The organism is Streptomyces sp. NPDC027185 (genome assembly GCF_055567035.1).
This window is the reverse complement of sequence record NZ_JBVHRF010000002.1, coordinates 928,593-986,263: the sequence shown is the minus strand read 5'-3', so window position 1 is coordinate 986,263 and position 57,671 is coordinate 928,593. Positions and strand designations below refer to the sequence as shown.

Below are 57,671 nucleotides of genomic sequence, written 5' to 3'. Positions count from 1 at the left end.
CCGACGCGCCCACCCCCGATGCCCACGAATCCCTCGATCCCTCGTCGATGCGCGCCCATTACCGCGCCGAGGGGCTGACCGAGACCGAGCTGGCGGCCGAGCCGTACGCACAGTTCGCGCGCTGGTTCAAGGAAGCCGCCGCGGCCGGGCTCCACGAGCCCAACGCCATGGTCGTCTCGACCGCCGACGCCGCGGGCCGCCCCAGCTCACGCACGGTGCTGCTGAAGGCGTTCGACGACCGCGGCTTCGTGTTCTTCACCAACTACACCAGCCGCAAGGGCCGCGACCTCGCCGAGAATCCGCACGTCTCGCTGCTCTTCCCCTGGCACCCGCTGGCCCGCCAGGTCATCGTCACCGGCACCGCCGCCCGCATCGGCCGCGACGAGACCGCCGCCTACTTCCGCTCCCGCCCGCACGGCTCCCAGCTCGGTGCCTGGGCCAGCGACCAGTCCGCGCCGCTCACCTCCCGCGCCGAACTGGAGGACGCCTACGCCGCGTTGGCCGCCCGCTACCCCGAGGGCGAGCAGGTCCCCGCGCCCCCGCACTGGGGCGGCTACCGCGTCACCGCCGAGACCGTCGAGTTCTGGCAGGGCCGCGAGAACCGTCTCCACGACCGCCTCCGCTACACCCGCGCCACCACCGGCTGGACCGTGGAACGCTTCGCCCCGTGACGCCGGAGCCTGATCCCCGGCCACCGCCCGGAAACGGGAAGCGCCCCGCGCGGGTCCGGGGATCAGGCGGCGGCCGGTACGCGCCGCGACCGCGGCGGGGGCGCCACTCCGGCGGGGAAGGCCCTGAGCCGCCGCCCCGGACCGAGGACCCGGGCCCGCCGGGCGGACACCGGAGCCTCCGGGCGGCGGACCCGGGCTCTCCCGGGCAGCGAAAAGGGCCCCGTGCGGGGCCCGGAAACGCAGACGACCCGTGGGCCGCTTCCGCCGCGCCGGTGGCGCGGCGACCGGTCGGACGAACCGGAGGCCCACGGGTCGGGTGACTGCTGGGAATTGGCCGGCGACGCATCTGCAGTATGCGCGGGCCGGCGCTGCACTGGGTGTGAAGCGGCGGCCCTAGGCCGCAGCCACCTCACGCGTCCGGTGAGAAATCATTGTCCGAACCACCTCCCTTCTCGTGTACGCCCCACCCTAGGAACGCCCCCGGACCCGCACAACCGAATTAATTTCCCGGCACGTGCGGGGCGGCTGCGGCGCCCGGGACGCCCGCGCCGTCCCGGGGCGCCCCGACGCGCGGGACGGCCGCGGGATTTCCACGAAGGGGATGTGGGCTGGGTCACGTTCGAGTTGAATGTGCCCAGGTCCAGAACGCGCCACCGCGCCCGTAGGGGGTTCCCGTGACCGCTTCGTACGGCTCCGCTTCGTACGGTTCCTCGGCGGAACACCACACCCCGGGGCCGGCTGCCGTGCCGCCGGGCCCGGCCGCGCCCGCCGGGGACACCGGGCTGCTCGCCGCCCTCCTCGACGGGATGGACACCGCGTTCCTCGCCCTCGCCGCGGACGGCACGGTCACCCACTGGAACCACGAGGCCGAAGAGCTTCTGGGCTGGCCCGCCGCCGAGGCCGTCGGGCGCCGGGGGCTGACCGGCTGGGCGGTCCGCGGCGCGGACGCGGACGCCACCGAGTCCGCCCTCCTCGCCGCGCTGCGCGCCCCCGGCCGCCAGGTCCACGACCACGCCCTGCTCACCAAGGACGGCCGCCGCGTACTGGTGCGCGGCCAGAGCGCCGCCGTGCGCGGGCCCGACGGCCGGGCCACCGGCGTCTACTGCGTCTTCACCGCCGTCCACGACCAGATCGGCCTGGAACGCTCCCTCGCCCTGAGCGAGGCGCTCTGCGCCGACGCGCCTTGGGGCGTGGTCCTCGTCGACGCCGACCTGCGGCCCGCCGTCGTCAACGCGCCCGCCGCCCGCGCCCTGGAAGCCGGCCCGGACGTCCTCCTCGGCCGGCCCCTCGGCGAACTGCTCGACCAGGGCGCCGAGGAGGTCGAGGCGGTGCTCCAGCACGTCCTGGCGGAGGGCGAGCCGCCCGGACCGAGCGACCTGTGGGTGACGCTGCGCGCCCCCGACGGCGAGCGCCCCCGCCGCTGCTGGCGCAGCGGCTTCGTCCGCCTCGCCTCCCCGCTCTCCGAGGAACCGGCCCCGCTCGGCGTCGCCTGGCTCTTCCAGGACGTCACCGACGCCAAACAGGCCGAACAGGACGGCGCGCTGCTCCGCTTCCGCACCCAGCAACTGCACCGCGCGAGCCGCGCCGCCGCCGACTGCCCCGACCCGCGGGAGGCGGCCACCGTCCACCTCGACTACGCCCTGGCGGGCTTCGCCGATCACGCCCTCGTCGATGTCGTGGCGCCGTGCCCCGGCCCGGACCGGGAGGGCGAGGCGCCGGGCGGCTCCGGGGACGCCACCACCCCCGTACGGCTGCGGCGGGCCCTCGCCTCACCCGCGGGCGTGCCCGGCCCCTGCACGGCCCCGCAGCCGTCCGCCGTCCCGGTCGCGTACCCCGAGGGGCACCCGGCCCTCCAGGCGTACGCGCGCGGCGGTTCGGTGCGGGCCAGTGCGGGGGCGTCCGATGACGAGGACTGGGCAGCCGCCCGCCGGTGGCCGGACGGCGCGGTGCACGGGCTCTGTGTGGTGCTGCGCAGCCGCGCCCGCCTCCTCGGCGTCGCGACCTTCCTGCGTACTCCGGCGCGCCGCCCCTTCGACCGCGCCGACGCCGCCTACGCGGAGGAGGTGGCCGCCCGGATCGCCGCGGCCCTCGATCTGGCGGCGTCCGCCGGCTGAGCCGCGCCCGGCGGTGTCCGCGGCCCCGGGGGCGGGCCGGCTCACTCCTGGTAGAAGATCCGGTCCGCGTACTCCCGCAGCACCCGGCCGTTCCACTCGCGGCCGCCGTCGACGTTGCCGGACCGCAGCAGCGGCGGTTCGGTGCCCCGCTCGGCCAGCGCGCCGGCGGCCGTCGCCACCACCGCCTGCATGATCGCGCTGGTCACGACGGTGGACGCGGGCGCGAACGGCGCGCCGCTCCCCGGCAGCCGCAGCTCCGCGTCGCCCACCGGGATGCGGCTGTCGAGCACCAGGTCGCAGTGGTCCTTGAGGAAGGTGCCCGAGGCGTGCCGGGAGGTGGTGGCGTCCGCGTAGGCGACCGACGTCAGGCCGATGACCTTGATGCCGCGGGCCCGCGCGGTCAGCGCCATCTCCACGGGCAGTGCGTTCCGCCCGGAGAGCGAGATGATCACCAGTGCGTCACCGGCCCGCAGCGGGCTGGTGTCCAGCACCGCGGCGGCCAGCCCGCCGACCCGCTCCAGCGCGCTGCCGAGCGTCGCGGGCCGGACGTCCACGCCCACCATCCCCGGCACCGTCAGCAGGTTCATGACGGCGAGGCCGCCAGCCCGGTAGACGGTGTCCTGCGCGGGCAGCGAGGAGTGCCCGGCGCCGAAGGAGAAGACCCGGCCGCCCGCCTCGACGGTGTCGGCGATCAGCCGCCCGGCGGCGGTGACGGCGGGCCCCTCCGCATCGCGTACCTGCCGCAGCAGCTCGATCGCGGCGTCGAAGTACTGCCCGGCAAGCCGGTCGCTCTCAGCCATTCCCGCGGACTCCCTCGTCGCAGCTCATCGCTTTCCCCCGCCCCGGCCGGCCCACGAGGCGCCGGTCGGGGGCGGCCGTGGCGCGGATCACGTTGCGGTCTGGACCAGTGCGCTGTCAATACGGCTGACGCGACGGCCCCCGGACGGCTTGTTCCCGGCCCCGGGCGGCGGCCGCCGGGGGCGCGGGCGGCGCCGTTGTCGGCGGGATGCGTCAGAATTGAATCCAGGGCCACCGCACGACACAGCTAGGGGCACGCATGTCCGGACTGATCGACACCACGGAGATGTATCTCCGCACCATCCTCGAACTCGAAGAGGAAGGTGTGGTCCCGATGCGCGCCCGCATCGCGGAGCGGCTCGAACAGAGCGGCCCCACGGTCAGCCAGACCGTGGCGCGCATGGAGCGGGACGGTCTGCTGTCCGTCGCGGGCGACCGCCATCTGGAGCTGACGGAGGAGGGCCGCCGGCTGGCCACGCGCGTGATGCGCAAGCACCGCCTCGCCGAGTGCCTGCTCGTCGACGTCATCGGGCTGGAGTGGGAGCAGGTGCACGCCGAGGCGTGCCGCTGGGAGCACGTCATGAGCGAGGAGGTCGAGCGCCGCGTCGTCGAGCTGCTGCGCCACCCGACGGAGTCGCCGTACGGCAACCCGATCCCGGGCCTGGAGGAGCTGGGCGAGCAGGCGGAGGCCGACCCGTTCCTGGAGACGGGCATGGTCAGCCTCACCGAGCTGGACGCCGGCCCCGAAGGCAAGAACGTCGTGGTCCGCCGCATCGGCGAGCCCATCCAGGCCGACGCGCAGCTGATGTACACCCTGCGGCGGGCCGGGGTCCAGCCGGGCGCGGTGGTCAGCGTGACCGAGGCGCCCACCGGCGTCCTCGTCGGCAGCAGCGGCGAGGCCGCCGAGCTGGAATCCGGAATCGCCGCCCACGTCTTCGTGGCCAAGCGCTGACACTCCGCCGGACGCCCGGAGTCCGGCCGTCACCTCCCGCCCCCGTGCTCGCCGAGCACGGGGGCGGATGCGTGGGGACGGGTGTGGTGGCTGCGCGGGCGGGGTGCGGCGGTTGCGTCGCGGGGCCTGGCGCCACGGGTCCGGGAGGGGCATCCGTACGGGCCCGGGAAACCGCTGCGGAGGGGCGTACGGGGCCGGGGCGGCCCTCCGGCCGTCGCCGCGGATCCGGCGTTGCGGCGCCCGGGGGAGGAGGGCGCCCTCGCGCCCCGGGAGAGTGGGGCACGGGCGTCGTCGCTGAGCCGCTTCACGGCTCGGGGGCGGGGGGCTCCGGTGTCACGGTGGTGGGCTTCTATCCACCGATTTCTCCCCGTCGGCCGTTCTGATCTGCGCAGAGGCGGGGCGGTGGGGGTGGTGGCGGCTTCCTGGCGGGATGAGGAATTGCGCGAACCGGTGCGGAACGGCCGAGGACGTGTCACCCTTGGCGCCCACATGGATGCCCGCCGTGGTGCCGGACGGCCCGCGGACGGGACCGGTCCGGGCTGCGGCGGCCCGGACGCGGAACGGTACGGGGGAGCCGCGGTCTGACGGCTTCCGGGGAGGGGGCGCTGGTGGGGGCGGCGGAACCGGACCGAACACGGCGGACAGCGGCGCGCAGAACCCGCGGGACGCGACGGCGCGCGGTGCGATACGGAGCCCGCGACACCTGGGGCCCGGCGGTGCGGCGGAGGATGCGCGGGCTCTCGGGGCCCCGGCGCTGCGAACATCCGAGGCCCCGCCACCCCCAGCTCCCCCGTCAGGACCTGGAGCCCCGAGCTCTCAAGGTCCCGCATCACGGACCCCTCGTCCGGCGAGGTCCGTCCCCCTGTAGCTGTCTCCCCGGGCGGCTCCCCGACTATCCCTGCCCGTCGTCACCCGAACGAGGGGACTTCCGCACGAGACCGCCGTATTCGAATAGGCATTCGATAGTCTGGAGCGGGTCACAGGACGAGTGGGGGTGTCGGGGCACATGGTGCGGCGCATCGAGGTGACGGGAGCCGGCGGGGTCCGGCTCGCGGCCTGGGAGTTCACCGATCCGCCCAAGGGCGACGGCGGACCGGAGGGGGGCGAGCGGCGCCCCGGCGTCCTGCTGCTCCACGGCCTGATGGGGCGCGCGTCCCACTGGGCCGACACCGCCCGCTGGCTCGGCGCGCGGTACCGCGCCGTCGCCCTCGACCAGCGCGGTCACGGCCGCAGCGAGAAGCCCGCCGACGCCCCCTTCGACCGCGCCGCCTTCGTCGAGGACGCGATAGCCGCCGTCGAACAGCTCGGCCTCGCCCCCGTGACCCTCGTCGGCCACGCCATGGGCGCGCTGACCGCCTGGCAGGTCGCCGCCCGTCGGCCGGATCTGGTCGGTGCGCTGGTCATCTGCGACATGCGGGCGTCCGCGTTGGGCGCCGCCTCGCAGCGCGAATGGGCCGAGTGGTTCGCCACCTGGCCGCTGCCCTTCGCCACCCTCGCGGACGTCCGCCGGTGGTTCGGCGAGGACGATCCGTCGCTGGAGCGCCCCCGCCCGGCGCGCGGCGCGTACTTCGCCGAGGTGATGGCCGAGGGCGCCGACGGCTGGCGCCCGGTCTTCTCCCGCCGCCAGATGCTCACCGCCCGCGAGACCTGGGTGACCGACGCCCACTGGGAGGAGCTGGCCGAGGTCCGCTGCCCCGCCCTCGTCGTCCGGGGCCAGGACGGTGAACTGGGCCGCGCCGAGGCCCAGGAGATGGTCCGCGTCCTGCCCGGCGGCAGCTACGCCGAAATACCCGACGCGGGGCACCTGCTGCCCTGGGAACATCCCGACGCCTGGCAGCGCGCCGTTGAGCCTTTCCTGCGGGCGGCGACACCGGAGTGAGGGCGCCGGGTGGGCCACGGGGCCGCGTCTCCGTGGGCCGCTGCCGGGTGGGCTGGACGGACCTCCGCCTGTGGCGGCCGGGCCTGTAGGAGCCGGGACGGGCGGCGGTGTGCGACTGCCAGGCACGCCGGGTCTGCCCTGCGGTGGCTCCACCGGCTGCTGAGGGGGCGTCGAACGGGGCGGTTCGCCGGCCGCCGGTACGAGCCCTGCCTGCCCGGGACCCGGGGCCCTCGGTCCGGGTGCTGCCGCGCGGGAGCCGGGTGTTCGGGGCATGAGCGGTGGGGCCCGCCGTCCGCCGGGGCGAGGGCCCGCCGGAGCCGGGGCTCGTCGGGGCGGGGCCTCGTCGGGACGGGCCGGTGCTGAGTTTCGGCCAACGCTACGATCACTGCCGTGCCGCGTCGGCCGTCCGTCCGCGTGGGCAACCCCGCGGGTGCGGCGCCCGCGTGAGGCATTCCCGTAGCTCCGACCGGTTTCTCGACAGACGTGGAAGGCCCGACGATGGACTCCTTGCTCCCGGACGACCCGCGACACCTCGGGCCGTACCGACTGTTGGGCCGGATCGGGGCGGGCGGGATGGGGCGGGTCTACCTCGCGCGGTCCGCCGGGGGGCGCACCGTCGCGGTGAAGGTGGTGCGGCCGGATCTGGCGCAGGACACCGGGTTCCGGGGGCGGTTCCGGCAGGAGGTGGAGATAGCCCGCGCCGTGTCCGGGCGGTACACCGCGCCGGTCGTCGACGCCGATACCGAGGCGGTGTTGCCGTGGCTCGCCACCGCCTTCGTCCTCGGGCCGTCGCTGACCGAGGTCGTCGAGGCGCACGGGCCGCTGCCCGACCACAGCGTCCGGGCCCTCGGTGCGGGGCTGGCCGCCGCGCTGACCGAGATCCACTCCGTCGGACTGGTCCACCGTGACCTGAAACCGTCCAACGTACTGCTCGCCGCCGACGGCCCCCGCGTCATCGACTTCGGTATCGCGCGCGCCGTCGACGGGAACCGGATGACCCAGACGGGCGTGGTCGTCGGCTCGCCCGGCTACATCCCGCCCGAGCAGGTTCTGGGGCAGCGCGTCGGTACGGCCGGTGATGTCTTCGCCCTCGGCGCGGTGCTCACCCATGCCGCCACCGGGCACGGCGCGTACGCCGAGGGCACGCCCGCCGCGGTGCTCTACCAGGTCGTACACGGTGAACCGGATCTCGGCGGGGTGCCCGCGGCGCTGCTGGGGCTCGTCGCCGCCTGTCTGCACCGCGATCCGGAACAGCGGCCCGCCCCCGCCGAGGTGTTGCGGACGCTCGCCCCCGAGGGCACCGGCGCGGCTTTCACCAACTGGCTGCCCGGCGCCGTCGCGTCGACCATCGCCACCCACGCCTCCCGCCTCCTCGACCTGGAGACCCCCGCCGACCCGGACCCCGCCGGCCCCGGCGCCCCGGCGCCTGCTCACGGCCCGGCCGGGCCGGGGACGGGCGTGCCCCAACGGCCGGGCGCGTCACACGAGTTCGGGACGGCGCCGACGTATCTGCTCGGTGCGGACAAGGACGCCGGGCCCGGTGACCGCCACCCCGGTACGCCTGGCGGCGGTCACCCCGGAGCGCCCGGCACCGCCGCCGGTGTGCCCGGTGGCGGTGCCCCCGTACCCGTCGCCGCGCCGGGTGTACCGACGTACGTGCCGGACGGGCCCGGGGCGTACCCGCCCGCCGGCCTCGGGGCGGGCGCGCCGACCGTACCCGGGGGGACGACGGACCCACGCGCACCCGGTGACGCCCCCGCGCCGTCCCGGCGGCGGTTCCTCCAACTCGCCGCCGGGGCCGCGGCGGGGGTGGCGGCGCTCGGTGGTGCCGGGGTCTGGGCGTTCAGCGGTGCGCCGGGCGGTGCGGGCGCCGAGGACGGCGGGAGCGGGGGCGCGACCCCGGAGGCCGACGATTTCACCACCCCGCCGCCCGGTACCGCGCCCGCCGTCCTGTGGCACCGCACCGCCGAGACCGACAGCCTCAACAGCGATCAGCCGCTCGCCGTCCACGACGGGTTGCTGCTGATCAGCGGGGATCCGCTGGTCGCCCGCCGGGCGAGCACCGGGGCCACCGTCTGGAGCCGGAAGGGCGTCGCCGCCGCCGGTGCCCCGCTGATCCTGGCCGACCGCAAACTCTTCCTCGTCAGCACCGAGTACAACGGCGACGTCATCGCTCTCGACCCGGGCACCGGCAAGGAGGTGTGGCGCAGCCGCCTCGGCGGTGACCTCACCGTCCAGCGCATCCTCGCGGCCGACGGGCAGCGGCTCCACGTCGTCGCGTCGGTACGCAGCGAGGACACCACCGAGCACCCGACCGCCGTCGCGGCCATCAACCTCCGTACGGGCAAGCAGGACTGGAGCGAACCGCGCGACAGGGGGACGACTGACTTCGACCTGGAAGGCACCGTCTCCGGCAACCGTCTCGTCTACACCGACGGCCGGAGCAACGTCACCGTCCGCGACGCCACCGACGGCCGTCAGCTGTGGAGCCGCAAACTGGGCGACGACATCGCCTGGCGGCCCGCCGTGCACGCCCGGCGGATCTTCCTCGGCGGCTCGCGGCTGCGCGCCGTCCACCTGGAGACCGGCGAGCAGGACTGGTCGCTCTCCTCCGCCGGGCGGCTCAGCTTCTACCAGCCGACGGTCGTGGACGGAGTGGTGTACGCCGCCGATCACAGCGGTGGCGTCTGGGCGGTGGACCCGGTGCGCGGCCGCAGGCTCTGGCTCTGCGAGGACACCGGCGCGCGCCGGGCGCCGACGGAGTTCCTGTCCGTCCGGGGCACGCTCTACGGCGCGTCGTACGACGACGCCGGCGGCATCTTCGCCCTCGACCCCGCGACCGGCAAGGTCCGCTGGCACTACAACGACAACACCGGCAGTCTCGACCAGTGGCACGTCACCGCGTCCGGCCGCCGGTTGCTGGCCACTCACGGCGATGAGATCTACGCGTTGCCGGCGGTCTGAGGAAGCCACCTGAGCCGCGGTTCCGCGGTGCGCTGTCCTCCTCGGGTCGCGATGGCCGAGGCCCGGCCCGGGGCGGCCGACCGCGCTCGGTACGGCGGGCGGCCTCCTGCGGGCGCGGTGGACGCGGCGGGTGCGGCGGGCGTGCGGCACGGTGTCACGCCGCCTCCCGTCTGCGGTATTCGCCCGGAGACAGGCCGAGGACCCGCTTGAGGGCGACGTATCGGACAGGCAGGAGGCCCGCGCCGTCGAGGGCGGCGAGGACCGCCCCGGCGGCGTGGCCGCCCACGCCCTCGACCCGGACTCCGCCGACCGGTTCTGGGAGTACGCCACCGTCGCGCCGCACCGGGGCTGACGGGCCGGCCCGGCCCGCCGGGCGACCTGTCCGGCCGGTCGGCCGCCCGGCGGGCCGACGGGACCACCCGGCCGGGTGCCCCACCGGTCCTCTTGCCCTACGAAGCCTCCAACGTGCGGGTGAAGTCCCCGCGTTGGACGCGTACGGCGAGGGAGTCGTCGGGCTCCCCGGAGAGCAGGGAGCCGTAGCCGGTGGCGGCCCAGAGGCTGCGGGCGGTGTCCACCTCGAAGTACGGGACCGGGCGGTCGTTCTCCCGGTCGGTGAGCACCTCGGGGCCGCGGCGGGCCCGTATCGCGCGGACACAGGACTCGCAGGCCGCCACCCGCAGCTCCTCGCGGCGGCCGAGCGGACGCCACGGCAGGACCCGGGCGGCGGGCCCGTGCAGCGGGTGGAAGAAACACAGGGGCAGCGGGGCGTCCTCGGGGCCGAGCGCCGCGCGCCCCTCGGCTATCAGCGCGAACACCCCCGCCAGATCCGGCACGCCCCGCGCGCGGTCCAGCACCGAACCGGCCGCGGAGTACGCGTCGAGGGCCCGCCCGACGGCCTGCGGATCGCCCTGCGCGGCACGGGCCTCCTCGCCCAGCCGCACCACTTCCCGCGCCGCCCGCTCGCGCAGCTCCGCCTCGTCCGCCCGCCGGGCCGCCGCGAAGACGGAACGCGGCAACGCGAACGGTGTGGCCAGATCCCGCACCCGGGCACGCCGCCGCCACAGCAGCCCCACCGCGCCGAGCACCAGCAACGGCCCGGCCACCAGCGTGAGCATCCGGACCACCGGCGACCCGGAGGACGCCGGTGCCCCGGCCGCCCCCGAGGCGCCCGGAGAGCCGGAGGACGCGGACGGGGCGGGGGCGTGGAGATCGGCGGTGGCCTTCTCGTACTCCTTCTCGCCGTCGCCCGCCGCGATGATGTCGATGGCCCGCTCGACACGGCGGGCCGTCCCGGCACCCTCCATGTCGCTCTGGTGGAAGACGGCCGCCGCGGCCTGCTGCGCCTGGTGCGCACGGGCCGGCCACTCGCGGGCGGCGATGTCCTCGGGGAAGTCGCCGAGCGTGATGATGATCGACGGTTCGCCGCCCATCCGGTCGTGGACCACCTCGGCGAGCTGCGCGGGATCGCCGCCCCAGCTGTCCCCCTCGACCAACGGCACCAGCACCACCCGGATCGGCAGCCGCGTCCCGCGGATCCGCTCCGCCAGCCGCTGCCGCTCGGCCGCGCCGACCGCCGAGTCCAGCGACGGATCGACGTACACGGGGGAGCGGCGCAGCGCATCGGCGATCTTCTGCCCGGGGCTCCCGGCGGCGGCTCCCGGCGTCGCCGTGCACCAGACCAGGGTCAGCGCCGCCAGCGCCGCGACGGCGGCACCGGGCACGGCGGACATCCGGCGGCGGGCCCCGGCCCGGCGCGGACGGCGGTGGCGAAGGTCAGTGAACACCGAAGTACTCCCGTACGTCGCGGGTGAGTTGGCCGATCCGGGCGCCGTCGGCGAGTGCGGCCAGCGGCCCGGGAAGATCGGGGTACGGCACACGGTCCGCGCGGCCGGTGTCCGTCGCCGGGCCCAGCCGCAGCACCGGCGCCGGGGTGGCCCGGCACCGTTCGCAGACCGGCAGCGACCGGGCGCGGCCACCGCCTGCCGGGGCCATCCGGCGGGTGGCGGGCGCCGGGCCGTGCAGCGGGTTGCGGTGGCACAGCCACTCCGGCGCCGCGGACCTCTCGGCGGCCGCCCGCCCGGCGCGGGCCAGCGCGACGGCGCACGCCAGGGACGCCGGGGTGGCGTCCGCGTCGACCCGGCCGTCACCGTCACCGTCGATGAGCAGGGCGGCGGCGTCCAGACACTCCCAGGCCAGCCGGTGTGTCCCCGCCGGCAGGGCGCTGTGGGCGTCCAACGTGGCGGTGAGGGCGTCGGCCTCCTGCCGGGCGGTGCGCCGCAGCCACGCCAGGGACGGAGCGTTGGGCGCCTCGAACGTGGCCGGGACACCACCGGGGGGCGGGCCACCGGACCTCCGGTTCCGCCGCACCGCGCCGACCGACGCCACCAGCCCGAGCAGCAGCGTCGCGAGGAACGCGCCGATCATCAGCCCCGGCGCGAAATCCCCCGCGAACACGCTGGACAGCCCCCGCTCCGCGGCCGGGTCGGCGGCGGGCCCGGGATCGTACGGCCGGCCGCCCGCCGCCACCTTCGGAGCGCGGGCGACATCGCGGAGCAGCGCGTCGAGCCGGTCGCCCAGCGTGCGGTGTTCGTCCTCCTCGGGGAAGGTGGAATGCCGGCTCTCCAGGGCGTACGCGTCCACGGGAGCGCCGTAGTTGATGACGGAGAGGCGGTCCGACAACGGATCGGCGAGGACGAACAGCGCGTCGCGGTGCAGGCGTTGGTGGAGCGACCGGACGAACACGTCGCCGTCGCCGCCCGATTCGTCGTCGGTCACGCTGGGGACCGCCGCGATCAGCACCGGGACGTCGAGCGCGGTGAGCCGCGCGCGCAGCCGGGCGCGCTCGGCCGCGGTCAGGACCGGTTCGCTCTCCGGGTCGGTGTACAGGGGGTCGTGGCGCAGACCGGCGGTGACCCGCTCGATACGGGAGTTCAGATCGGCCGCGGTCGGCAGGGCGCCGACGTCGGAGCTGTCGAAGAGCCGCGCGGCGGTGACGGCGAGCCCGCCCGCCAGGAGCACCGCGCCGGCCGGCAGCACCACCACGCCCCGGGCCGGCCGCCGCGGCCGGACGGAGCGCCCCGGTGCGGCGCCGCCCTTCCGCGCCGGGCTCGCCGCACCGCCGCCGTCGCCCTTGACCTCGCCCGCCGCGGCACCGGACTTCCGGAGCGAGGGCGCCACGCCGCCCCGGGCATCGCGCGGGCCGGGCACCGGTGCGCCGCCGCGGGCCCGGTGCAGCCGGCGCCGGCGGCGTACGTAGAGGCCCACCAGCAGGACGGAGAGGGGGAGCCCGGCGACCGCGATGCCCGCGACGAAGCTCTGGTTCTCCTGGTCGGTGCGGTCGGGGTGGAGCTTCGGCACCTCGGCGCCGCCCTTGGCCGCGGCGCTGCCCGCCTCCGCCCGCTCATGGGCCCGCCCCGAGCGGAGGACATCGACGAAGTGCCGGAACAGCTCCAGGGGCGTCGCGTCGTACGGCATCTCGTAGAGCGTGGCGCGGGCCGCGTCCCGGGCGCCGCGCACCTCCGTGCCGTACGCCTGGACCTCCGGCATCCCCGGGCCGCTCAGGACGACGTACAGACCGTCGCGGCCGAGCCGGTCGTGGACACCGGCGAGGAATCCGGCGTCGTCGGCGCCCAGCGCGGTGTCGGGCAGGACCATGACGTATACGGGCACCCCGAGCCGCGCGGCCTGCGCGGCGAAGAGGGGGGCGCTGGAGCGGGGGACGTCACGCGGCAGTTGGTCGCTGATGTACACGGGATCGCGGCGCAGTTGCCCGGCGAGGTACGCCGTCCTGCTGCGCGGGGTGTCCGCGCCGGAGCCGGGAGCCGTGACCGCGGGGGAGCCGTCCGGGCCCGCCGCGGTGGTGTGCTCCGCCGCGGGCCGGTGGGCCGCGTGCCCGGGGGACGCGGGCTGCGCCACCGCGGGGACACCGCTCAGCAGTACCGCCAACCAACCCGTGACCAGCATCAGCGCGCCTCGACGCACCGCCCCCACCCCCTCGTTCCGCATGACGCCCTGACGCTACCTCCCGCACGCGGATGCCGTGCGGGCCTGTGGACAACGTCCGGGATTCAGAGATTCCGGCACGTCAGCGGCGGTGTGCCGGCCGCGGCGCCGGGCGGGCGCGGCAGCCGGGACCTCCCGGCCGGCCGGGAGAGGCGGGCCCGGCAGCGAGCCGCCGCCGGACCCCGCGGTCACCCCACGGGCCGCTCACGGGGACGGCCGGGCCGCGGGCCGGGAACGGCCACCGGCCGGGCCACGGCCGTCCCGTCGCAGGCCGCCGCGCCCCGCCTCAGCCCTGCCGCACCGCCGACAGGATCTCCGGCACCCGGCGCACCACCAGGGGCGCCGCGATCCGCAGGCCCACCTGGGCCATCGCCGTGCCGTAGACGATCCCGGCGGGCAGGAGTATCCACAGCAGGGCGTGGTGGCCGGCGAGGTGCAGCCAGATGGTCAGGGCGACCAGCGGCGCGCTCAGCACCGTGCCCGCCAGCAGACCGCCGAAGAGGCTGAACCAGGCGATGGACGTCTGGCCCGGCGCGATGTTCTTGTTGCCGTCGGACGGGACGGAGTAGGGGAAGAGCGTCGAGGTCAGCGCGCCCGTCGCCACCAGCGTGCCGAGCAGCGCCAGCGACAGCCCGTAGATCTCCACCAGCGACGGCCAGGCGTCGAGGAACGCGACGGTGCCGACCGCCACCAGCGTGACGTACGGGACCGCCACCAGGCACAGCGCCAGGGCGCGGGCCCGCAGTTCGCGGTAGGCGTCCCGGGGCGTGGCGAGGGTCGAGGCGACCATCCAGAACGCCGAGGTGTCCTGGCCGAACTGGTTGTACATCTGCGTGCCGAGCAGCGCGGGCGCCACGAACGCCGTGTAGACCGTGCCGTTGCCCTGCGCCGCGTAGACGACCGGGATCAGCAGGCCCACGCCCATCGACGTGGCCCAGCCCATCTTCGTCTTCGGGTCGCGCCAGGCGTAGCGCAGGGTCCGCAGCACGACCGCGCCCGTCCGGCCGTCCGGCAGCAGCCGGGGCGTCCCCCGGGAACTGCTCCTCGCGCGCTTGCCGTCCTTCTCCGCCGGCTGGATCGTCGACCCGTCGGGCGAGGTCATCAGGGTCGTCAGCATCCGCTGCCACCACCACAGCAGCAGCACCAACGCCAGCGCCGTCAGCGCCAGCCCGGCGGCGGCCGTGGCCCACGCGCCCCGGCCCGCGTCGGCCACGGCGCTCATCGCCGACGCCGGCGGCACCCGGCGCAGCACCTCACCGACCGGCTCCAGGACGGCCAGCCCGTCCGGGCGGCCCAGCTTCTGCGCGACGAGATTGACCAACTGCGCGCCGAGCGCGGCGAACAGCCCGCCCAGCACCGCCAGATCCCGGCCCCGGCGGCTCGTCAGCAGCCGTACGGACGCGGTGGCGACGACCCGCGCCAGCGCCACGCAGACCAGCATCACCAGGGGCACCGCACACACCGCGACGGCGGTGGCGGCCGGACCGTCGGCGACCGCGACGGCCGCACCGGTGGCCAGGACGAGGGTGACGAGCGGCCCGACGCCCACCAGGGACGCCGTCAGCAGCGCCACGACCAGCGGGCGGGGCCGCAGCGGCAGCATCACCAGGCGCGTGGGGTCCAGCGTCTCGTCACCGGACGGGAAGAACAGCGGCATGACCGCCCAGCCCAGCGTGAGGAGCCCGATGAGCAGCACCACCAGCGCGTCGACGTGCGCCACACCGCGCAGCAGGACCAGCCCGGTGGCCGCCAGCCCGGCGAACACCACGCCCGCGAGGACCGACGCGACGTAGGCGGCGGCGCGCCCCGGGGAGCGACGCAGTCCGTTGCGGAGCAGCGCGAGCTTCAGGCGGACGAACAGCGGTGTCAGCGCGGTCGGGGACGCCGGCCGCGGGGCGCCCGGCGCGAAGGGGGCACTCATCGGGCGCCGCCCCCCAGCCAGTCGAGGTGCTGCCCGGCGCGGGTGCGGCTCCCGGCGCCGACCAGCTCCAGGAACGCCTCCTGGAGCGACGGCGCGTCCCCCCGCACCCGGTCGAGGGGCCCGTCCGCCCGGATACGCCCGGCGGCGATCACCGCGACCCAGTCGCAGAGCGATTCGACCAGCTCCATGACGTGGCTGGAGAAGATCACCGTCGCCCCGGAGGAGGTGTACCGCTCCAGGACGCCGCGGATGGTCTGCGCCGACACCGGGTCGACGCCCTCGAACGGCTCGTCCAGGAAGAGAATCTCGGGGTTGTGCAGCAGCGCGGCGGCCAGCCCGATCTTCTTGCGCATACCGGTGGAGTAGTCGACGACCAGCTTGTGCTGGGCGCCGGACAGTCCGAGGACGTCCAGCAGCTGATCGGCGCGCTTGTCGGTCTCGGCGCCGGGCAGGCCGCGCAACCGGCCCATGTACCCCAGGAGTTCCCGGCCCGACAGGCGTTCGAAGAGCCGCAGGCCCTCGGGCAGCACCCCGATCCGCGACTTGACGGCCACCGGGTCGCGCCACACGTCGTGCCCGCCGATGAGGACCTCGCCGGAGTCCGGCCGCAGCAGGCCGGTGACCATGGACAGCGTGGTGGTCTTGCCCGCGCCGTTCGGCCCCACCAGTCCGATGAAGCGGCCCGCGGGCAGCGTCAGATCGATACCGGCCACCGCGGTCTGCTGCCCGAACCGCTTGGTCAGCCCCCGGATCCGCACCGCGGGCACGCCCTCGGCGGTTCCGCTGCCCGGCGGCGCGGCCACCGGCTCCCCGCCGCCACGCTCGGTCGGCTCTCCGTTCTTCTCCGGTCCGTTCGCCACCGGTCCAGCCCTTCGACGTCCCCGCAGAGGCCGGGCGGCCCCCGTCCCCGTTCACGATACGGACCGGTACTGACAGCGGGCCGGGCCCCGCCCGCGCACGGCGACGAACGGCCCCCGCCCGCCCCGGAAAGCCGCGGCGCGGGCCGTACCGGGGCGGCCCCTGCCGTACGAACCGCCCCGATGTGGCCCGTACCGCCCGGAGGGACCGGAAAGAGGGAGGGGAGAAACGCGTGTCCCGGGCGCACCTACCGGCACGTGGGGCGCATGGAGGCATCGGCGGGGGCGCGTAGCGGTGGTGAGCCGGGTGCGGGGTAGCGACCCGCCCTTCCGGGCAAGCAGGATCGCCGCATACGGACCGTGGGGGCGAAGGGCCGTGGGAGCACCGGGACGCACCGGCGCCGCGGCGCCCCGTGCGGACACCGCCGTCACCCGGGCCCCGCGTACCTGACGCACCCCGCCCGCACGGCACAGCCCACTCGTACCGCGGATATCCGGAATCCCACCGGATATCCGGCGATACGCGGGGAATTAATCGCAACCAATCGCACCGACCGGCGTTCACCGGTGGACGCACTGCCGCAACAGGGGGTACCAACATGGCCGCAAGGCCACTCGTCGCTCGTCAGCCCAACGAGCGGCTCCAGGCGCTGATCCAGGAGGCCGCCTGCTCCAACGCGGGTCTGGCCCGCCGCGTCAACATGTGCGGCGCCGAACACGGCCTCGACCTGCGCTACGACAAGACCTCGGTGGCCCGGTGGCTGCGCGGTCAGCAGCCGCGTGGCCGCGCCCCCGCGATCATCGCGGAGTCCCTGGGGCGCAAGCTCGGCCGCACGGTCACCATCGACGAGATCGGCATGGCGGACGGCAAGAACCTCGCGTCCGGTGTCGGGCTGCAGTTCTCCCCGACCGTGCTCGGCGCGATCGAGCAGGTCAGCGAGTTGTGGCGGAGCGACGTCGGGCGGCGCGACTTCCTGAACGGCTCCTCCGTCGCCGCCTCCGCACTGGTCGAGCCCAGCCGCGACTGGCTCATCACCGGGGCGGACCCCCAGGTGGCGCGGAGCGCGGGCGCCCGGGTGGGGCGCGCCGACGTCGAGGCGGTACGCGCCATGACCACGGCCCTCGGCGACCTCGACCACCGCTTCGGCGGCGGCCATGTCCGGCCGGTCGTCGTGCACTACCTCAACAGCGTCGTCTCCGGGCTGCTCGCCGGGTCCTACCGGGAGTCCGTCGGCCGGGAACTCTTCGCCGCCGTCGCGCGGCTGACCGAACTCGGCGGCTACATGGCCGTCGACACCGGGCAGCCCGGTCTCGCGCAGCGGTACTACATCCAGGCGCTCCGCCTCGCGCAGGCGGCCGACGACCGCGCGTACGGCGGCTACGTCCTCGCCGCGAGCATGAGCCACCTCGCCGCCGAACTGGGCACCCCCCGCGAGATCGCCCAGCTCGCGCGGGCCGCGCAGGAGGGCGCGCGGGGCCGCGTCACCCCGCGCGCCGAGGCGATGTTCTGCGCCGCGGAGGCGCGCGGCCACGCGCTCATGGGGGACGGCCGGGCCTTCCAGTCGGTCGCCGCCCGCGCGCTGACCGCGATGGAACGCGCCGAGGCGGCGGGCGACACGGGCGACGACCCGGACTGGATCGGCCACTTCGACCGGTCCTATCTGGCCGACGAACTCGCCCACTGCCACCGGGACCTGGGCCAGGCCGCCGCCGCCGAGGAACAGGCCCGCCTGGCGCTCCAGGGGCTGCCGCGCACCAAGGTCCGCCGCCGCGCCATCGGGATGGTGCTGCTGGCCGGTGCGCAGGTGCAGCAACGCGAGGTCGAACAGGGCTGCCACACCGCCACCGAGGCCGCGGAACTGCTCGGTGAACTCCGCTCGCAGCGGGGCGTGGAGTACCTCGACGACTTCCGCCAGCGCGTCGAGCCGTACCGGGACGAGCCGGTGGTGCGGGAGTTCGGCGCCCGGCTGGAGCTGCGCGTCGCGGTGTGAGGAGACCGGGTGCCCCGGGGCGGGCCCGTGGTGCCGCGCCTGGTGCGCGGCCCGCGGGCCCGTCGCGTACGGGGCGTCAACGGGCCGGGGAAATGCGGGGAATGCCCGGATGGCCGGTGTGGCCGGCCCGGGGGACGCGGTGCGTTCCCCCGGGGACGCCGAGCCGGTCGCCGCCTCCGGGGCGGGCGGCGGTGGTGACCAGGGGACGTGGTCGAACGCGTCGGCGACCCGGTAGCGTGAGCCGACGATTCCGTAGGTCTGCAGAGGTAGGAGTCCCGGTGACGCAGAGCGGACAGGGTCACGACCCGCAGAATTCCGCGGACGGCCAGGCGCGAGAGGGCGTGGTGCTGCCCGCGGGCGGTGAGGCATGGCCGCCCGTCCAGCAGGCCGCACCCCCGGCCGGTCAGCCCTGGGGGCAGCCCTGGGGCCCCGACCAGCAGAACCCGCAGGCATACGGCCAGGGGCAGCAGCCTCCCGCGCAGCCCCAGGGCCAGGCACCCGCGCAGTCCCAGGGCCGGATATCCGGGCCGTACCCGGGTCAGCCCCAGGGCGCAGGTCAAGGGCAGTCCCCGACGTACGGTCAGGGGCTTCCCCCGCAGCAGCCCCCGCAGGCCCAGGGGTACGGCCAGGGCGCGGTCCCGCAGGCGCAGCCCCAGCCCTACGCTCAGCCGCAGCCCCAGCAGGCCGCCCCGGCGTTCCCGCCCCCGCCGCAGGGGCAGCCGCCGATGCCGCCGATGCCGCCCACCGCACCGCAGCAGGCGCCGGGCCCGCAGCCGCCCGCCGCGTCGGACGCCGAGGAGACGGCGCTGATCCCGCCCTTCGGCTCCGGCGCGCTGCCGCCCGAGGGCGCCGCCCCGTCACCGCAGACCCTGGGCGGACAGCTGGTGAAGGCCACCCCGCAGCAGGCCGCGCCGCTGCCGCCCGCCTCGGACGACGCGGACGCCACCGCCCTGCTGCCGCCGGTCGGCGCCGGTGCCGCGCCCGGTGCCGCGCCGCTGCCGCCGGAGACCTCCGGCCGCCCCGAGACGCCCGGCGAGTCCACCCAGATGCTCCGCAGCCTCCGCCCGCCCCGTAACCGCGCGGCCGCGCCGCCCGCCGCCCCCGGGGACTCCGAGGCGACCCAGTACCTCCCGCCGGTCGGTGCCGGCGGTCCCGCGCCGCAGCCGCAGCCCGGTGGCGCGCCGGTCGGTGCCGGCGGTCCCGCGCCGCAGCCGCAGCCCGGTGGCGCGCCGTTCGGTGCGCGGCCCGGGGGCGCGGAGCGGCCCACCCCGGCCGAGTTCGAGGGCCTGTTCCGCGCCGCTCCCGGGGCCGCCGCCCCGCCCCCGGCGCCCGACGCCACCGCCCAGCTGCCGCGCTTCGACGACCAGGCCCCGCCGCCGTATGGCCCCGGGGGCGACCGGCACGGGTTCCCGCCCGGTGGCGGCCACGAGGCGCCGCACCCCGGGTACGACGACGCGCCCGCCGGGCGCCGGCGGCTGAGCCCGGTCGTCGTGGTCGGCATCGTCGTGGTGGCGCTCGCGGGCGCCGGCATCGGGCTGGGCTGGGCGCTCAGCGGCGGGGACGACGAGGCGAAGAAGAAGCAGCCGAGCGCCGGGGCGGCCCGGTCGGCCACCGAGGACGCCGCGCCGCCGTCGCCGACCGCCGACCCGGCGGAGGAACAGGCCAAGAAGCTGGACGCGCTGCTCGCCGACAGCAACAGCAGCCGCTCCGCGGTGATCAACGCCGTCCGGGACATCCGCGGCTGCGACAACCTTCCGGGCGCGGCGAAGGACCTCAAGGGCGCCGCCAACCAGCGCAACCAGCTGGTCAGCCGCCTTCAGGGGCTGCCCCTCGACAAGGTCCCGCGGCATGCGGAGCTGACCGCCGCCCTGACCACCGCGTGGAAGTCGTCGGCCGCCGCCGACAACCACTACGCGGCGTGGGCCGGTCAGGTCGCCGGGAAGAAGGGCTGCCACAAGGGCCACGCCCGTAACACCGGCCACACCGCGCAGGGCACCGCGGCCAGCGGCGCGGCCACCAAGGCCAAGGAGCAGGCGGCCCGCCTCTGGAACCCGATCGCCCAGAAGTACGGCCTGCGGACGCACCAGGCCGGCGACCTCTGAGCCGCCGGCCGGACGGCCCCCACCGGGTGCTCCGCGCGCCCCGGGGCCGCCCGGTCACGGCTGACGCAGCGCCCGCCGGAGCCGCCGCGCCCGCTCCGTACGCCCCCGGCGCCCGCCGCCCGGGACGCGCCCCTCACATGTCCGTGCGCCGCCGCTCCAGCGTCCCGGCGACGTTCACGAAACCGTCGGACGCGGCGAGCACCTGACCGTCCGCGACCGTCTGGTACATCACCTTCGCGTTCACGATCCGCGGGAAGTCCTGCACGGCGAGCATGTCCTCCGCGCGCCACCGCAGCTTCGGCGTCAGCCCACCGGTGTCCACCGGATGCTTCCCCCGGTCCAGCACCTTCTGGAGCGCGTACGGGGTGATCTCCTCCGCACCGTCCGCGTCGAGCTGTTCCACCATCGCGCGCAGCACCGTGTACGCGATCCACGTCGTCTGTACGCCCTGATCGGCCGGGTCGACGCGGTTGTCGCCGAAGGCGTGCTCGTTGATGACCTTGCGCATCGGGGTCCACCGCGGATCGCCCGCCGCCGGGTACCAGCCGGTGACCAGCGCGCCCTCCAGGGGCCCGGAGCGGCCGCCGGTGCGGTTGACCAGCGCCTGCCCGACGCTGCCCAGCACCGAGGCGACGTGCACCTTCGGGCTCTGCTGCTGCAGGCGCCGGAAGGAGTCGAAGAAGGCGTCGGTGTGATCGCCCAGCGACGCCGCCACGCAGGAGCCCGGCGCCCGGCCGCCGTACGCCGCCGTCCCGTAGCGCACGGGGTCCGCGCCGACGGCGTCCAGCGCGCGCCGTACCTCGGCGGAGTAGTCCGTACCGTCCTCGGGCGCCCGGATGTCGGTGACCGGCGAGCGGCGTCCCTGCTGGAGCCCGGAGTCGAGGAGGGACGGCATCTGGTCGCCCTGGATCGTGTCGGGCCGCACCAGGGCGACGCGGCTGCAGTCGCGCGCCAGCTGACGCCCGTTGCCGGCGAGCAGCGACGCCTGACCGCCGTTCACCGGATACGACAGCGGACTGACGAACTCCTCGTCGGAGGCGCCGTAGCCGCCTATGTACGGGATGCCCTCGACCTCCAGCGGCGACATGAACGCCCGGCCGAACTGGCTGTACGAGCCGACGACGGCGACCGCGCCCTCGTCGACCGCGCGCTGCGCACAGCGGGTCGCGCCCACCGAATCGTTGCGGTCGTTGCAGGTCAGGACCTTGAGCCGGTGCCCGGCGAGGCCGCCCGAGGCGTTGATCCAGCGGGCGTAGGTCTGCGCCATCGCCGGCATGCCGGGCATATTGGTGGCGCTGGTGCCCTCCGGCGCCCAGGTCATCACCGTGATCGGTGCCTTCTGCGGCCCGGTCCCCGGCAGTGAGCCGCAGCCGGAGAGCAGGGACGCCAGCGCGGCCGTACCGGCGGCCCATCGGGCGGCGGTCCGTGCGGGGGCGGGCGGGAAGAGGCGGGAGGAGGGGCGGCGCCGTCCGGTCATGGTCCGTGAGCCTCGCGCTCCGCCCGAAACGCGTGAGTGATTCCAGGTCAGCGGAGAGTGACGGTGAGGTGAACTCCGGGGGGCGATAGGTGATCGGGAACGAGGAACGTACGATCGAATACTGTGCAAGGTTCGGAGAAGTCTTCCCGTCGCGGCCGCCGCTCGACCACCATGGGCGGTATGCCACACAACGACATGCCGTGGTGGCGCTGGCGCAGCAATGTGCGCTCCGCGCTGCACATGCTCTCCGACCCCGGATTCCACCAGGAGACCTGGCTGACCGGCCGCCCCGGTTACGGCGACGTGACCGACGCGGTCTACCGCCTCGTCGAGGACACCTGGCTCGACAACTGGTCCGCGGAGAAGTACGTCGGCACGATCTTCCGTGACACCCAGGAGGCGGCGCTCGTCGACGCCGCCGTGCTGCGGGTGCTGCGGATCATGCACCAGGTCGGCGCGGACTCGCCCGTCACCGCGTACGTCGCGCACCCCGCGTGGCCCGAGGCGGTCCGTGCGGCGCGTGAGGCGCATGTCCGGCTGGCCCGCGCGGACGGCGACGATGCGGACGCGCCGCCGCTGTCGCTGGAGGCGCTGGCGCAGTTGACCGGGGGCGTGGCGGCCGGCGTGTGAGCCGAGGCCCGCGCCGGTGCGGTGTCCGGGTATGCGACCCTATGAGGTCATGAGCGAGTCGCAGTCCTCCACGCCCGGCCCGAACGACGGGGCCGCCCCCGGCGGTTCCGGTCCGGACCGCCCCACCGACCAGTACGTCCTGACGCTGTCCTGCCCGGACAAGCAGGGCATCGTGCACGCCGTGTCCAGCTTCCTGTTCATGACGGGCTGCAACATCGAGGACAGCCAGCAGTTCGGCGACCACGACACCGGACTGTTCTTCATGCGGGTGCACTTCAGCGCGGACGCCCCGGACAGCGTGGAGAAGCTGCGCGCCAGCTTCGCCGCGGTCGGCGACTCGTTCCGGATGGACTGGCAGATCCACCGCGCCGACGAGAAGATGCGCATCGTTTTGATGGTGTCGAAGTTCGGCCACTGCCTGAACGACCTGCTGTTCCGCTCCCGCATCGGGGCGCTGCCGGTCGAGATCGCCGCCGTCGTCTCCAACCACACCGACTTCGCCGAGCTGGTCGCCTCGTACGGCATCGCCTTCCACCACATCCCGGTGACGAAGGCGACCAAGGCGCAGGCGGAGGCGGAGCTGCTGGAGCTGGTGCGGACCGAGCGGGTCGAGCTGGTGGTGCTGGCGCGCTACATGCAGGTGCTCTCCGACGAGCTGTGCACGGCGCTCTCCGGCCGGATCATCAACATCCACCACTCCTTCCTGCCGAGCTTCAAGGGCGCCAAGCCGTACCACCAGGCACACGCCCGCGGGGTGAAACTCATCGGCGCCACCGCCCACTACGTCACCGCCGACCTCGACGAGGGCCCGATCATCGAGCAGGAGGTCGAGCGGGTCGGCCACGGTGTCACCCCCGACCAGCTGGTCGCCATCGGGCGGGACGTCGAGTGCCAGGCGCTGGCCCGCGCGGTGAAGTGGCACAGCGAACGCCGGGTGCTGCTCAACGGGACCCGGACGGTCGTCTTCGCGTAGCAGAGACCCCGGGGCCCTCCGCCGCCTCCCTCGCCCGCTCAGAGCCGGGAGAGGGAGGCGGTCGCGTAGAGGACGTCGCGGATCGCCTCGCGTTCGCCGTCCGAACCGGCGGCCGCCTCCTCCGGAACGATGTGTCCGGCCGCCAGCTGGCAGAACTCCTCGCCGTCCAGCGCGAGATGGGCCACGGTGTGCTCCGGCGAGCCGACCGCCGCCGGGGAGTCCAGGGCTATGTACCAGTGGCCGCCGCCGTCACCCTCGATCTCCAGATGGAGCGTCCGGCCAGGCGCGCCGGCCGCCACCAACTGCCGGGGCGGGGCGGCGAGACCGGCCCGGCGGCGGTGGGCGAGCGCCCGCGGCAGCAGCCGGGCGGCGAGATCCACCAGGCTGTGCAGATGGTCGGCGGCCGGGCCCTCGTGCGGATAGGCGACCGCGTCGGCGATGTCACCGGCGTGCAGCCAGCAGCCGAAGGCCCGGTCGAGGAAGGCGTCCCGCAGCGGCAGCCGGACCGGGCCGTACGCCACCGCCAGCTCGCCCACCCCGCCGCCCGCGAACGAGGCCGTACGGATCAGCGCATGGCTCTGCTCGCGCCACGGCCGGTGGACCGCGGGCGTCCGGGGTGCGTCGCCGAGGGTGCGCCACAGGGCGTGGGTACGGGCACCGGGCCCGGCGCCGGCGGCGGGCGCGGCGTCGCCGAGCGGGTCGGGCAGGCCCAGCACCGTGGCGAGGAGGCCGTCGACCGCCATCAGATGTCCGAGCACTCCGGCGGCGGTGGTCTCGCGGTGCACCGGCCGTTCGCCGTCGAACCACCGCAGCCGCACCGGGGCGCGCCATTCGGCGTCGCCCATGTCGCGCAGCAGGGCGTCCAGCTTGGCGGTCTCCGCGTCGTACGGGGTTGCCCACTCGGGCACCGGGATGCGCGCCGGACGGCGGCCCAGGCAGCCCTCCAGGACGCGGGAGCGCAGCAGCGGGTCGAGATCGAGGCTGTCGGCGGGGTGGAGCAGGCCGACGGCGTCCCGCAGCCGCAGCGCCTCGTCGGCGCAGGAGGCGCAGTCGGTGAGGTGCGCCTCGACGGCGGCGGTCTCCTCGGCCGAGCAGGCGGCCAGCGCCCACGCGCCGAGCAGCGAGGTCAGCACGCGGTGCGGCAGCTCGGGCCGCCCGTCATCCGGCCGCCCGCCACCGGGGGCCGCCGGGGTCTCCGGGGGAGGGCCGTCGCCGGGTGCCCCGGCGCCGGCTCCCGGGGAGCCGGGCCGCTCGGCGCCGGTGCCCGCGGCGGCGGGGTCCGTGTCGTCGCTCCGCAGGGGCGCGCCGTCGGGCAGCGGGCCGCGGTCCTCGGCCGCGGTGCGCGGGGACGGTATCCGGGGCCGGGCCGCGGACGGGCCCGGGACGGCGCCGGGCACGGGCGGTCCGCCGGGCCCGTCGTACGGCGGGCAGGCGTCCTCGCGGCCGTACCCCTCCCATTCCTCCGGGCCGTTCACCGGGGCGCTCCGTTTCCGTCGCCGGGTCCGCCGGGCGGCAGCTTCTGGTGGTGGGCGGTGGACAGCAGCTGGAGGCCGAGGCGGAGCCTGCGGCGGGCCTCGTCCGCGGTGACGCCGAGGTCGGCGGCGGTCTGGCGGTAGTCCCGCCGCTGGAAGTAGGCCAGCTCCAGGGCCTGGCGCAGCGGGGCGGGCATGGAGGTGACGATGTAGTCGGCGCGGGCGGCGGTGGAGGCGTCGCGGATCTTCTGCTCGACCTCGGCGGGCGCGGGTCCGCCCGCGTCACGGGCGAGGGCGGCCTCGGTCTGGCGCAGCCGGTGGACGGCCTGGCGCTGGGTGAGGGTGGCGACCCAGGAGCGCAGCGAGCCCTGCTTGGGGTCGTAGGCGTCCGGGTTCTCCCAGATGTAGCCGAAGACCTCGCGGGTGACGCGGTCGGCGGCGTCCTCGTCGCCGAGGACGCGGTGGGCGAGGCTGTGCACGAGCGAGGCGAAACGGTCGTACAGCTCGCCGAGGGCGGCGGCCTCACCGCGGGCGAGCCGCTGCTGCATGCGTCTGTCCCAGCGTGGTGGTGCGTCCCTCGCCATCGGTCCCTGCCCCGTTCCTCACCGCCGCCGTACGGACCGCCCGTGGCGCGGCCGGGCTGCGTGCGGTCGTCCGCCTGCCCGCGTCCCGCCGGTACGGGCGGTCCGCGCCATCGAATGTAGTCGGGGGGTACGACACCGCACGCTTCTTTGCGGCAAACCGTCCCGGAAGGCGGGAGCGGATGGTAAGAGACTCGTCACTTTGGGGTGGTAATGCCCGGTCGGGTGCGTGCGAAGAAGATCGTTCCCGCCTGAATCGGAGAATGCGTTACGGGTGTGTGACCGAAATTCGGCAAAGAGTGACCGCGGGCTGGGCATAGCCTTGACGGGAACGGCCCAGTGCGTCACGCATTCCGCGGTGTTTCAGGGGAGAGAGGCCGGGCAGTCGAGCCGGGGAAGGTTGAGTTCCGGATATTTCCGGGATCATCCGGTCCACAAGCGAGCGAAAGGCTTCGAGCGCGTGTCGTTGAAGGTGGCAGAAGACGAACAGGGCCGGTGGGCCGTCCTCCAGGTGTCCGGCGAGATGGATCTGGTGACCTCTCCCGCGGTACGCCAGCACGTCCACGACGCGGTGGCCGACGGCCGGCGGAACGTCGTCCTCGATCTGTCCGAGGTCCGGTTCTGCGACTCCAGCGGTGTCGGTGTGCTCATCGCCGCCCGCCGCCTGATGCGCTCCTGCCAGGGCCGCCTCCGGCTGATCCTCCCCGCCCAGGGGGCCGTCGACGGCTCGCACGTCAACCGCGTCCTCGCCGCCCTCGGCGTCCGCCGCCTCTTCGAGGTCTACCCCGATCTGCACACCGCGGTCGACGAGACCGCCGCCCCGCTCTCGGCCTAGAGCCCGCCGCTCCCCGGAGCGAGGCGCCCCGGGGCCGTCACCACGCCCCGTAGGGGGATTCCGTCCCGTACGGGGGCTCCGCCCGGTACGGGAACCGCGCACGGACGACGAAACCGCCGTCGGCGGTGTGCCGCGTCTCCAGGGTGCCGCCCAGGCTCTGGGCCCGCTCGCGCAGCCCCACCAGCCCGTGTCCGCCGCCCGGCAGCGCCGGGGACGCCGCCGAGGCGTCCGGCGGCCCGTTGCGGATCTCCACCCGCAGTCCGCCCGCGCCCGCCGTGTCCGCCGGCTCCCCGGAGTCCGGCGCCTCCAGCGGATCGATCCGGACCAGCACCCGCGCCCCCGGAGCGTGTTTGCGGACGTTCGTCAGCGCCTCCTGGACGGTACGGAACGCCGCCCGCTCCACCGCCCGTGCCCCCTGCGCGCCCGCCACCACGCCCGGCTCGTACGTCACGTCGAGCCCGCTCATCCCGATCAGCCGCGGCAGCTCCGCCAGATCCGGCTGCGGTGCGGGGCGGCCCGCCTCCTGGGGGCCGCCGGCCGCCCGCAGCACGCCGACCATGTGCCGCAGCTCCTCCAGGGTGCGCACCGACAGCTCCCGGATGGTCCGTGCCCCGTCCCGGGCCGCCTCGTCGCCCGTGCTGACCTGCACGGCCCCCGCCTGGAGGCTGATCAGGCTGACCTGGTGGGCGACCACGTCGTGCATTTCCCGGGCCAGCCGGGCGCGCTCGGTGGCCTGCACCCGGTCGGCCAGCAGCCGGTCCTCGCGGCGCAGGCTCCGGGTCAGCTCCTCGACCCGCGCGGCCAGCTCGCCCCGGGTACGTACCAGCAACCCCAGGGTGATCGGCGCCGCCGAGGTGACACACGCGTCGATCAGCACCAGCGTGTTCTCCCGGTACGCGGTCAGCTCCAGGTCGGAGAGCGGGTACGGGAGGAAGTGCGCGGCGATCAGCAGCGCCGCGCAGCTCCCCAGGCGGGCCCGTCCCGGGCGCCGCGCCGCCACCGTGTAGAGCGCGATCATCGGCGCGAACCAGATGTAGCCGATGTACAGCCCCGGCAGCGTGACGAGGAAGACCAGCAGCGGGAAGCGGCGGCGCAGCAGCAGCGAGGCGGCCGCGACCAGCGACACGGCCAGCTCCAGGGGGAGCGAGAGCCCGTTGACGAGGAACGCGTCGGCGATCCCCAGGAGCGCCGGGACGGCCACCGGGGCGACCCGGCGCAGCCACCCCGGGACCCGCGCCCGCAGGCCCCCGCGCGCCCCCGGCGCGACGGCCGGCACCCGCGCCCCCGCGCCCTGCCCGTGCCCCGGCTCGTCCCCGGACGCCCCGGGTACCGCCGGCAACCGGTCGTCCCGCGTCCCCGGTACGTCCCCGGGAGCGGGTGTCCGCCGCGCGTCCCCCGTGTCCGCCACCGTCAGCACGTCCCGCGGGGTATGCCGCCGACCAGACCAGCGCGGTCGGCGACGATCGCCGCCTGGACGCGGTTGAGGCCGCCCAGCTTGCCCAGCAGGGCGCGGACGTGGTCCTTGACGGTGCTGGGCGCGAGGCCGATCCGCTCTGCGATCTGGGCGTTGGCCAGACCCTCGCCGAGCAGTGCCAGCACCTCCGACTCGCGCGGTGTCAGGCCCGTCACGGCCCGCGCCGCGGCGATCTGGTCCTCGGCGGTCAGATAGCCGCCGATCACCGCCCGGGTCACTCCCGGGTCCAGGACGCTGCCGCCCGCCGCCAGCGTCCGTACCGCGCGCACCAGCTGCTCCGGATCGGAGTCCTTGAGCAGGAAACCGGCGGCGCCCTCGCGCAGCGCCGCGGTGAGGTACTCCTGGGCGTCGAAGGTGGTCAGCATCGCGACCACCGGTGGCTCGGGGGCGGCGCGCAGCTGCCGCAGTACCGTCAGCCCGTCGACGTCCGGCATCCGGATGTCGAGCAGGACGACCTCGGCGCCGCTGTCCCGCACCGCCCCGACCGCCTCGGCGCCGCCGCAGTCGGCGACCATCTCGATGTCCGGGGCGGTGCCCAGAATCATCCGCAGCCCCGACCTGACGAGCCGCTCGTCGTCCACCACAGCGACACGGATCACCGGGCGCCCCTCTCTCTCGCACGTTCCCGGCGGGCGCGCGCCGTCCGGCCGCCCCCGCGCCCTGCCCGCCCCGGGGAAGCCGCCCTCCGAAGGCCCCGTACCCCCGCCGGGCGGCGGGGGTACGCCCGGGACCTGGGAACGATGCCTCACCGGGGCGTACACCGGCAGAGTGCTTTCATGCTGCACCACCGGCCGGGTCACCGGCACGGGAGGCGGTGCAGCTCACAGCGACGGCCGCCGCGGCCCCCACACGCGGCGGCCGTTCTTCTCCGCCGCCCCCGGGGCCCGGGACCAGGGGCCCGTGCCCTCAGCGCCCCGCGGCGGCCGTCCGCAGCCCCTCGCCCCGCGCCCCGCAGTACGGGCCGCCCGGCCGCGCCGAGGCCAGCACCACCACCGACGTCATCGCCGCCAGCCCGTACGCCGTCGTCACCAGCCACAGCACGCCCTGCGGCGTCTCCAGCGACCGGTTGAAGTAGTCGGTCACGGCCAGCTCCACCACCGACCGCACCGTCAGGTAGAGCTGCACCGCCCCGTACGTCAGCAAGGCGCTGCGCACCTCCCACCGGGCGCCCCAGGCCAGCGACCCCAGGGTCAGCAGCACCAGCACCGCGCCCGCGGAGGCGAACTCCGGGGCCGCCGCGAGCCCCGGCGTCCCCGGTACGGACGCGTCGACGACCGCCCGCAGGAAGCGCGCCGCGTGCCCGGAGGCGAGGACCGGACCCTGCACCGTCCACGCCAGCTCGACCAGGCCCATCACCAGGAACAGCACTCCGCAGATCCGCGAGGGGCGGCGGCGCCAGGCGTCCCCCGGCGCGGGACGGCCGCCGGGCGCCCCCCGGCGGCCGTCCCCGAGCGGCAGCAGCGCACCCAGCACCACCAGGGCGGTCACCAGTCCCAGGCACCGGGTGGCCAGCAGCCAGCCCCAGTCGGTGACGGTCACGTACCGGGAGCGGTAGGCCGCGTCGCACAGTCCGACGCCCTCCCGCACCGCGGCGGCCAGCAGCACCCAGCCGAGCAGCAGCGCCGCCGCCCGGCACGCCCGCCGCCCGGCCAGCGCCGGACCGGCGACGGCGAGGAACGCCACCGTGAACGCCCACTCGTACGGACCGAGCACCGGCACCGCCCCGGGGAGCGCGGGATGGAAGAGTCCCTCGACGAAGTCCCAGAGCCCGCCGCCGCCCCGGACGGCGCCCGCCACCGTCCAGCCCGCCATCGCCAGCCCCAGGAGGCCCAGGCACGCCCCCGCGGCGCGGTAGCGGCCCCGGTGCGCCGGATCGGCCCGGCCCGGGTCGGGGTCGGGCCGCACGTCCACCGCGCCGTCGTCCTGCATCGCCATGCCCCAGACCCCCGCTCCGCCCGCCGGCCGCGATAACCGGACCGTCCCGTACCGCAGCCTCACTGTGCCAAGGACGGCAGGAGCGGCGGGGGAGGTTCCCTGCCGTGTCGGAGCGCGCCCGGCACTTCACCGGGGCGCGCGTCCGGAGAGGCCGCGGACGGCGAACTCCCCCTGGAGGACGCCGTTCCGGCCTCCGCGCGACGACGCCACCGGCAGCGGCACCGCACCCCGGGGGGCTGGCATGATGCGGCCATGACGGAAACGGGGGAGGCAGCTGACGGCGGGCCCGCGCACCACGGCGGCGTCCGCCTCACCCGGCGTGGCCGGATCGTCCTGGGGGCGCTCGCCGCGGCCGTCGCGGCGGCGCTCGCCGCGGTACTGGTCAGCGCCGCGGACCCGTTCGGTACGGACGGCGCCCGACGCGCCGCCCCCGGCGTGTCCCGCCCGCCGCGCGCCACCCCCGCGCCCTCGCCCACCACCCCCGTCGTCCTCGACTGGCAGGTCCACCACGAGCGCAAGCTCCGCGCCTGGCCGGCCGTCCCCACCGCCTACGCCACGGTCGTGCACGACGACGGTGACGCCTCGTACCGCCGCCGGGGCAGCCGGATCGTCGAGTACGTCGTGCCCGGCGACGACAGCAACCGGCTGCGGCTGACCACCTACGCCCACCGCCCCCGTACGCTCGCCGCCTGGGGCGCCCAAGAGGCCGCGCGGCTGCGGCAGTTCTGGCCGGACGCCGAGGTGCGTACCGCACCGGCCCGCTTCCAGGGGCGCCCCGCGCTGCTCCTCGACGCCACGTACACCTTCTCGCCGCAGGCCCCCACCCGGACGCGGCGGCTCCAACTCCTGACCACCGCCGCCACCGGCCGCGCCTACGACCTGTACGTGGAGATGCCCCGGGTCCCGGCGGCCGAGCACACCGGCCGTGCGGTGTTCCGGGGCGCCCGCGACCGGCTCCGTCTGGACGGCGGGCCCGCCCGGCCCTGAAGCCCCGGGTCCGCCCGACGGGGCGTCAGCCCGCCCCCGGATACCGACCGTTCCGCCGGCGGCGCGCCCGGCGTGATGTGCCCATGCGCCCCCGGGCCTTCCGTGCGCCCCGCCCTGCCACCCGGGTGGCGCCCCCCGGGCCCGAACGGGCCCCGAACGGGCCGGTTCCGCCGCGTTCACCGGTGGCCGGATCCGGCTCCCCGCCCTCGGCGTTCCCGGGCCCCCGGGGCCGTCACCTGCCCTTTCGCCGCGCTCGGGCCGCCGTTCGACCCGTCATGGTTCGTGCCCCCAGTGCCAAATCCCCTGAAATCCTCCAGGTGTCCGGCGTCGTCGCTGACCAGCGGCGATTCCGCCATCAATTGCTGGCGTCATGGCGGCGGGGTGTCGAAAAGCCGTTACCAGCGGGTACACAAAGTGGCCGGGTGCCCCTACGCTCGCCCGCATGACGGACTTGAAGGACAACCGAAAACCTCCGATCGAGGCCCCCGAGATCCCCGGGTCGCCCGCCGCGACGGACCCCACAACCGCCGCGACGACCGTGCCCTTCCGCCGTAACCCCGTCGCCCCCGCCGTGCCCGGTGCCCGCACCGCCGCCGGCGTCGTCACCCCGGAGATCGTCGCCCAGCTCGTCAGAGGTGTTGTCGGCAGCGGCCGCACCGTCAACCACACGCCGCTCACCGGTGAGAAGCTCGCCGATCTGCCGGAGTCCACCCCCGAGGACGTCGCCACCGCCTTCGACCGCGCCCGCGCCGCCCAGGAGCGCTGGGCGAAGGTCCCCCTCAAGCGGCGCGCCGCGGTGCTGCTCCGCTTCCACGACCTGGTGCTGCGGCGGCAGGCCGAGGTCCTCGACCTCATCCAGCTGGAGACCGGCAAGGCCCGGCTGCACGCCCACGAGGAGGTCCAGGCGGTCGCCATGGCCTCCCGCCACTACGGCCTCAAGGGTCCCGCCTACCTCCGCCCCAAGGGGCACACCGGCGCCGTCCCGGTCCTGACGAAGGTCAGCGAGGTACGCCAACCACGCGGCGTCGTCGGCCAGATCGCCCCCTGGAACTACCCGCTGGAGCTGTCCGTCGGCGACGCCCTGCCCGCCTTCGTCGCGGGCAACGCCCTCGTCATGAAGCCGGACACGGAGACGGCGCTGACCGCCCTGTGGGCCCGGCAGCAGATGATCGAGGCGGGGTTGCCCGCGGACGTCTGGCAGGTCGTCATCGGCGAGGGCCCGGTCGTCGGCCCGGCCGTCGTCCGCCACGCCGACTACGTCTCCTTCACCGGCTCCACCCGCACCGGCCGCGAGGTCGCCCAGGGTGCCGCCGCCCGGCTCGTCGGCGTCTCCCTCGAACTCGGCGGCAAGAACGCGATGTTGGTGCTGAAGGACGCCGACGTGGACAAGGCCGTCGACGGCGCCGTCCGCGGCTGTTTCTCCTCCGCCGGCCAGCTCTGCATCTCCATCGAGCGGCTCTACGTCCACGCCTCCGTCGCCGACACCTTCCTGGAGCGCTTCGCCGCCCGCACCCGCGCCATGCGGCTGGGCACCCAGCTCGCCTACGGGGCGGACATGGGCTCCCTGGCCGGCGCCCGCCAGCTGGAGACCGTCACCCGTCATGTCGACGAGGCCGTCGCCCAGGGCGCCCGCGTCGTCACCGGCGGCCGCGCCCGCCCCGACGTCGGCCCGTACTTCTACGAACCGACCGTCCTCGACGGCGTCGGCGCGTCCATGACCGTCTGCGCCGAGGAAACCTTCGGCCCGGTCGTCTCCGTCTACCGCTTCGAGGACGAGGACGAGGCCGTCACCCGGGCCAACTCCACCCCGTACGGCCTCAACGCCAGCGTCTGGACGCAGGACTCCCGCCGGGGCCGCGCCGTCGCCGCCCGGCTGCGCGCCGGAACGGTCAACGTCAACGAGGCGTACGCCGCCGGATACGGCAGTGCCCGCTCGCCCATGGGCGGTATGGGCGACTCCGGACTCGGCCGCCGTCACGGCTCCGAGGGCATCTTGAAGTACACCGAGGCGCAGACCATCGCCCAGCAGCGGGTGATGCCGCTCGCCCCGGCCTTCGGCCTGACCGACGAGAAGTACGCCGCCCTGATGACCCGCAGCCTCCGGGCGATGAAGGCGTTCCGGCTGCGCTGAGCCGTCCGGGGCCCGGCCACCGGCCGCGGCCCCGGCGCCCGGTCCGCGCGACCGAACGGACATGCTGCCCCACCCACACCCAGGAGAGCCCGTGCCGCAGCAGAACTCCCACCCACCGCTCCCGGGGCAGCGCCGGGCCCCGGACCGTCCGTACGACTACGACGTGCTCGTGGTCGGCTCCGGTTTCGGCGGCGCGGTCTCGGCGCTGCGGCTGACCGAGAAGGGCTACCGCGTCGGCGTCCTGGAGGCCGGGCGCCGCTTCAGCCGCCGGACGCTCCCCAAGAGCTCCTGGGACCTGCGCAACTACCTGTGGGCCCCGGCCCTCGGCTGCTACGGCATCCAGCGCGTCCACCTCCTCGGCAACGTCATGGTGCTGGCCGGAGCCGGTGTCGGCGGCGGCTCCCTCAACTACGCCAACACCCTCTACGTCCCGCCGCCGCAGTTCTTCCGCGACCAGCAGTGGGGGCATCTCACCGACTGGCAGGACGAGTTGGCGCCCTACTACGACCAGGCCAAGCGGATGCTCGGCGTCCGGCTCAACCCGACGACCACCCCGTCCGACGTCCACCTCAAGGAAGCCGCCGAGAAGATGGGCGTCGGCGACTCCTTCCACCTCGCACCCGTGGGCGTCTTCTTCGGCGACGGCCAGGACGCGGACGGCCGTACCCGCGCCGAGCCCGGCGGCCAGGTCCACGACCCGTACTTCGGCGGCAAGGGCCCGGCCCGCACCGCCTGCACCGAGTGCGGCGAGTGCATGACCGGCTGCCGCCACGGCGCCAAGAACACCCTCAACGAGAACTACCTCCACCTCGCCGAACAGGCCGGAGCCGTCATCCACCCGATGACCTCCGTCGTCACCGTCACCGAGGACTCCCGCGGCGGCTTCGCCCTCGGCACACTGCCCACCGACGACAAACGCCGCGGCCGCGCCCGGATCTTCACCGCCCGCCACGTCGTCCTCGCCGCCGGCACCTACGGCACCCAGACACTGCTGCACCGCATGAAGGACAGCGGACTGCTGCCCGGCATCTCCCCGCGCCTGGGCGAGCTGACCCGCACCAACTCCGAGGCTCTCGTCGGCGCGCAGACCAACGACCGCCGCTACCGCAGGAAGTACGGCAGCCGCCCCGACTTCACCCGCGGCGTCGCGATCACCTCGTCCATCCACCCCGACGAGAACACCCACATCGAACCGGTCCGTTACGGCAAGGGCTCCAACGCCATGGGGGCGCTCTCCGTCGTGCAGGTCCCGCTCGCCGCCCGCCGTGGCCGCCGCGCCCTGGCGTGGGCCGCCCGCGGTCTGCGCCATCCGCTCCAGACCGCGCAGTCGCTCTCCAACCGCCGCTGGTCGGAGAAGACCATCATCGGCCTCGTCATGCAGTCCCTGGACAACTCCCTGACGACGTACCGCAAACCGTCCGGCCCCGGAAAGGGCCTGCTCACCGCCCGCCAGGGCCACGGCGCCCCCAACCCGGAACAGATCCCCGAGGCGTACGAGGCGGCCGGGCACCTCGCGAAGGCGATCAACGGCTTCCCCGGCAGCAACGTCGGCGAACTGATGGGCACCCCGCTGACCGCGCACTTCCTCGGCGGCTGCCCCATCGGCGAGGACGCCGACCACGGCGTCATCGACCCCTACCACCGCCTCTACGGCCACCCCGGCATCTCCGTCGTCGACGGCTCCGCGGTCTCCGCCAACCTCGGCGTCAACCCGTCCCTGACGATCACCGCCCAGGCCGAGCGTGCCATGGCGTTCTGGCCCAACAAGGGCGAGGCGGACCCGCGGCCGGCACCGGGCCGGACGTACCGGCGACTGGCTCCCGTCGGGCCCGTCGCCCCCACCGTCCCGCCGTCGGCCTTCGCAGCCCTGAAGCTGCCGCTCCTGCCGGTGCCCGCTGTCCCGCCGAAGCGCGCCGACGCCCCGGAGCCCGCCCCGGACGGCGACTGACCACCGCAGCGCACGAAGGGCCCCGCGACACGTCCGCGAGGGGGAGGTGCGGACGGCAGCGGGGCCCTCGGCCGCCGGTGCCCGAGGACGGGCACCGGGGGAGCGGCGCCGGGGGAGGGGAGCGCCGCGGGATCAGGGGAGTACGGAGCGGGTGCGGCCGGAGCGGACCGGCCGGGCGTCGAGGCGGCCGCGCCGGGGCCGGCGCCACCGCGGTGTGCGGATGCGGGCTGGGTCGGATGCGGCCGGTCCCGGGCGTCCCCAGGACCGGCCACCCATCGATGTGACCGGGCTGCTGTCCCCTGCTGACCGGTCACCTCACCGGAGAGAGGTCCCACGACGCGGGCCGTCGAGCGGCCGGCGTCTCATCCCTCCGGCGTTCCGCCCCGGGGGCGGCGTCTACGCGTAGTCCTGCCGCCGCGTCTGGCTGACGCGGCACCCGGCACAACGAAGCGGTTCCGCGGCTGGTCACGCGCCGGACGGGTGAGAGGGCAACCGAACTCAGATGCGCCGCTGCACCCGGCGCACGCCCGCGTCGCCCGCGCCGGTCCCCGCCCGCCGTCCGGCCCCGCTCAGACGCGGCCGCGGGACAGCTCCAGCAGCGTCATGGCCAGCGCGGTCCCGGACCGGCCGAGCTGTCCGCGGTAGTGCTCCAGGATCTCCATCTCGCGGGAGAGGTTCACCCGGCGCCCGCCGGAGGCGATGCGTTCACGCTGGATGACGGCGGAGACCGCCATCCGCTCCTGGACGAGGCCGATGATCCGGCCGTCGAGGTCGTCGATCCGCCCGCGCGCGTCGGTGATCACCCCGACCGCCTCGGGGGTGCGCGCCCCGGCGCCGGCGGCGGGCGCGGGTGTGGCGGGGGCGGTGGTGGTGTCGCTGCTCATGTCCGGATCTCTCCTGGGGTCGGTGGCCCCGCGAGCCGACGGCGGACCGGGAACGGCACAGGCGCCCCGGGCCTTGTCGGCCCGGGGCGCCTGGGAAGTCGCTGGTCAGTTGATCAAGCAGCGCGTCCATGGCAGCCGGCCGGGCCGGTGCCATAGGTAAAGACGGAGGTCAGCTGCTTGGACATGGCGCTCAGTATGAGCCCGTTAGAATCGAAAGTCCAACCCCTGCTCCACACCGCCGGAAGGCCGCCGAAGTGCCATCAGCGCCCCCTGCCGCCGCCCCGGACGTCGTCCTCGTAGTCGACTTCGGCGCGCAGTACGCCCAGCTCATCGCCCGCCGCGTCCGCGAGGCGCGGGTCTACAGCGAGGTCGTCCCGTCCACCATGCCGGTGGCCGAGATGCTCGCCAAGAACCCCAGGGCGATCATCCTCTCCGGCGGCCCCTCGTCGGTCTACGCCGACGGCGCGCCCAGCGTCGACCGCGCGCTGTTCGAGTCCGGTGTCCCGGTCTTCGGCATGTGCTACGGCTTCCAGCTCATGGCCACCACCCTGGGCGGCACGGTCGACAACACCGGCGCCCGTGAGTACGGCCGCACGCCGCTGGCCGTCTCCAGGCCCGGCTCCACCCTCTTCGAGGGCACCCCCGCCGAGCAGTCCGTCTGGATGTCGCACGGCGACGCCTGCTCCGCCGCGCCCGAGGGCTTCACCGTCACCGCGTCCACCGACGTCGTCCCGGTCGCCGCCTTCGAGAACGACGAGAAGAAGCTCTACGGCGTCCAGTACCACCCCGAGGTCATGCACTCCACGCACGGCCAGCAGGTGCTGGAGCACTTCCTCTACCGCGGCGCGGGCATCGAGCCCAACTGGACGCCCGGCAACATCGTCGAGGAGCAGGTCGCGGCGATCCGCGCCCAGGTCGGCGACAAGCGCGCGATCTGCGGGCTGTCCGGCGGCGTGGACTCCGCGGTGGCCGCCGCCCTGGTCCAGAAGGCCATCGGCTCCCAGCTGACCTGCGTCTACGTCGACCACGGTCTGATGCGCAAGGGCGAGACCGAGCAGGTCGAGAAGGACTTCGTGGCCGCCACCGGCGCGAACCTCAAGGTCGTCGACGCCAGCGAGCGCTTCCTGAACGCCCTGGCCGGCGTCTCCGACCCGGAGACCAAGCGCAAGATCATCGGCCGGGAGTTCATCCGCGTCTTCGAGCAGGCGCAGCTGGAGATCCTCCAGGAGGAGGGCCCCGAGGTCGCGTTCCTCGTGCAGGGCACCCTCTACCCGGACGTCGTCGAGTCCGGCGGCGGTGAGGGCACCGCGAACATCAAGTCGCACCACAACGTCGGCGGGCTCCCCGACGACATCGAGTTCGAGCTGGTCGAGCCGCTGCGCCAGCTGTTCAAGGACGAGGTCCGCCTGGTCGGCTCCGAGCTGGGGCTGCCGGACGAGATCGTCCAGCGCCAGCCGTTCCCCGGCCCCGGCCTGGGCATCCGGATCGTCGGCGAGGTCACCAAGGACCGCCTCGACCTGCTCCGCGAGGCCGACGCCATCGCCCGCGAGGAGCTGACCGCGGCCGGTCTCGACGCCGAGATCTGGCAGTGCCCGGTCGTGCTGCTCGCCGATGTCCGCTCGGTCGGCGTCCAGGGCGACGGCCGCACCTACGGCCACCCGATCGTGCTGCGCCCGGTCTCCTCCGAGGACGCCATGACGGCGGACTGGACGCGGATGCCGTACGACGTCCTGGCGAAGATCTCGACCCGGATCACCAACGAGGTCGCGGACGTCAACCGCGTCGTCCTCGACGTCACCAGCAAGCCCCCGGGCACCATCGAGTGGGAGTGACCCGCTGACCGGTGCGCCGGTCCTCCCGCATGACGACGCCGACGCCGTCGCTCCCCGTGAGCGGCGGCGTCGGTGCGTTCCGGGCCCTGCTCGGGGCGGCGCGGGCGGTTCGTTCCCGGCGGGCGTTGACGTCGGCGGCGTCACCTCGCATCATGGCGGACGAGGATTTCGCATGGCGATATCTATACTCCGAGATACGAAATACCCAGTGAATGGTGGACGGTACGGGCCGCGGGGCGGCGTACCGGTGGAGCAGTGAGGAGCGGCGCGCGATGAGCACGATCGGATTCATCGGACTCGGCATCATGGGCAGCCCGATGGCGGTGAACCTCGCCCGAGCCGGGCACACCGTCCGCGGCTGGAACCGCACCCCCGGCCGGGCGGACGCGCTGGTGGCGGCGGGCGGACAGGAGGCGGAATCGCTCGCCGACGCGGTGCGCGGCGCGGACGTGGTGATCACCATGGTCCCGGCGTCCCCGCAGGTCGAGGCGGTCGCCTACGGCCCGGACGGCGTCCTCGCGCACGCGGCGCCCGGGACCCTGTTCATCGACCACTCCTCGATCACCCCGCAGACCTCGGTCGACCTCGCGAAGGCCGCCGCGGACAAGGGCGTACGAGTTCTGGACGCGCCGGTCTCCGGCGGTGAGGCGGGCGCCGTCGAGGGGGTGCTGTCGATCATGGTCGGCGGTGACGCGGCGGACTTCGAGGACGCCCGTCCGCTCTTCGACGCGGTCGGCACCACGGTGGTCCACTGCGGCCCGCACGGCGCCGGACAGACGGTCAAGGCCGCCAACCAGCTGATCGTCGCCGTCAACATCCAAGCGGTCGCCGAAGCCGTCGTCTTCCTGGAGAAGTCCGGTGTCGACCTCGACGCGGCCCTGGAGGTCCTGGGCGGCGGCCTGGCCGGTTCGACGGTCCTCGCGCGGAAGAAGGAGAATTTCCGCAGCCGCGACTTCACCCCCGGCTTCAAGCTGGAACTCCACCACAAGGACATGGGCATCGTCACGGACGCGGCCCGTACGGCCGGTGTCCCGCTCCCCGTCGGCTCGGTCGCCGCCCAGCTGATCGCGTCGGCGGTCGCCCGGGGCGACGGTGGACTGGACCACTCGGGGCTGCTGCGGGGAGTGGAACTGCTCAGCGGCGGCGGGCGGTAGGCAGATCCGCGCGTCGGCCGGCTGCGCCGGGCTTTTCCGGGGCCGGGCTCCGGCCTGAGCTGGGCTTTCCCGGGGCCGGCTTCGGTGGGGGAGTGAGGTTGGGCCGGACCTTGCGGGCGAGGGCGTCGGAGGGGGCGTGGCCGTGCCCGTGCTCGTGGCGGTGCGTCCGCGGACAGGCGCTGCGGGCCGGCTGCTCCCGGGGTCGGGCCTGAGCTGCGGGCCGAGCCGGGGGCGGGGCCTGTGGGCCGAGCCGGAGCCGGGGCCGTGTGGTTCGGGGGAGGTCCGGCTCGCGGTTCCGGGGGGGCTGATGGCGTACGGGGGCGGGTCTGGGGTCGGTGGTTACGGGGCGGCCCCGGAGTGGTGGGTGGGGCGCCGGAACTGTGTATCGGGCGGGTTCGGTGCGGGTGCGCGGGGCGGGGCTCGTGCCCGGCTTCCGTAGATTCGGGTGCTCGGCGGAGCGGGCATTCGGACGCTCAGTGGGGCGAGCGGCCCGGCGACCAGTTCTTCGGGCGGATCAGGGTGGTTCAGGGCGGTTCACGGCGACGGGGTCGTGTGCCACGGGCAGGCCCGGCGCGGGCGCCCGAGAGGGCTGCTTCCCGGGGCCTCGGATTCGGGAATTCGGGGCGAGCGGGCTGGATGACCGGTGTCCTCGGGCAGTTCAGAGGCGGGGGGCGGGCCGGACGGCGGAGCCGACGGGAGCGGGGGAAGGCCGTCGCGTCCGGGCGGGGCGGCGACCCTGCCGGTTCGCCGGGGATTCCGACGGAGGCCGCCGTGTCCGGTCCGGCCGCGACCCCGCCGACCCGCCGGGCGGCCCCTCCGAAGGTGCCCTCCGGTGCGGCCGTCATGCTCCGAAGGCCCGCCCCGGCACCGTACGCGCCGGGGGAGCCGGAGGTCTTCGCGATCAGTTGCGTCCCAGGAACCCCCGGGCCGCTTGGACGAACGCGGCACGTGCCGCGGTGTACGCCTCCCATGCGCCGTCCGGTACCGCATCGAGGCGGTGCAGGTCGCGAAGCTGACCCCGCAGGTCACGGGCCTGCTCGACCGGGCCGACGCCCTCCACGTCGAGGACGTTGAACGCGGCCTGGGTCGCCGCGTAAGCCTCCCGTGTCGCCGCGAGCGCGTTCTCGGGGGAGTCGTAACGGCCCTCCACCCGGCGCCAGATCACCGCGCCCTCGGCGTCGCTCGCGGTGAGGAACGCGGCGTACGCGTCCCGCCGCGCGAGATACATCAGCGGATCCTTCGGCAACGCGGCCACCTCCACCGTGCGGGGACTGGGCGGCAGTATCGGCCGCGCGGCCCGACTAGTGAAGGCCCGGCGCGGAGGCGGCTGCGCGGTCGTCCGGGCGCACGCCGGGGTGTCAACCCGGGGGTGACGCGTTCACCCGCCGCCATCTGGACGTTTTGCCGCACCACCCGGCACCTGCGGCACACTGCCCTCCGAACGTAATCCCTTACGAGGGAAGGAAGTTGACACCGGACACGGCCCGAGGGCCGCCCGGGGTCATGGCGAGCGGCGGTGACGTGGCGGTGGAAACGGCAGGCGGGGCGATGGGGGAGCCCGGCGCGGGTGTGGCTCCGGGGGCCGGCGGCGATCCCGGAGGTGAGCGGTGCCACTGCGGCCACTGCGGGCACGGGGTGAACGCCGCGCACCGGAAGGCGGTCGCGGCGTTCGTGGCGTTGCGCGAGGAGTATGCCGCCGGACGCGGCATACCGGCCGGCCTCGCCCGCTCCGCCGGAGCCGCCCGCCAGTGGGTCTCCGACGAACTCGCCCTCTCGGCCCGCGCCTTGACCGAACGCGCCGCCGCCACCCGCACCACCTGGCTCGACGCCGTGCACCGCGGCACCCTCCGCACCCTGTGGGGCGCGGTCGCCGTACTGCTCCTCGGCCAGGCGCTGACCGCGATCGGCGGCGGCTGGACCCCGCACCGCACGGCCACACTGACCGCCGCCGTCGCCCTGGCGCTCGGCGGCACCGTGACGGCATGGCGCCACCGCGGGCACGGCGGGGTACTGGCTCCGCTCACCGGCGAGGACCACCGGCTGTCCACCTCCCGTACGGTCGCGGCCGGTTGGTCCGGCCTGACGGTCTTCACGGTCCTGACCGCGGTGGCCGGGAACGTCCTGCCCACCGCGGGTGCGGACCCGGCGGACCCGGGCGCCGCGGACGGTGCGCTGCCCGGACGGGCCGCGCTCGCCCCGCCACTGCTGCTCGCCCTGCTGGCGGTCTGCGGTACGGCGGTGGCGGCCCGTGCCGTGGTGGCCGCGCGGGTACGGGCCGGGCGGCTCCAGAAGCCCGCGGCCGAACGCCCCCGCGCCGTCGACCTGTTCGCCGACGACGCGGGCCGCGCGGACCTCGCCGCCACGCAGTACCTGCTGGTGAACACGGTGGTGGCGGCACTGGCCCTGACCGCGGTGATCGGGCCGCCCGGCCTCGTCCGGACGCCGGAGGGCTGGGCCGCCGCCGCGCTCGTCGTGGTCTCGGCCGCCGGCTACCTGGCCGCCAAGTGGGGCGAGGGCGGCGGCCCCGTCATCCTGTCGGTCGTCCGCGCCCGGGAGCCCGGAGACCTGCCCGCGCCGATCCGTCCGGGAGACGACATCGAGATCCGCGGTACCGGCTTCGTCCCGCCGGGCGCCCGCACACCGGACCTGCTGGCCCGCATCGTCGTCCGCATCGGAACGGTCCACGTACCGGTCCCGCTGGTGCCCGCCCCCGGCGGCTTCAGCAACCCCGCGGACGCCACCCTGACCGTCCCCGTACCGGCCGATATCGAGCCCGGTCCCACCGAGATCCGGGTGATCACCGCTTCCGGAGCGGAGACGGCGGGCTGGACCGCCGAGGTCGGGGAGTAGCCGGCCGCCCCGGGCCGGGTCGCCGGAACTGGCCCGGTGGCCGGACTTCCCATCCCTCGGCGGCGTGGCCCTGTTGCCGCGCCACCTCCGGCGCCGGGGGCCGCGATGCCCCCCGGTGCCACGGCCGGCAAGCGGTGGCTCGCCTTCCGCCGCCCGCCGTACCGTGTCGTCCGCCCGGGGCCCGTCGCTACCGCTCCGGCCCCGGGCGCCCCCGGCGGGCGACGGCCCAGACCACGGCGGTGACGCCGGAGGCCAGCAGGCCCGCCGGTATCACCAGGAAGAGCCAGGGGCCGGGGGCGTGCCAGCCGCCCAGCGCGTCGAGGCCGTATCCGACGCCGACGGTCACCGCCGCCAGCCCGCAGATCAACCGGGACGGTTCGAAGGGGTGACGCTTCATGAGGTGCCTCCCTGGGGCGGCCGAGCGGTGAGAGCGGGAGCGAGGGTGCGCGTAGCGGCAAAGGGCACGGCGGCGGATATGCGCACGGTGGACGGCTCCGGCGAGCCATCCGGCACGAACGGCGCGACCACGGCAGCCGGCCGGGCCCCGGCCCGGGAACCGGCCTCCGGCGGGGACGCCTTCCCGGACGGCGACGGGGCGGAGGACGACGGGGGCGACGACGGCTGAGCGCGGCGGACGTCGATCTGGCCCGCGCCCACCCGGAGCGTCAGGTCGAGGAAGCCGCGCGGCTTCTCCCCCTTCTTCAGCCCCTCGGCGGGCAGGGTGACCGTCCGGGTGCGGTCACCGGCGGAGATCCGCACATCGTCGGCGGACTCGCCGGGCAGACGTACGTCACCGAGTCCCAGCGTCAGATGGACCGTCGTCCGCACGCCCCGTGGCAGCGTCACCTCCAGACGGCCCGCGCCCACCTCGGCGCCGGTACGGAGCGTGCGGCCGTCCTTGACGGTCAGCTCCCCGAGGTCCAACCTGCCTTCTCCGGAGCCGAGTGCGTAATGCCGCTGGACGGCGGTGACTTCGGTGGGGGTCCAATGACGGTTCTGCCACTGCGCGCTGAGGTTGTCGGGCAACACCGTCGACACCGCGAGGAGGACGGCGGTCAGCACCACCATGACGACGGTGCCGCCGCCCGTCCGGCCCCACCAGGCGCCGGCCACCAGCCCCAGCCCGAAGACCACCAGCGCACAGGCGAGGCCCGCCTGGAGTGCGTGCGCGAACGGGGCGTGCCGTGCGACGCCGAACGCCGTACCGGCGCCGCCGAGCACCGCCAGCAGGAAGACCACACCGCCGATCCGCCGCCCGGCCCGCTGCCGGGGCGGCGTGGCGGGCGCGCCGGACTTCCGGGCCGCCGCGCCACCGGAACGAGGGCCCGGGGGCCACGCTGCCCAGCCGTCGTGCGCACCGGGGCCGGGCCGGTAGGCGATGGGCAGCTCCGGGCCCCACAGGTACATCAGCCCGGGTGGCTCCTTGCCGAGCGGACCCCGCCACCACGACGGTGCCTGCGGGCCGGGCGGGGCCGTGGTCTCCGGCGGTGCGTCGGCGGCGACCTGCGCGGCGGCCGCGTCCCGGGCGTCGGGGCTGTCGGTCCGGCCGCGGTGGCGGCGCGACCAGTACGCGGCGCCGGCCACGGCCAGTGTCAGCAGCACCGCGAAGGACATCACGCTGCCCTTGCCCAGTGTGGTGAGGAACAGACCGCAGCCGACCAGCGCGAACAGCAGCGCCGTCAGCGCCGAGCCCTCGACCCGGCCGGAGAGCAGCCGGCGGCCCTCGTTCTCCTCCTCGCCGTGCAGCGGGACGAGCAGCCAGGCGAAGCCGTAGAAGATCAGCCCCAGGCCGCCGGTGACGGAGAGCACGGCGAGGGCGATCCGGAAGATCACCGGATCGAGGTCCCACTGCCGGCCCAGGCCACCGCAGACACCGGCGACGACCTTGTGCCGCCGGCTGCGGCGCAGCGGCGGACGCGGCGGGGCGGAGCCGTCGGCGCCGGGCGGTGCCGAGTCCTCGGCGGGGGCTGCTTGATTCATGAACCCATGGTGACAAGCGCGGCGGAATCCCGGCATCAGTGGAAACCCTGGCTGAACCCTGAGATCGACCCTGAGCAACCCCGATATCCCCCGCGGGTTCGCATATCCCCCCGAGAACCGCCCTCGCGGCGAACGGACCGTGCACAGGCGCGGCAGGCGGGGGCCGGATCGGCCGGGTCGGAGACTATCGTTGCGCCCTGGATACGTACGGGTTTCCGGAGGGGCGTGCGGTGACGGAGGCGGCGTCGGTGGACGAGGGGCGACTGGTCGCCGGGCGGTATCGCCTGATCGAGCGGATAGGCCGCGGCGGTATGGGCACCGTCTGGCGGGCCCGGGACGAGGTCCTCGCACGCCAAGTGGCCGTCAAGCGGTTGCACGTCTCGCCCCAGTTGGACGCGGAGGAACTGGCCCTGCGCCACGAGCGGACCACCCGCGAGGCGCAGGCCGCGGCGCGCATCAACCACCCCAACGTGGTCAGCGTCCACGACGTGGTCATCGACGACGGGCTGCCGTGCATCGTCATGGAGTACGTACCGGCCGGGACGCTCGGCGACCTCATCAAGCAGGCGGTGCGGGAGAACCGTTTCGTGGATCCCCGGGAGGCGGCCCGGATCGGCCGCGGCATGATCGCCGCGCTGCGCGCCGCGCACGCCGCCGGGGTGCTGCACCGCGACGTCAAGCCGGGCAACGTCCTCCTGGGCGACGAGGGCCGCGTCGTCCTGACCGACTTCGGGATCGCCGTCGCCTCCGGTACGTCCACCCTCACCAAGACCGGGGAACTGGTCGGCTCCATCGACTATCTGGCGCCCGAGCGGGTCAAGGGCGGCACCCCGGGGCCCGCGTCCGACCTGTGGGCCCTGGGCGCGACGCTCTATCAGGCGGTCGAGGGACGGCCCCCGTTCCGTAAGGCCACGGCGGTCGAGAGCGCGTACGCCATCGCCGTCGACCCGTTGGAGCCGCCGCGCCACGCCGGACCGCTGACGGCGCTGATCGAGGCGCTGCTGGCGAAGGAGCCCGGCGACCGGCCGACGGCCGAGGTCGTCGAGCAGGCGCTGCGCTCCGCCGAGGCGGAGGTGGACACGGCGCTGATCGGCTGGCCGACGCTGGCCCTGGGCACCGTGGGGCGCGGCGGCTCCGACACGGCGGGTGACGGTGAGGCGCCGACCCGGCCGGTCGTCCCGTCGGACACCGCGGGCGACGGGCGGTCCGCCACCGGGAGCGGCGGTACGGGCCCCACCACCGGGCTCGCCGGGAGACCGAGCGGCACCGGGGCGGTCGCCGACCCCCGGATAGCCGCCTCCCTGGGCAGCACCACCGCGACCGGCACCACCACCGGTACCGCGGCCACCGGCACCGCCGATACCGCGGACGCCGGGACCACCGGCCAGGTCGGGGAAGCCGCGGCGGACGCGCGCGCGCTCGTCGGCGTGGACGCGGCGGCGCAGCGGGTCGCCGAGGCGGACACCGGGTCCCTGGGCGGCGCGCTCGTACCGCCCGGCACCGGGGAGGCACTGGCGGCCACCGACGACACGGGCCGGATCGCGGTGTCCGCGCCGCCCCGTAAGCGCCGCGGACGGGTAGTCCTCTGGTGCGCCCTCGGAGTACTGGCCGCCGGGGGCGGCGCGGGCGGTGCCTGGTACGCGCTCCACGGGAGCACCGGCGGCACGGAGCCACAGGGGAGCAGTTCCTCCGGGCAGCCTCCCGTGCCCCGGCAGACCATCGGCCCGCCGCCGCCCACCCCCGACGGCATGCACCGCGTCGAGGAGCGGCAGCTCGGCGTCTCCTATCCGGTGCCGGACGGCTGGAAGCGGCAGGTCAACGACGGCGGCCGGCAGATCGTCTACATCTCCCAGGAGTCGCTCGCCCAGCTGACGATCAGCGTCCTGGATTTCTCGTCCGGCGACCAGGTGGCGCACTTCAAGCAGGTCGAGAGCGATCTGCAGAAGCAGTACCCGAGCTACTCGCGCAAGCGGCTGCAGGACACGATGTACCAGAATGACCCGGCCGCCATCTGGGAGTTCACCTTCCAGGGCCGGGTGCGGGAGTACCGCGGTATCGACCTCGGATTCGGCCGCGAGGGCGAGAAGGAGTACGCCATCTACGTCTCCGCGCCGAGCGCCGACTGGGCCACCTACCGCGACCTCTTCTCCAAGGTGAAGGACGGCTTCCGCAAGCGCGGGGACGGCTGACCCGCGGCGCGCCCCTCGGACCCGCCGGGCGGCACCGCCGCCTTCCTCCTCGGCCGCCGTGCGGCCGGATCCCGGCCGTACCTCCGGCCGGCCCACGCCCGCACCCGCCGCCCCTCGTACGGCGCCGCGTGAACGCCCCGCACCGGCGGAGTCCGTCCGTGCCGCGCGGGCGCCGAAACCCCCGGAAATCTCAGGGATCACCTCAGGGTCCACCCTGATGTCCCCGGACCTGCCGCGTGTGACGATCGGTGCATGACCACAGCCCCGCCGCGCGCCGGAGCGCACCACGCGTCCGCGCAGGAATACGACGAGCCGCCCGTGCGCAAGCTCTACCGCAGCGCCGACGGGCGGCTGCTCGGCGGCGTCGCGCGCGGACTCGCGGGCCATCTCGGTCTCCCCGTCTCCTGGGTCCGGGTCGTCTTCGTCGCGCTGTTCCTCGCCGAAGGCATGGGCGCGCTGCTCTACGCCGCGTTCTGGTTCTTCGTCCCGCTCGGCGTCGGCGGGGTGGAGGAGCGCCGGAGCGCCGCGGACGGCGCCCGTCGCCCCGCCGTCCGCAGACCCGATGCGGGCCAGGTCATCGCGTTGATCGCGCTGCTGGCCGGGTCCGCGTTCGTCGCCTCCCGGTTCCAGCTGGGGATCGGCAGTGGCTATCTGTGGCCGGTGCTGCTGATAGCCGCGGGGGTCGCCCTCGTCTGGCGGCAGGCCGACAACGCGCGCCGCGCGCAGTGGCTGGAGCTGGGCCGCCGCAAGGGCGTCCTGCCGGTGCTGCGCGGTGCGGCCGGAGTGGCGCTCGTCGGCGTCGGGGTGACCGGCATCGTCGTGCTCCAGGGCTCGGTGGGCCACCTCGGCTCGGTGCTCCAGGCCGCACTGGCCGTCCTCGTCGGTATCGCCCTGCTCGCCGGCCCCTATCTCGTCCGTCTGGTCCAGGACCTGTCCGAGGAGCGGCTGATGCGTATCCGCGCGCAGGAGCGGGCCGAGGTCGCCGCCCACGTCCACGACTCCGTGCTGCACACCCTCACCCTCATCCAGCGCAGCGCCGACGACCCCCGCGAGGTCGCCCGGCTCGCCCGCGCCCAGGAACGGGAGCTGCGGGCCTGGCTGTACCGGCCCGAGAGCCGCACCAAGGAGGAGGACGAGGAGCCCGCCACCCTCGCCGACGCGGTGCGGACGGCGGCGGCCGAGGTCGAGGACCACCACGGCGTACCGATCGAGGTCGTGATCGTCGGCGACTGCCCGCTGGACGAGGCGCTGGGCGCGCAGATGAAGGCCGCCCGCGAGGCGATGGTCAACGCCGCGAAGTACGGCGGTGAGGGTGGGCCGGTGCAGGTCTTCGCCGAGGTGGAGGGGCGCACCGTCTTCGTCTCCGTACGCGACCGGGGGCCGGGCTTCGATCCGGACGCGGTGCCCGAGGACCGGATGGGGGTCCGCGAGTCCATCATCGGGCGGATGGAACGCCATGGCGGCACCGCCCGGTTGCGGTCCGTGCCCGGTGGCGGCACCGAGGTCGAGCTGGAGATGGAGCGCGCCGAATGACCGCTCCCGCGTCCCGGCCCGCCGCCGTCCCCGCCCCCTTCCCGACGACCACCCCCACGCCCACTCCCACGACCGCATCCACCTGCACCCCCACACCCACCGCCGCGCCCTCCGGGCGCCGTATACGCGGTGGCGACACGGCTCGCCGCACCGCGCGATGATGACGACGCAGACCACGAGGGACGGATGAAACACATGCACAGCGACGGCGCACAGCAGGGCGTGAGCAGCGACGACGCTCCCCGGAGCACACCGGTCGGCACCGGCACACCGGCCGCCCACGGCACCGCGGAGGCCGCCGGGCCCGCGACCCTGGGGCCGGCGGACGGTGACCCGGCCACCGGGGGAGCGGACGGGGAGCGCACCGTACGGGTGGTGCTCGTCGACGACCACCGGATGTTCCGGACCGGTGTCCAGGCGGAGATCGGGGTGACGGAGCGGACCGGTGTCGAGGTGGTCGGCGAGGCGGCCGACGTCGATCAGGCGATCACGGTCATCACCGCCACCCGCCCCGAGGTCGTCCTGCTCGACGTCCATCTGCCCGGTGGCGGCGGGGTGGAGGTGCTGCGGCGCAGCGCGACGCAGATGGCCGACCCGGAGCGGCCGGTCCGCTTCCTGGCGCTGTCGGTCTCCGACGCCGCCGAGGACGTCATCGGCGTCATCCGGGGAGGCGCACGCGGCTACGTCACCAAGACGATCACAGGGAAGGACCTGGTCGGCGCGATCTTCCGGGTGGCCGACGGGGACGCGGTGTTCTCACCCCGGCTCGCCGGATTCGTACTCGACGCGTTCGCCTCGACGGATGCCCCACCGGTGGACGAGGATCTGGACCGCCTCACCCAGCGGGAGCGCGAGGTGCTGCGGCTGATCGCCCGCGGGTACGCGTACAAGGAGATCGCCAAGCAGCTCTTCATCTCGGTGAAGACCGTGGAGTCCCATGTCTCCGCGGTGCTGCGCAAGCTCCAGCTCTCCAACCGTCATGAACTGACCCGCTGGGCCGCCGCCCGCCGCCTGGTGTGACACGGCGGCGGGGCTGACGGGCGGCCGGCCGGGCCGGGCGCCACCGCCCGGCGGCATCCGGCGCGTTGCCGGAAGGATCCGGTCCGCCGCCGGAGAGGTTCGCGTCACATACCAGGGATCTATCGGTAAAAACTCTGACAAAAGGAGGAAAGAAGCTAGCGAAAAGGAGCAACCAGGACGTCGTGGAACGCCATCTAAAGGCGCGGAGAGCCTGCTGCCGTCGGCGCGGCCACCACCCCGTCGACCCGTACACGCCGTACACGTCCTGGAAGCGAGATCCCGATGAGCCTGACGGGCACGCCCTTCTTCCTCACCTCGCTTCTGCTGCTGGTCGTCGCCATCGTCGTGCCGCTGGCGCTGTGGAGCCGGATAGCGGGGCCGCGTCTGGTGCGCGGCGCCGTCCGGCTGGCCATGCTGCTGTTCGCGCAGGCCACCGCCATCACCGTGGTCTTCGTGCTGGTCAACAACGCCAACAACCTCTACGACACCTGGGACGACCTCCTCGGCACCGGGAGCCACATCGAGGCGGCCCACGACCTCGGGCCCGACGGGATGGGCGGCCTCCAGATATCCGACGAGCCCCGCCGGGCCCAGCCGTTCCGTCCCGCCGACGATCCGGTGGTCGGACCCGGCGTGCAGATGACGGAGCTCCAGGGCCGTATCTCCGGTGTCAGCGGCGAGGTGTACGTCTGGCTGCCGCCGCAGTACCACGATCCGGCGTACCGCACGAAGAAGTTCCCGGTGGTCGAGCTGCTGCCCGGCTACCCCGGGTCGGCCAAGTCCTGGCTCGGCACGCTGGGCGTGGCGCGGCAGCTCCAGCCGATGATGGAGCGCGGGGAGATCGAACCGTTCATCCTGGTCGCGCCGCGTACCAACATCTACCGGGGCGCCGACACGGGCTGCGTGAACATCCCCGGGAAGGTCAACGCCGACAGCTGGCTGACCGTCGATGTGCGCCAGATGGTCATCAACACCTTCCGGGCCGGGGACCGCCCCGGCTCCTGGGCCCTGGCCGGGTACTCCGCCGGGGCGCACTGCGCGACCAGGCTCGCCCTGGCCCACCCGGACCGCTACCACGCGGCGGTCAGCATGTCCGGATACAACGACCCGGCGGGCGAGGCCACCTCACTCGCCGGCAAGGACCCGAAGCTGCGGATCGAGAGCAACCCGCTGCACGAACTGCGGGAGGCGAACGCCGCAGGCCGCCCGCCGCACACCGCGCTCTTCCTCTCCGGCGCCCCCGGCGACGGCTACGAGGCCGGCCTCGGGCTCCAGCGGGAGGCCCGGCGGCCGACCACGGTGACCGTACGGCGGATCGGCAGGGACGCCGGCGGCCACACCACCGCGGTCTGGCGCCAGCAGGTCCCCGAGGTCTTCCGCTGGCTGAGCGGACAGATCAGGGCCTGACGCACCGGGCCGCGCGGAGCGCCCGTGCCGGTCGTCCGGCCTGCCGCGCCGCCGGCCCCGCCGCCCGCACCCCGTGCACCCGGACCTGGCAACCCGTACGGGACGGGCCCGGTCGGCGGCACCGACCGGGCCCCGCGAAGTGGCGCACCCGCCTTCCCTCACCTCCGTGCGGCGCGCCCGAGGAGCGGCCACCGCGTTCCGGACAGGACGGGAACAGGGCGGGAACAGGCCGGGAACGGCCGCGACGAGGCCCCCGGAAGGGGGTATGGGGGAGACCGTTACGATCCGCACTATGGACGTAGTAATCAATATCTTCGTCGGTCTGCACATCATCGGAATCGCCTCCCTGCTGGGAGGCTTTCTGACGCAGATGAAGGCGATGAGCGCGGGCACCGCCCGGTTCGTGCCGGCGATGCTGCACGGTGCGCTGACGATGCTGGTCACCGGCATCGCGCTGGTCGGCCTGAACCAGGCCCAGGGCAGCCCGGTCGACAACATCAAGATCGGCATCAAGCTGGCCGTCCTGGTCGTCATCCTGGGGCTGGTCTACGTCAAGCGGGACGAGGAGAGCGTCGCCAAGCCGCTGTTCGGCACGGTCGGCCTGCTCACCATGGTCAACATCTTCATCGCGGTGCTCTGGGTCTGACCCCCGCCCAGGGGCGCGCGGCGAAGCCCCCGCGCTCCCGGCGCACCCCGCGTACGCCACCGGCCCGGCCCCTGTCCGAAGGGGCCGGGCCGGTGCCGTTCTCCGGGGCGGTCACACGGCCCCGGCGGGGTGTCACGCCGGGCGGACGCTCCCGTAGACCGGCATGTAGTAGATCGACTCGACGCGGACGCTCGCGCCCGGCTTCGGGGCGTGGATCATCTTGCCGTCGCCGATGTACATCCCGACATGGCTGATGTCGTTGTAGAAGAACACCAGGTCACCGGGGGCGAGATCCTTGGTGGCGACGCGCTGGCCGAACTTCACCTGCTCCCAGGTCGTCCGCGGCAGGTCCACCCCGGCGGCCTTCCACGCGGCCTGCGTCAGCCCGGAGCAGTCGTAGGAATTGGGTCCGGTGGCGCCCCAGACGTACGGCTTGCCCATCTGCGCGCGGGCGAACGCGAGCGCCTTCGCGGCCTTCGTACGGTACGAGCCGTCGGCCGGTCCGCCGCCCTGGCCCGGGTCGGTCGTCCCGGGGGAGCCGGTGTCCGTACCGCCGCCACCGGGCTGCTCGCGCTGCTTGCGGGCCTCCTCCTCGGCCTTGCGGCGGGCCGCCTCCTCCTTCTTGCGCTCCAGCTCCGCCAGACGCGCCTTCTCCTGGGCGGTCAGGTCGGCGAGCAGCTGCCGGGCCTCGGCCAGCTTGCCCTGGACCGTCCGCTTGGAGCCGGCCAGCTCGCTCTGCGACTCCTGGAGGCGCTCCAGGCTGCGGGTCGCCTCGGCCCGCTGGTGGGCGGCGGCCGCCTGCTGCTCCTGATAGGCGTCGACGGCCTGCTGCTGCCGGCCGGTCAGCCGCTCCATGAGGTGGCTGCGGTCGGCGAACTGCTGCGGATCCTTGGCGAACATCAGCTGCGCCGTGGTGCTCATCCCGCCGCTGCGGTACTGCGCGGCGGCGAAGGTGCCCAGCTCACGGCGGGCTTCGTTGAGCTTTCCGGTGCGGCGGGCGGCGGCGTCCTGGAGGTCGCTGACCTCCGCCCGCCGCGCGTCGACGCGCTCCTTGACGGCGTTGTACTTCTGGGTCGCGACCTCCGCCTGGTGGTAGAGGGCATCGACCTTCTTCTTGACCTCTTCGACGGTCGGCTTCGGGGCCCGGGGGGCCGCCTCGGCGGACTGCGACAGCAGGGTGACGGTGGCGAACGCCGCGGTCGTCAGCCCGGCGGCCGTCCGGCGGCTGCCGGGCGAGGTGAGGGCGCGGGTGCGCGGCTTGCGGTGCGACGGCAAGGCCGGCGACTCCTTCCGTGGACCGCCTACCGGGTTAGCTGTCGGGTTCGGGCGGTGTCACAACGGAAGGCTTGCCCTACGGCCGGTGCGTCCGCGCGCGGCGGCCGTACCGGTCGATTCACCCCGGTGGTGCTGGTGGGTCCCCGGCTCCGGGTGCCGTGGGGCAGGGCCGGACTCGGCGGAGGCGGCCCGTGCGGACGCTGTCGGCCGCGGGACGCGGGCTGCCCGAGCGTGAACCTAGCCAACTCGTGTGGCTCCTGTGAAGGCAGATGTTCGAATTGCCCGAAACCTTTTCGTGACCTGTGTGCATGAAGTGACGATCGCGTGGGCAGGGCGGGGCATCTGCGCCGAATGCCGGAATCATGGGAGCTGGGGACGGAACCCCCCTCCTTCCGGCCTTTCCCCGGCTCCGGCCCCGACTGTCAGTGGGGCGGCCTAGACTCGGTGGGCGATGAGCAGCCTCTTTGACGACAGCTTCCTGGCGGACCTCGCCCCCAAGGACGAGGAGCCCCCGCCGCCCCCCGAGGACGAGCACGGCCCGGCCCCGGAGGAGGTCCCGCACGACCTCTTCAGCGGGAAGTTCGACGCGCCCGTGCCCCGGGACGCGCACTACCGCGACGGCGCCGCCCGCCCCGCCGTCGATCCGGCCGCGCTCCTGGAAGGGCTCAACGACGCCCAGAAGGCCGCCGTGGTGCACTCCGGCGGCCCGCTGCTGATCGTCGCCGGAGCCGGTTCCGGCAAGACCCGGGTGCTCACCCACCGCATCGCCCATCTGCTCGCCGCCCGCGGCGTGCACCCCGGCCAGATCCTCGCGATCACCTTCACCAACAAGGCCGCCGGTGAGATGAAGGAGCGCGTCGAGGAGCTGGTCGGCCCCCGGGCGAACGCCATGTGGGTCTCCACCTTCCACAGCGCCTGCGTCCGCATCCTGCGCCGCGAGTCCAAGCACCTCGGCTTCACCTCGTCGTTCTCGATCTACGACGCCGCCGACTCCAAGCGCCTGATGGCCCTGGTCTGCCGCGATCTCGATCTCGACCCCAAGCGGTTCCCGCCCAAGTCCTTCAGCGCCAAGGTCTCCAACCTCAAGAACGAGCTCATCGACGAGGAGACCTTCGCCGGGCAGGCGGCCGACGGATTCGAGAAGACCCTGGCCCAGGCGTACGCCCTCTACCAGGCGCGGCTGCGCGAGGCCAACGCCTTGGACTTCGACGACATCATCATGACGACCGTCAACCTCCTCCAGGCGTTCCCGGACGTCGCGGCCCACTACCGCCGCCGCTTCCGCCACGTCATGGTCGACGAGTACCAGGACACCAACCACGCGCAGTACACCCTCGTCCGCGAGCTGGTCGGCCCGGCCGAATCCGCCGCCGAGCTGTGCGTCGTCGGTGACGCCGACCAGTCGATCTACGCCTTCCGCGGCGCCACGATCCGCAACATCCTCCAGTTCGAGGAGGACTACCCGGACGCCACGACGATCCTGCTGGAGCAGAACTACCGCTCCACCCAGACGATCCTCTCCGCCGCCAACGCCGTCATCGAGCGCAACGAGAACCGCCGCCCCAAGAACCTCTGGACCGAAGCGGGCGAGGGCCCCCGCATCACCGGCTACGTCTCCGACACCGAGCACGACGAGGCGCAGTTCGTCGCCGACGAGATCGACCGCCTCACCGACGCCGGGGACGCCCGCGCCGGGGACGTCGCGATCTTCTACCGCACCAACGCCCAGTCCCGCGTCTTCGAGGAAATCCTCATCCGCGTCGGGCTGCCCTACAAGGTCGTCGGCGGCGTCCGCTTCTACGAGCGCAAGGAGGTCCGCGACATCCTCGCGTACCTGCGCGTGCTCGCCAATCCGGAGGACACCGTCCCGCTCCGCCGGATCCTCAACGTCCCCAAGCGCGGTATCGGCGACCGCGCCGAGGCGATGATCGACGCCCTGGCGCTCCGCGAGAAGATCAGCTTCCCGCAGGCGCTGCGCCGCGTCGACGAGGCGTACGGCATGGCCGCCCGCTCCGCCAACGCCGTCCGGCGCTTCAACACCCTGATGGAAGAGCTGCGCACCGTCGTCGAATCCGGTGCCGGCCCGGCCACCGTCCTGGAAGCGGTTCTGGAGCGCACCGGCTACCTCGCCGAGCTGCAGTCCTCCACCGACCCGCAGGACGAGACCCGGATCGAGAACCTCCAGGAACTCGCCGCCGTGGCCCTGGAGTTCGAGCAGGACCGGGTGGCCGGCCCCGCCGCCGAGGAGGCGGACGCGGACGAGCCCGTCTCCGGCGGCACCCTCGCCGACTTCCTGGAGCAGGTCGCGCTGGTCGCCGACTCCGACCAGATCCCCGACGAGGACGAGGACGGCAGTGGCGTCGTCACCCTCATGACCCTGCACACCGCCAAGGGCCTGGAGTTCCCGGTCGTCTTCCTGACCGGCATGGAGGACGGCGTCTTCCCGCACATGCGCGCCCTCGGCCAGACCAAGGAGCTGGAGGAGGAGCGCCGCCTCGCCTACGTCGGCATCACCCGCGCCCGCGAGCGGCTCTACCTCACCCGCTCCACGATGCGCAGCGCCTGGGGCCAGCCGTCGTACAACCCGCCGTCGCGGTTCCTGGAGGAGATCCCCGCCGCGTACGTCGACTGGCGGCGCACCGGCCCGGCGACCCCGTCCGCGACCATGGGCCAGCTGCGCTCCTCCGGCAGCGGCGGCGGGATCAGCTCCGGGTTCACCCCGTCGCGGGCCAAGAGCGGTCCGAGCGGGTTCGCCACCCGGCGGGGCAACGACCGCCCGGTGGTGGCGCTCGCCGTCGGCGACCGCGTCACCCACGACAGCTTCGGCCTCGGCACGGTCACCGGCGTCAAGGGCAGCGGGGACAACGCCGAGGCGACCATCGACTTCGGCGGTGAGAAGCCCAAGCGGCTGCTGCTGCGGTACGCACCGGTCGAGAAGTTGTGAGCGCCCGGAAGCCGTGAAAAGGCCCGGCCCGTCAGGGGCCGGGCCGCCGCAAGGACGCCTGCCGGACTTCGGGCGCCGGACGTCAGTTGGGGTTGAGGCCGTGGCTCTGCAGCCACGGCAGCGGGTTGATCGGCGAGCCGCCGCCCGGCCGCACCTCGAAGTGCAGATGCGGTCCGGTGGAGTTGCCGGAGCTGCCCGAGTACGCGATCTGGTCCCCCGCCTTGACCGAACCGGAGCGGATCTTGGTGCTGCTGAGGTGGCAGTACCACGTCTCCGTGCCGTCGGGCGCCGTCACGATCGCCATGTTGCCGTAGGCGGAGTTCCACTGGGTGCGGACGGTGCCGTCGGTCGCGGCCATGACGGGCGTGCCGTACTGCACGGGGAAGTCGATGCCGGTGTGCACGGACATCCAGTTGACGCCCGCCTGGCCGAAGAGGGCGCTCAGCCCGTGCTGCGCGACCGGCAGCAGGAACTTCGGGCGCGCGGCCTCCTTGCGCCGCGCCTCTTCCTCCTTGCGCTTCTTCTCGGCGGCCTGCCGGGCCTTGAGGTCGAGGCGCTCCTGGGTACGGCTCGCCCGGTCGGCGAAGTCGTCGGCGCCGGCGCTGAGTCCCGCGAGCTGGGTGTCGAGCTTGCTGTTGGCCGCCGACGGCTTGACGCCGCCGGCCTCCGGGGCGGCCTGCGCCGCCTCGTCCTTCTCGTCGCCGCCGAAGCTGCCGACGGTGGCCGCCGCGGCGGCGCAGACACCGAGGGCGGCGACGGAGGGCACCGCGATGGTCAGCAGCGCGGACCGCTTGGCCGTGCGGCGGCGGCCCCGGCCCCGCACGGCCAAGGCGGCGGCCCGGCCGTGACCGGGGGCGTCGTCGGCGGGGCCGGACGGGACGACCGGAACCGCCTGGGTCATCGCGTCGGCGACCGCCGCGGCGCGCGCACCCGAACCGGCTCCCGGGGATCCGGCCTCGGGCCGCGGCGGTTCGGCGGGTTCGTGCGGCAGGGCGTCCTCGGCCGGGGGACCGCCCTGGGCCGGGATGATCGCGGTGGCCGCCTGGTCGATCGCGGGCCACACGGCGGTGGCGTCGTGCCCGGACGCGTCGTGCCCGGCGTCCTCGGTGACGGCCGGCTGCACGAGCGTGGCGGTCGCCGCCTCGTAACCGCCGGTGCCGTACGCCGTCCGGTCGTCGTACCCGGCGGCCTGTCCGTCGAAGGAGCCGCTACCGAGGGGGTCGCCGTAGCCGTACGCGCCGGTGGCGGTGTCCTGCCCGAACCCGCTCGCGTCGTAGGCGCCGGTGGCGTAGGTGGTGTGCGCACCGGTCGGGTAGGCGCCGGTGTCCTGGCCGTACCCGTCGCCGTAGCCGTAGGCGTGGGCGCCGGGGGGCTCGTGGCCGGTGTGGGCGTACGGGTCGTAGGCACCGCCCTGCGTGTCCGGGCCGTAGCCGGTGCCGTACGTCATGGCCTGGTGCGTGCCGGTGTCGTACCCGGCCGTGCCGTACGCGCCGGTGTCGTAGGAACCGGTGTCAGGGGCGCCGGCGCCGTACGACGCGGTGTAGGTGCCGGAGTCGTAGGCGGCGCCGTACGGCTCGTTGCCGTAACCGGTCGCCGGGTACTGCCCGATGTCGTAGCCGCCGGGCAGGGAACCGAAGAGCGGATCGGCGGCGTCGTACGCGGGGTAACCGGCCGCGGCGTGCTGCCCATAGGTGTCGTACGCGGGGGAGTGCCCGTACGAGGCGTCGGGAGCGGGGCCTGTCGGGAGCGGAACCTCCGACGGGTGACGGTCGTTCACCACCAGCTTCTCTTTCGCCTCGGCAGCAGGAGAATTAGCGGCGACTGTACCCGGCGGTACGCGACGCCGACAATCTTCCTCAGGTTTCGGCGTGACCCGGGCCGGGCATTTGGCCGCCTTTCGGTGGCATCCCCGCCTGCTCCCGTTGCCTCCGCCCGGTCGGTACGGGGGCGCGACCGACCGGCGGGGCGCGCCCCGGCCGGGCCCGCGAGGCCGGAATTCCCTTGACGTGTCCGGTGGATGCCGGGCGTGGCGTCCGGGCCGCCGTCGAATACGGGGATTCGCGCCACGGAATGGCGAGGGATGGCTTGATATCGATCTTTTCCCGGTGTCGGATGGTTCCGGAAGGGGCGCTGTGGGCGGAATGCGGGCGGCGCGAACGAATGGCGTCATGAATATCGGGCGAATTCCGGTGGATGTTCCGGTGGGTGCGCGGTTGTCGTCGGGAGGTCCGGCGGGGCAGGTGCCCTCGGGGGCGCTCCGGCCCGGAAGCGGTCCGGCGCGGGGCGCGGGGCCAGGAGGTGTGGCGGGGCAGGGGCGCGCGCCGTGTGATTTCCCCCTCCCCGCATGTCACGGGGCCGCGGGGTACGCGATGCTGGGGATAACGTTCGTTCACCTGTGGCCGCCGGACCGGACGGTCGCACGATCGGTTGTCGGCTCGGCGGCACACACGACGTGCCGTGCATGACTTGGAGGCGGTTATGGGTGTGGCACGGCATGACGAGGCGCAGGCGCACGGCCGGGGCGCGGCCGGTACGCAGGGCCCGATCCGCGTCGTGGTGGCCAAGCCGGGGCTGGACGGGCACGACCGGGGAGCCAAGGTCATCGCGCGGGCGCTCCGCGACGCCGGTATGGAGGTCATCTACACCGGGCTGCACCAGACCCCGGAACAGATCGTCGACACGGCCATCCAGGAGGACGCCGACGCCATCGGCCTGTCGATCCTCTCCGGCGCCCACAACACCCTCTTCGCCAAGGTGATCGCGCTGCTCAAGGAGCGCGACGCGGACGACATCAAGGTCTTCGGCGGCGGCATCATCCCGGAGGCGGACATCGCACCGCTGAAGGAACAGGGCGTCGCGGAGATCTTCACCCCGGGCGCCACCACCACCGCGATCGTGGAGTGGGTGACCGCGAACGTCCGCTCCCTGTCGGCCTGAGAGGGCCGGCGGAGCGGGCCGGTCCGGGGGCTCGCGCCCTGATGACGGCCCGCTGCCGGGCGGCACGCCGTGCCCCGACGACGGGCGGCGGGGTACGGCGCGGGGAGCTGAGGCTTCCGCCATCGGGTCACTCCGTTCGAGGCGCGGCAGTGGTGGCGGGCGCCGGGCCGGGAGCGGGCGCCGCGGGCGCGGGCGTGTGGCCGGGAGCGGCGTCGGTGCCGGAGGCGTCGGTGAGTTCGGCGAGCATGGTGGCGCGCAGGCGGAGGGTGCCGACGAGGCGTTGGAACGCCTCGGCCCAGTAGCCCCCGGAGCCGGGGGACGCGCCC

The 57,671-nt window shown here is 74.8% G+C and carries 42 protein-coding genes and 1 riboswitch (2 of these 43 cut by a window edge); of the genes, 24 read left to right on the top strand and 18 right to left on the bottom strand.

The annotated features are described in order from the left end of the window. On the top strand, positions 1 to 671 hold the 3' portion of the coding sequence (pdxH, locus tag ACZ4M8_RS09460) for a pyridoxamine 5'-phosphate oxidase (protein ID WP_467604864.1). 28 nt of this gene lie to the left of the window's left edge; 671 of the gene's 699 nt are visible here — the last part of the coding sequence; the start codon falls outside the window, past its left edge; it ends in the stop codon at positions 669 to 671. Positions 672 to 1,477: 806 nt separating this feature from the next. Further along, complete coding sequence (locus ACZ4M8_RS09455) at positions 1,478 to 2,785, top strand: PAS domain-containing protein (RefSeq protein WP_467605350.1); 1,308 nt, start codon at positions 1,478 to 1,480, stop codon at positions 2,783 to 2,785. A gap of 41 nt (positions 2,786 to 2,826) precedes the next feature. Here ACZ4M8_RS09455 and ACZ4M8_RS09450 read toward each other — a convergent pair whose 3' ends face one another. Further along, a complete protein-coding gene (locus ACZ4M8_RS09450; RefSeq protein WP_467604862.1) occupies positions 2,827 to 3,585 on the bottom strand; it encodes an SIS domain-containing protein in 759 nt (252 codons plus the stop codon). Between the two features lie 257 nt (positions 3,586 to 3,842). Here ACZ4M8_RS09450 and ACZ4M8_RS09445 point away from each other — a divergent pair, with 257 nt between their 5' ends. From ACZ4M8_RS09445 to ACZ4M8_RS09430, 4 genes are all read left to right on the top strand, one after another. After that, entirely contained in the window at positions 3,843 to 4,535 is a 693-nt protein-coding gene (locus ACZ4M8_RS09445; protein ID WP_467604860.1) for a metal-dependent transcriptional regulator, read from the top strand. A gap of 1,006 nt (positions 4,536 to 5,541) precedes the next feature. Then, positions 5,542 to 6,414 (top strand): alpha/beta fold hydrolase, encoded by an 873-nt coding sequence (locus ACZ4M8_RS09440; RefSeq protein WP_467605348.1) that lies wholly within the window; start codon positions 5,542 to 5,544, stop codon positions 6,412 to 6,414. A gap of 498 nt (positions 6,415 to 6,912) precedes the next feature. Next, positions 6,913 to 9,378 carry a serine/threonine-protein kinase gene (locus ACZ4M8_RS09435; protein ID WP_467604858.1) on the top strand — a complete coding sequence of 822 codons (2,466 nt, stop codon included), beginning with the start codon at positions 6,913 to 6,915 and terminating at the stop codon, positions 9,376 to 9,378. A gap of 151 nt (positions 9,379 to 9,529) precedes the next feature. Further along, positions 9,530 to 9,730 carry a hypothetical protein gene (locus tag ACZ4M8_RS09430; RefSeq protein ID WP_467604856.1) on the top strand — a complete coding sequence of 67 codons (201 nt, stop codon included), beginning with the start codon at positions 9,530 to 9,532 and terminating at the stop codon, positions 9,728 to 9,730. A 97-nt stretch (positions 9,731 to 9,827) separates the two neighbouring features. On the opposite strand, the gene ACZ4M8_RS09425 is transcribed toward ACZ4M8_RS09430, so the two are convergent. The 4 genes from ACZ4M8_RS09425 to ACZ4M8_RS09410 form a co-directional block, all read right to left on the bottom strand. Further along, entirely contained in the window at positions 9,828 to 11,162 is a 1,335-nt protein-coding gene (locus tag ACZ4M8_RS09425) for a hypothetical protein (protein ID WP_467604853.1), read from the bottom strand. Beyond that, complete coding sequence (locus ACZ4M8_RS09420) at positions 11,152 to 13,341, bottom strand: hypothetical protein (protein WP_467604850.1); 2,190 nt, start codon at positions 13,339 to 13,341, stop codon at positions 11,152 to 11,154. Before ACZ4M8_RS09420 ends, ACZ4M8_RS09425 begins: the two co-directional genes overlap by 11 nt. Positions 13,342 to 13,666: 325 nt before the next feature. Next, entirely contained in the window at positions 13,667 to 15,301 is a 1,635-nt protein-coding gene (locus ACZ4M8_RS09415) for a transporter (protein WP_467604849.1), read from the bottom strand. After that, positions 15,298 to 16,104: an ABC transporter ATP-binding protein gene (locus ACZ4M8_RS09410; protein ID WP_467605345.1), complete on the bottom strand. Its 807-nt coding sequence runs from the start codon at positions 16,102 to 16,104 to the stop codon at positions 15,298 to 15,300. The genes ACZ4M8_RS09415 and ACZ4M8_RS09410 overlap by 4 nt, the downstream gene beginning before the upstream one ends. 653 nt (positions 16,105 to 16,757) lie before the next feature. On the opposite strand from ACZ4M8_RS09410, the gene ACZ4M8_RS09405 reads away from it, so the two are divergent. Next, entirely contained in the window at positions 16,758 to 18,149 is a 1,392-nt protein-coding gene (locus ACZ4M8_RS09405; RefSeq protein ID WP_467604847.1) for a transcriptional regulator, read from the top strand. A 278-nt stretch (positions 18,150 to 18,427) separates the two neighbouring features. Further along, a complete protein-coding gene (locus tag ACZ4M8_RS09400; RefSeq protein ID WP_467604846.1) occupies positions 18,428 to 20,251 on the top strand; it encodes a hypothetical protein in 1,824 nt (607 codons plus the stop codon). Positions 20,252 to 20,384: 133 nt separating this feature from the next. On the opposite strand, the gene ACZ4M8_RS09395 is transcribed toward ACZ4M8_RS09400, so the two are convergent. Next, positions 20,385 to 21,728 (bottom strand): ABC transporter substrate-binding protein, encoded by a 1,344-nt coding sequence (locus tag ACZ4M8_RS09395; protein ID WP_467604844.1) that lies wholly within the window; start codon positions 21,726 to 21,728, stop codon positions 20,385 to 20,387. 171 nt (positions 21,729 to 21,899) lie between these two features. Here ACZ4M8_RS09395 and ACZ4M8_RS09390 point away from each other — a divergent pair, with 171 nt between their 5' ends. Next, a complete protein-coding gene (locus ACZ4M8_RS09390) occupies positions 21,900 to 22,358 on the top strand; it encodes an SCO4402 family protein (RefSeq protein WP_467605342.1) in 459 nt (152 codons plus the stop codon). A 49-nt stretch (positions 22,359 to 22,407) separates the two neighbouring features. Further along, positions 22,408 to 23,331 carry a formyltetrahydrofolate deformylase gene (gene purU, locus ACZ4M8_RS09385; protein WP_467604841.1) on the top strand — a complete coding sequence of 308 codons (924 nt, stop codon included), beginning with the start codon at positions 22,408 to 22,410 and terminating at the stop codon, positions 23,329 to 23,331. Positions 23,332 to 23,369: 38 nt separating this feature from the next. On the opposite strand, the gene ACZ4M8_RS09380 is transcribed toward purU, so the two are convergent. Both ACZ4M8_RS09380 and ACZ4M8_RS09375 read right to left on the bottom strand, forming a co-directional pair. Next, the gene (locus tag ACZ4M8_RS09380) at positions 23,370 to 24,806 is read right to left on the bottom strand and encodes a zf-HC2 domain-containing protein (protein ID WP_467604839.1); all 1,437 of its coding nucleotides are present in this window, start codon (positions 24,804 to 24,806) and stop codon (positions 23,370 to 23,372) included. Then, entirely contained in the window at positions 24,803 to 25,387 is a 585-nt protein-coding gene (locus tag ACZ4M8_RS09375; RefSeq protein WP_467604838.1) for a sigma-70 family RNA polymerase sigma factor, read from the bottom strand. The genes ACZ4M8_RS09380 and ACZ4M8_RS09375 overlap by 4 nt, the downstream gene beginning before the upstream one ends. A 457-nt stretch (positions 25,388 to 25,844) precedes the next feature. On the opposite strand from ACZ4M8_RS09375, the gene ACZ4M8_RS09370 reads away from it, so the two are divergent. Next, positions 25,845 to 26,219, top strand: coding sequence for an STAS domain-containing protein (locus ACZ4M8_RS09370; RefSeq protein WP_030288295.1), 375 nt, complete (start codon positions 25,845 to 25,847; stop codon positions 26,217 to 26,219). A gap of 37 nt (positions 26,220 to 26,256) precedes the next feature. Here the strand turns inward: ACZ4M8_RS09370 and ACZ4M8_RS09365 are convergent, their stop codons facing one another. The 3 genes from ACZ4M8_RS09365 to ACZ4M8_RS09355 all read right to left on the bottom strand — a co-directional run bounded on the left by ACZ4M8_RS09365 (position 26,257) and on the right by ACZ4M8_RS09355 (position 29,628). Next, positions 26,257 to 27,495 carry a sensor histidine kinase gene (locus ACZ4M8_RS09365; RefSeq protein ID WP_467605340.1) on the bottom strand — a complete coding sequence of 413 codons (1,239 nt, stop codon included), beginning with the start codon at positions 27,493 to 27,495 and terminating at the stop codon, positions 26,257 to 26,259. Positions 27,496 to 27,629: 134 nt separating this feature from the next. Further along, a complete protein-coding gene (locus tag ACZ4M8_RS09360; RefSeq protein WP_467604835.1) occupies positions 27,630 to 28,292 on the bottom strand; it encodes a response regulator in 663 nt (220 codons plus the stop codon). Positions 28,293 to 28,599: 307 nt separating this feature from the next. Beyond that, positions 28,600 to 29,628 (bottom strand): hypothetical protein, encoded by a 1,029-nt coding sequence (locus tag ACZ4M8_RS09355; RefSeq protein ID WP_467604832.1) that lies wholly within the window; start codon positions 29,626 to 29,628, stop codon positions 28,600 to 28,602. Between the two features lie 252 nt (positions 29,629 to 29,880). Here ACZ4M8_RS09355 and ACZ4M8_RS09350 point away from each other — a divergent pair, with 252 nt between their 5' ends. The 3 genes from ACZ4M8_RS09350 to ACZ4M8_RS09340 all read left to right on the top strand — a co-directional run bounded on the left by ACZ4M8_RS09350 (position 29,881) and on the right by ACZ4M8_RS09340 (position 34,694). Further along, positions 29,881 to 30,615, top strand: a complete 735-nt coding sequence (locus ACZ4M8_RS09350) for a hypothetical protein (RefSeq protein ID WP_467604830.1) — start codon at positions 29,881 to 29,883, stop codon at positions 30,613 to 30,615. Positions 30,616 to 31,057: 442 nt separating this feature from the next. Next, positions 31,058 to 32,746: a succinic semialdehyde dehydrogenase gene (locus ACZ4M8_RS09345; RefSeq protein ID WP_467604827.1), complete on the top strand. Its 1,689-nt coding sequence runs from the start codon at positions 31,058 to 31,060 to the stop codon at positions 32,744 to 32,746. Positions 32,747 to 32,837: 91 nt separating this feature from the next. Then, complete coding sequence (locus tag ACZ4M8_RS09340; protein WP_467604825.1) at positions 32,838 to 34,694, top strand: GMC family oxidoreductase N-terminal domain-containing protein; 1,857 nt, start codon at positions 32,838 to 32,840, stop codon at positions 34,692 to 34,694. Positions 34,695 to 35,263: 569 nt separating this feature from the next. Here the strand turns inward: ACZ4M8_RS09340 and ACZ4M8_RS09335 are convergent. Further along, on the bottom strand, positions 35,264 to 35,578 hold the full coding sequence (locus tag ACZ4M8_RS09335) for a chorismate mutase (protein WP_467604823.1): 315 nt from the start codon (positions 35,576 to 35,578) through the stop codon (positions 35,264 to 35,266). A 254-nt stretch (positions 35,579 to 35,832) separates the two neighbouring features. On the opposite strand from ACZ4M8_RS09335, the gene guaA reads away from it, so the two are divergent. After that, complete coding sequence (gene guaA / locus ACZ4M8_RS09330) at positions 35,833 to 37,410, top strand: glutamine-hydrolyzing GMP synthase (protein WP_467604820.1); 1,578 nt, start codon at positions 35,833 to 35,835, stop codon at positions 37,408 to 37,410. A 272-nt stretch (positions 37,411 to 37,682) separates the two neighbouring features. Continuing rightward, positions 37,683 to 38,564, top strand: a complete 882-nt coding sequence (locus ACZ4M8_RS09325; protein WP_467604818.1) for a 2-hydroxy-3-oxopropionate reductase — start codon at positions 37,683 to 37,685, stop codon at positions 38,562 to 38,564. Positions 38,565 to 39,465: 901 nt separating this feature from the next. Here the strand turns inward: ACZ4M8_RS09325 and ACZ4M8_RS09320 are convergent. Next, entirely contained in the window at positions 39,466 to 39,810 is a 345-nt protein-coding gene (locus tag ACZ4M8_RS09320; protein ID WP_467604816.1) for a hypothetical protein, read from the bottom strand. 302 nt (positions 39,811 to 40,112) lie between these two features. Between ACZ4M8_RS09320 and ACZ4M8_RS09315 the strand changes: the two genes are divergently transcribed. Beyond that, positions 40,113 to 41,414: a hypothetical protein gene (locus ACZ4M8_RS09315; protein WP_467605338.1), complete on the top strand. Its 1,302-nt coding sequence runs from the start codon at positions 40,113 to 40,115 to the stop codon at positions 41,412 to 41,414. A 187-nt stretch (positions 41,415 to 41,601) separates the two neighbouring features. Here ACZ4M8_RS09315 and ACZ4M8_RS09310 read toward each other — a convergent pair whose 3' ends face one another. Then, on the bottom strand, positions 41,602 to 41,811 hold the full coding sequence (locus ACZ4M8_RS09310; protein ID WP_467604813.1) for a hypothetical protein: 210 nt from the start codon (positions 41,809 to 41,811) through the stop codon (positions 41,602 to 41,604). Further along, a complete protein-coding gene (locus ACZ4M8_RS09305; RefSeq protein ID WP_467604810.1) occupies positions 41,808 to 43,394 on the bottom strand; it encodes a PspC domain-containing protein in 1,587 nt (528 codons plus the stop codon). The genes ACZ4M8_RS09310 and ACZ4M8_RS09305 overlap by 4 nt, the downstream gene beginning before the upstream one ends. A gap of 230 nt (positions 43,395 to 43,624) precedes the next feature. Between ACZ4M8_RS09305 and ACZ4M8_RS09300 the strand changes: the two genes are divergently transcribed. From ACZ4M8_RS09300 to ACZ4M8_RS09280, 5 genes are all read left to right on the top strand, one after another. After that, on the top strand, positions 43,625 to 45,583 hold the full coding sequence (locus ACZ4M8_RS09300; RefSeq protein WP_467604808.1) for a serine/threonine-protein kinase: 1,959 nt from the start codon (positions 43,625 to 43,627) through the stop codon (positions 45,581 to 45,583). A gap of 252 nt (positions 45,584 to 45,835) precedes the next feature. Continuing rightward, positions 45,836 to 47,116, top strand: a complete 1,281-nt coding sequence (locus ACZ4M8_RS09295) for a PspC domain-containing protein (protein ID WP_467604806.1) — start codon at positions 45,836 to 45,838, stop codon at positions 47,114 to 47,116. A gap of 195 nt (positions 47,117 to 47,311) precedes the next feature. After that, a complete protein-coding gene (locus ACZ4M8_RS09290) occupies positions 47,312 to 48,136 on the top strand; it encodes a LuxR C-terminal-related transcriptional regulator (protein ID WP_467604803.1) in 825 nt (274 codons plus the stop codon). Positions 48,137 to 48,418: 282 nt separating this feature from the next. After that, the gene (locus ACZ4M8_RS09285; protein WP_467604801.1) at positions 48,419 to 49,543 is read left to right on the top strand and encodes an alpha/beta hydrolase; all 1,125 of its coding nucleotides are present in this window, start codon (positions 48,419 to 48,421) and stop codon (positions 49,541 to 49,543) included. 292 nt (positions 49,544 to 49,835) lie between these two features. Next, a complete protein-coding gene (locus ACZ4M8_RS09280; RefSeq protein WP_467604798.1) occupies positions 49,836 to 50,189 on the top strand; it encodes a hypothetical protein in 354 nt (117 codons plus the stop codon). Positions 50,190 to 50,321: 132 nt separating this feature from the next. Here ACZ4M8_RS09280 and ACZ4M8_RS09275 read toward each other — a convergent pair whose 3' ends face one another. Beyond that, positions 50,322 to 51,464: a C40 family peptidase gene (locus ACZ4M8_RS09275; protein WP_467604795.1), complete on the bottom strand. Its 1,143-nt coding sequence runs from the start codon at positions 51,462 to 51,464 to the stop codon at positions 50,322 to 50,324. An 8-nt stretch (positions 51,465 to 51,472) separates the two neighbouring features. Next, a riboswitch (cyclic di-AMP (ydaO/yuaA leader) is annotated at positions 51,473 to 51,655 on the bottom strand. Between the two features lie 260 nt (positions 51,656 to 51,915). Here ACZ4M8_RS09275 and pcrA point away from each other — a divergent pair. Further along, positions 51,916 to 54,408, top strand: coding sequence for a DNA helicase PcrA (gene pcrA, locus ACZ4M8_RS09270; RefSeq protein ID WP_467604792.1), 2,493 nt, complete (start codon positions 51,916 to 51,918; stop codon positions 54,406 to 54,408). A gap of 82 nt (positions 54,409 to 54,490) precedes the next feature. Here the strand turns inward: pcrA and ACZ4M8_RS09265 are convergent, their stop codons facing one another. Next, positions 54,491 to 56,185 (bottom strand): M23 family metallopeptidase, encoded by a 1,695-nt coding sequence (locus ACZ4M8_RS09265; RefSeq protein ID WP_467605336.1) that lies wholly within the window; start codon positions 56,183 to 56,185, stop codon positions 54,491 to 54,493. Positions 56,186 to 56,886: 701 nt separating this feature from the next. On the opposite strand from ACZ4M8_RS09265, the gene ACZ4M8_RS09260 reads away from it, so the two are divergent. Next, positions 56,887 to 57,345 carry a cobalamin B12-binding domain-containing protein gene (locus tag ACZ4M8_RS09260; RefSeq protein WP_467604791.1) on the top strand — a complete coding sequence of 153 codons (459 nt, stop codon included), beginning with the start codon at positions 56,887 to 56,889 and terminating at the stop codon, positions 57,343 to 57,345. Positions 57,346 to 57,472: 127 nt separating this feature from the next. Here the strand turns inward: ACZ4M8_RS09260 and ACZ4M8_RS09255 are convergent, their stop codons facing one another. After that, positions 57,473 to 57,671, bottom strand: the end of a protein-coding gene (locus tag ACZ4M8_RS09255) for a DUF5691 domain-containing protein (protein ID WP_467604788.1). It continues 1,685 nt past the right edge of the window; the window shows 199 of its 1,884 coding nt (coding positions 1,686–1,884); the start codon falls outside the window, past its right edge — the gene reads right to left on this strand; it ends in the stop codon at positions 57,473 to 57,475.

Bases quoted from the DNA above. Each gene is read 5' to 3' on its own strand.
- ACZ4M8_RS09455 (WP_467605350.1), top strand. From the start codon at position 1,478: ATGGACACCGCGTTCCTCGCCCTCGCCGCGGACGGCACGGTCACCCAC.
- ACZ4M8_RS09450 (WP_467604862.1), bottom strand. From the start codon at position 3,585: ATGGCTGAGAGCGACCGGCTTGCCGGGCAGTACTTCGACGCCGCGATC.
- ACZ4M8_RS09445 (WP_467604860.1), top strand. From the start codon at position 3,843: ATGTCCGGACTGATCGACACCACGGAGATGTATCTCCGCACCATCCTC.
- ACZ4M8_RS09440 (WP_467605348.1), top strand. From the start codon at position 5,542: ATGGTGCGGCGCATCGAGGTGACGGGAGCCGGCGGGGTCCGGCTCGCG.
- ACZ4M8_RS09435 (WP_467604858.1), top strand. From the start codon at position 6,913: ATGGACTCCTTGCTCCCGGACGACCCGCGACACCTCGGGCCGTACCGA.
- ACZ4M8_RS09420 (WP_467604850.1), bottom strand. From the start codon at position 13,341: ATGCTGGTCACGGGTTGGTTGGCGGTACTGCTGAGCGGTGTCCCCGCG.
- ACZ4M8_RS09415 (WP_467604849.1), bottom strand. From the start codon at position 15,301: ATGAGTGCCCCCTTCGCGCCGGGCGCCCCGCGGCCGGCGTCCCCGACC.
- ACZ4M8_RS09405 (WP_467604847.1), top strand. From the start codon at position 16,758: ATGGCCGCAAGGCCACTCGTCGCTCGTCAGCCCAACGAGCGGCTCCAG.
- ACZ4M8_RS09395 (WP_467604844.1), bottom strand. From the start codon at position 21,728: ATGACCGGACGGCGCCGCCCCTCCTCCCGCCTCTTCCCGCCCGCCCCC.
- ACZ4M8_RS09390 (WP_467605342.1), top strand. From the start codon at position 21,900: ATGGGCGGTATGCCACACAACGACATGCCGTGGTGGCGCTGGCGCAGC.
- purU (WP_467604841.1), top strand. From the start codon at position 22,408: ATGAGCGAGTCGCAGTCCTCCACGCCCGGCCCGAACGACGGGGCCGCC.
- ACZ4M8_RS09375 (WP_467604838.1), bottom strand. From the start codon at position 25,387: ATGGCGAGGGACGCACCACCACGCTGGGACAGACGCATGCAGCAGCGG.
- ACZ4M8_RS09355 (WP_467604832.1), bottom strand. From the start codon at position 29,628: ATGGCGATGCAGGACGACGGCGCGGTGGACGTGCGGCCCGACCCCGAC.
- ACZ4M8_RS09350 (WP_467604830.1), top strand. From the start codon at position 29,881: ATGACGGAAACGGGGGAGGCAGCTGACGGCGGGCCCGCGCACCACGGC.
- ACZ4M8_RS09345 (WP_467604827.1), top strand. From the start codon at position 31,058: ATGACGGACTTGAAGGACAACCGAAAACCTCCGATCGAGGCCCCCGAG.
- ACZ4M8_RS09335 (WP_467604823.1), bottom strand. From the start codon at position 35,578: ATGAGCAGCGACACCACCACCGCCCCCGCCACACCCGCGCCCGCCGCC.
- ACZ4M8_RS09325 (WP_467604818.1), top strand. From the start codon at position 37,683: ATGAGCACGATCGGATTCATCGGACTCGGCATCATGGGCAGCCCGATG.
- ACZ4M8_RS09315 (WP_467605338.1), top strand. From the start codon at position 40,113: ATGGGGGAGCCCGGCGCGGGTGTGGCTCCGGGGGCCGGCGGCGATCCC.
- ACZ4M8_RS09310 (WP_467604813.1), bottom strand. From the start codon at position 41,811: ATGAAGCGTCACCCCTTCGAACCGTCCCGGTTGATCTGCGGGCTGGCG.
- ACZ4M8_RS09305 (WP_467604810.1), bottom strand. From the start codon at position 43,394: ATGAATCAAGCAGCCCCCGCCGAGGACTCGGCACCGCCCGGCGCCGAC.
- ACZ4M8_RS09295 (WP_467604806.1), top strand. From the start codon at position 45,836: ATGACCACAGCCCCGCCGCGCGCCGGAGCGCACCACGCGTCCGCGCAG.
- ACZ4M8_RS09290 (WP_467604803.1), top strand. From the start codon at position 47,312: ATGCACAGCGACGGCGCACAGCAGGGCGTGAGCAGCGACGACGCTCCC.
- ACZ4M8_RS09285 (WP_467604801.1), top strand. From the start codon at position 48,419: ATGAGCCTGACGGGCACGCCCTTCTTCCTCACCTCGCTTCTGCTGCTG.
- ACZ4M8_RS09280 (WP_467604798.1), top strand. From the start codon at position 49,836: ATGGACGTAGTAATCAATATCTTCGTCGGTCTGCACATCATCGGAATC.
- pcrA (WP_467604792.1), top strand. From the start codon at position 51,916: ATGAGCAGCCTCTTTGACGACAGCTTCCTGGCGGACCTCGCCCCCAAG.
- ACZ4M8_RS09260 (WP_467604791.1), top strand. From the start codon at position 56,887: ATGGGTGTGGCACGGCATGACGAGGCGCAGGCGCACGGCCGGGGCGCG.